Source organism: Bacillus sp. CH140a_4T, assembly GCF_008923725.1.
Lineage (GTDB): Bacteria > Bacillota > Bacilli > Bacillales > Bacillaceae_G > Bacillus_A.
In genome coordinates, this window is record NZ_WBPF01000013.1 from 460,741 (window position 1) to 517,085 (window position 56,345).

The 56,345-nt window shown below is 35.9% G+C and carries 70 protein-coding genes and 2 pseudogenes (1 of these 72 running past the window's edge); 20 read left to right on the plus strand and 52 right to left on the minus strand.

Going from position 1 to position 56,345, the window contains the following annotated elements:
- Positions 1–1,893 carry the 5' portion of a sigma-54 interaction domain-containing protein gene (locus F8162_RS11070; protein ID WP_151633080.1) on the minus strand. The gene continues 180 nt to the left of window position 1, outside the view, so 1,893 of the gene's 2,073 nt are visible here — the first part of the coding sequence; it begins with the start codon at positions 1,891–1,893; the stop codon falls past the left edge of the window.
- A gap of 135 nt (positions 1,894–2,028) precedes the next feature.
- On the opposite strand from F8162_RS11070, the gene F8162_RS11075 reads away from it, so the two are divergent.
- Positions 2,029–2,262, plus strand: coding sequence for a DUF2627 domain-containing protein (locus tag F8162_RS11075; protein ID WP_001190198.1), 234 nt, complete (start codon positions 2,029–2,031; stop codon positions 2,260–2,262).
- A 48-nt stretch (positions 2,263–2,310) separates the two neighbouring features.
- On the opposite strand, the gene F8162_RS11080 is transcribed toward F8162_RS11075, so the two are convergent.
- Positions 2,311–3,039, minus strand: a complete 729-nt coding sequence (locus F8162_RS11080) for a glycerophosphodiester phosphodiesterase (RefSeq protein WP_151633082.1) — start codon at positions 3,037–3,039, stop codon at positions 2,311–2,313.
- A gap of 50 nt (positions 3,040–3,089) precedes the next feature.
- On the opposite strand from F8162_RS11080, the gene F8162_RS11085 reads away from it, so the two are divergent.
- On the plus strand, positions 3,090–3,236 hold the full coding sequence (locus F8162_RS11085; protein WP_001247671.1) for a YycC family protein: 147 nt from the start codon (positions 3,090–3,092) through the stop codon (positions 3,234–3,236).
- 188 nt (positions 3,237–3,424) lie between these two features.
- Here the strand turns inward: F8162_RS11085 and F8162_RS11090 are convergent, their stop codons facing one another.
- The 15 genes from F8162_RS11090 to accB all read right to left on the minus strand — a co-directional run bounded on the left by F8162_RS11090 (position 3,425) and on the right by accB (position 19,763).
- A complete protein-coding gene (locus F8162_RS11090; RefSeq protein WP_151633084.1) occupies positions 3,425–4,951 on the minus strand; it encodes a glycosyltransferase family 39 protein in 1,527 nt (508 codons plus the stop codon).
- A gap of 285 nt (positions 4,952–5,236) precedes the next feature.
- Complete coding sequence (gene spo0A / locus F8162_RS11095) at positions 5,237–6,031, minus strand: sporulation transcription factor Spo0A (protein ID WP_033656399.1); 795 nt, start codon at positions 6,029–6,031, stop codon at positions 5,237–5,239.
- A gap of 287 nt (positions 6,032–6,318) precedes the next feature.
- Entirely contained in the window at positions 6,319–7,617 is a 1,299-nt protein-coding gene (spoIVB, locus tag F8162_RS11105; protein WP_151633088.1) for a SpoIVB peptidase, read from the minus strand.
- 118 nt (positions 7,618–7,735) lie between these two features.
- Positions 7,736–9,475, minus strand: coding sequence for a DNA repair protein RecN (recN, locus tag F8162_RS11110; protein WP_151633090.1), 1,740 nt, complete (start codon positions 9,473–9,475; stop codon positions 7,736–7,738).
- 267 nt (positions 9,476–9,742) lie between these two features.
- The gene (gene argR, locus F8162_RS11115) at positions 9,743–10,192 is read right to left on the minus strand and encodes an arginine repressor ArgR (RefSeq protein ID WP_001032581.1); all 450 of its coding nucleotides are present in this window, start codon (positions 10,190–10,192) and stop codon (positions 9,743–9,745) included.
- Between the two features lie 141 nt (positions 10,193–10,333).
- Positions 10,334–11,173: a TlyA family RNA methyltransferase gene (locus F8162_RS11120; RefSeq protein WP_151633092.1), complete on the minus strand. Its 840-nt coding sequence runs from the start codon at positions 11,171–11,173 to the stop codon at positions 10,334–10,336.
- A gap of 3 nt (positions 11,174–11,176) precedes the next feature.
- On the minus strand, positions 11,177–13,069 hold the full coding sequence (dxs, locus tag F8162_RS11125) for a 1-deoxy-D-xylulose-5-phosphate synthase (RefSeq protein ID WP_151633094.1): 1,893 nt from the start codon (positions 13,067–13,069) through the stop codon (positions 11,177–11,179).
- A gap of 302 nt (positions 13,070–13,371) precedes the next feature.
- Positions 13,372–14,262 carry a (2E,6E)-farnesyl diphosphate synthase gene (gene ispA, locus F8162_RS11130; protein WP_151633096.1) on the minus strand — a complete coding sequence of 297 codons (891 nt, stop codon included), beginning with the start codon at positions 14,260–14,262 and terminating at the stop codon, positions 13,372–13,374.
- On the minus strand, positions 14,262–14,492 hold the full coding sequence (gene xseB, locus F8162_RS11135) for an exodeoxyribonuclease VII small subunit (RefSeq protein ID WP_000428423.1): 231 nt from the start codon (positions 14,490–14,492) through the stop codon (positions 14,262–14,264). Before xseB ends, ispA begins: the two co-directional genes overlap by 1 nt.
- Entirely contained in the window at positions 14,482–15,840 is a 1,359-nt protein-coding gene (gene xseA, locus F8162_RS11140) for an exodeoxyribonuclease VII large subunit (RefSeq protein ID WP_151633098.1), read from the minus strand. Before xseA ends, xseB begins: the two co-directional genes overlap by 11 nt.
- 26 nt (positions 15,841–15,866) lie before the next feature.
- Positions 15,867–16,727 carry a bifunctional methylenetetrahydrofolate dehydrogenase/methenyltetrahydrofolate cyclohydrolase FolD gene (folD, locus tag F8162_RS11145; RefSeq protein WP_151633100.1) on the minus strand — a complete coding sequence of 287 codons (861 nt, stop codon included), beginning with the start codon at positions 16,725–16,727 and terminating at the stop codon, positions 15,867–15,869.
- Between the two features lie 23 nt (positions 16,728–16,750).
- Complete coding sequence (gene nusB, locus F8162_RS11150) at positions 16,751–17,143, minus strand: N utilization substance protein NusB (protein WP_000830249.1); 393 nt, start codon at positions 17,141–17,143, stop codon at positions 16,751–16,753.
- 347 nt (positions 17,144–17,490) lie between these two features.
- Positions 17,491–17,883 (minus strand): Asp23/Gls24 family envelope stress response protein, encoded by a 393-nt coding sequence (locus tag F8162_RS11155; protein WP_000807630.1) that lies wholly within the window; start codon positions 17,881–17,883, stop codon positions 17,491–17,493.
- A gap of 22 nt (positions 17,884–17,905) precedes the next feature.
- Positions 17,906–19,258 carry an acetyl-CoA carboxylase biotin carboxylase subunit gene (gene accC / locus F8162_RS11160; RefSeq protein ID WP_151633102.1) on the minus strand — a complete coding sequence of 451 codons (1,353 nt, stop codon included), beginning with the start codon at positions 19,256–19,258 and terminating at the stop codon, positions 17,906–17,908.
- Positions 19,259–19,274: 16 nt separating this feature from the next.
- Positions 19,275–19,763: an acetyl-CoA carboxylase biotin carboxyl carrier protein gene (accB, locus tag F8162_RS11165; RefSeq protein ID WP_000472874.1), complete on the minus strand. Its 489-nt coding sequence runs from the start codon at positions 19,761–19,763 to the stop codon at positions 19,275–19,277.
- Positions 19,764–20,232: 469 nt separating this feature from the next.
- On the opposite strand from accB, the gene F8162_RS11170 reads away from it, so the two are divergent.
- On the plus strand, positions 20,233–20,427 hold the full coding sequence (locus F8162_RS11170) for a DNA recombination protein RecO (RefSeq protein ID WP_151633104.1): 195 nt from the start codon (positions 20,233–20,235) through the stop codon (positions 20,425–20,427).
- Between the two features lie 99 nt (positions 20,428–20,526).
- On the opposite strand, the gene F8162_RS11175 is transcribed toward F8162_RS11170, so the two are convergent.
- Genes F8162_RS11175 through F8162_RS11215 form a run of 9 tightly spaced genes read right to left on the minus strand, consistent with a single transcriptional unit; the run spans position 20,527 to position 26,063 of the window.
- Entirely contained in the window at positions 20,527–21,198 is a 672-nt protein-coding gene (locus F8162_RS11175; protein WP_151633106.1) for a SpoIIIAH-like family protein, read from the minus strand.
- Positions 21,199–21,213: 15 nt separating this feature from the next.
- Positions 21,214–21,876, minus strand: coding sequence for a stage III sporulation protein AG (spoIIIAG, locus tag F8162_RS11180; RefSeq protein ID WP_151633109.1), 663 nt, complete (start codon positions 21,874–21,876; stop codon positions 21,214–21,216).
- Positions 21,866–22,498: a stage III sporulation protein AF gene (gene spoIIIAF / locus F8162_RS11185; RefSeq protein WP_048531074.1), complete on the minus strand. Its 633-nt coding sequence runs from the start codon at positions 22,496–22,498 to the stop codon at positions 21,866–21,868. The genes spoIIIAG and spoIIIAF overlap by 11 nt, the downstream gene beginning before the upstream one ends.
- Positions 22,499–22,510: 12 nt before the next feature.
- Positions 22,511–23,683: a stage III sporulation protein AE gene (spoIIIAE, locus tag F8162_RS11190; protein WP_151633110.1), complete on the minus strand. Its 1,173-nt coding sequence runs from the start codon at positions 23,681–23,683 to the stop codon at positions 22,511–22,513.
- A gap of 10 nt (positions 23,684–23,693) precedes the next feature.
- A complete protein-coding gene (gene spoIIIAD / locus F8162_RS11195) occupies positions 23,694–24,077 on the minus strand; it encodes a stage III sporulation protein AD (protein WP_077317075.1) in 384 nt (127 codons plus the stop codon).
- Positions 24,078–24,100: 23 nt separating this feature from the next.
- Positions 24,101–24,304 (minus strand): stage III sporulation protein AC, encoded by a 204-nt coding sequence (gene spoIIIAC / locus F8162_RS11200; protein WP_000020914.1) that lies wholly within the window; start codon positions 24,302–24,304, stop codon positions 24,101–24,103.
- Positions 24,305–24,318: 14 nt separating this feature from the next.
- A complete protein-coding gene (gene spoIIIAB / locus F8162_RS11205) occupies positions 24,319–24,834 on the minus strand; it encodes a stage III sporulation protein SpoIIIAB (protein WP_151633112.1) in 516 nt (171 codons plus the stop codon).
- The gene (gene spoIIIAA / locus F8162_RS11210) at positions 24,828–25,754 is read right to left on the minus strand and encodes a stage III sporulation protein AA (protein WP_151633114.1); all 927 of its coding nucleotides are present in this window, start codon (positions 25,752–25,754) and stop codon (positions 24,828–24,830) included. The genes spoIIIAB and spoIIIAA overlap by 7 nt, the downstream gene beginning before the upstream one ends.
- A gap of 27 nt (positions 25,755–25,781) precedes the next feature.
- Complete coding sequence (locus F8162_RS11215) at positions 25,782–26,063, minus strand: YqhV family protein (protein ID WP_000816054.1); 282 nt, start codon at positions 26,061–26,063, stop codon at positions 25,782–25,784.
- A 292-nt stretch (positions 26,064–26,355) separates the two neighbouring features.
- Between F8162_RS11215 and F8162_RS11220 the strand changes: the two genes are divergently transcribed.
- Complete coding sequence (locus F8162_RS11220; protein ID WP_151633116.1) at positions 26,356–26,676, plus strand: hypothetical protein; 321 nt, start codon at positions 26,356–26,358, stop codon at positions 26,674–26,676.
- 187 nt (positions 26,677–26,863) lie between these two features.
- On the opposite strand, the gene efp is transcribed toward F8162_RS11220, so the two are convergent.
- From efp to F8162_RS11240, 4 genes are read right to left on the minus strand one after another with little or no spacing between them, the layout of a single operon-like run.
- Positions 26,864–27,421, minus strand: coding sequence for an elongation factor P (gene efp / locus F8162_RS11225; protein WP_000626521.1), 558 nt, complete (start codon positions 27,419–27,421; stop codon positions 26,864–26,866).
- 21 nt (positions 27,422–27,442) lie between these two features.
- Positions 27,443–28,504, minus strand: coding sequence for a Xaa-Pro dipeptidase (pepQ, locus tag F8162_RS11230; protein WP_098274532.1), 1,062 nt, complete (start codon positions 28,502–28,504; stop codon positions 27,443–27,445).
- A gap of 4 nt (positions 28,505–28,508) precedes the next feature.
- On the minus strand, positions 28,509–28,949 hold the full coding sequence (aroQ, locus tag F8162_RS11235) for a type II 3-dehydroquinate dehydratase (protein WP_000757087.1): 441 nt from the start codon (positions 28,947–28,949) through the stop codon (positions 28,509–28,511).
- Between the two features lie 52 nt (positions 28,950–29,001).
- Entirely contained in the window at positions 29,002–29,490 is a 489-nt protein-coding gene (locus tag F8162_RS11240; protein WP_151633118.1) for a YqhR family membrane protein, read from the minus strand.
- 244 nt (positions 29,491–29,734) lie between these two features.
- Between F8162_RS11240 and F8162_RS11245 the strand changes: the two genes are divergently transcribed.
- Both F8162_RS11245 and F8162_RS11250 read left to right on the plus strand, forming a co-directional pair.
- Complete coding sequence (locus F8162_RS11245; protein ID WP_151633120.1) at positions 29,735–30,655, plus strand: DUF1385 domain-containing protein; 921 nt, start codon at positions 29,735–29,737, stop codon at positions 30,653–30,655.
- Positions 30,656–30,734: 79 nt separating this feature from the next.
- Complete coding sequence (locus tag F8162_RS11250; protein ID WP_001014467.1) at positions 30,735–31,136, plus strand: SA1362 family protein; 402 nt, start codon at positions 30,735–30,737, stop codon at positions 31,134–31,136.
- Here the strand turns inward: F8162_RS11250 and F8162_RS11255 are convergent.
- The 3 genes from F8162_RS11255 to splB all read right to left on the minus strand — a co-directional run bounded on the left by F8162_RS11255 (position 31,133) and on the right by splB (position 33,447).
- Positions 31,133–31,795, minus strand: a complete 663-nt coding sequence (locus F8162_RS11255; RefSeq protein WP_151633122.1) for an HAD family hydrolase — start codon at positions 31,793–31,795, stop codon at positions 31,133–31,135. The two genes, F8162_RS11250 and F8162_RS11255, sit on opposite strands and share 4 nt — an antisense overlap.
- Before the next feature lie 53 nt (positions 31,796–31,848).
- The gene (gene mntR, locus F8162_RS11260; RefSeq protein ID WP_151633124.1) at positions 31,849–32,277 is read right to left on the minus strand and encodes a transcriptional regulator MntR; all 429 of its coding nucleotides are present in this window, start codon (positions 32,275–32,277) and stop codon (positions 31,849–31,851) included.
- 144 nt (positions 32,278–32,421) lie between these two features.
- The gene (gene splB / locus F8162_RS11265; protein WP_151633126.1) at positions 32,422–33,447 is read right to left on the minus strand and encodes a spore photoproduct lyase; all 1,026 of its coding nucleotides are present in this window, start codon (positions 33,445–33,447) and stop codon (positions 32,422–32,424) included.
- A gap of 156 nt (positions 33,448–33,603) precedes the next feature.
- Between splB and F8162_RS11270 the strand changes: the two genes are divergently transcribed.
- The 4 genes from F8162_RS11270 (at position 33,604) to F8162_RS11285 (ending at position 36,329) form a co-directional block, all read left to right on the plus strand.
- Complete coding sequence (locus F8162_RS11270; protein ID WP_151633128.1) at positions 33,604–33,921, plus strand: PadR family transcriptional regulator; 318 nt, start codon at positions 33,604–33,606, stop codon at positions 33,919–33,921.
- A gap of 5 nt (positions 33,922–33,926) precedes the next feature.
- Entirely contained in the window at positions 33,927–34,613 is a 687-nt protein-coding gene (locus F8162_RS11275; RefSeq protein ID WP_151633130.1) for a DUF1129 family protein, read from the plus strand.
- 7 nt (positions 34,614–34,620) lie between these two features.
- On the plus strand, positions 34,621–35,289 hold the full coding sequence (locus tag F8162_RS11280) for a DUF1048 domain-containing protein (RefSeq protein WP_151633863.1): 669 nt from the start codon (positions 34,621–34,623) through the stop codon (positions 35,287–35,289).
- A 200-nt stretch (positions 35,290–35,489) separates the two neighbouring features.
- A complete protein-coding gene (locus F8162_RS11285; protein ID WP_151633132.1) occupies positions 35,490–36,329 on the plus strand; it encodes a hypothetical protein in 840 nt (279 codons plus the stop codon).
- Positions 36,330–36,356: 27 nt separating this feature from the next.
- On the opposite strand, the gene F8162_RS11290 is transcribed toward F8162_RS11285, so the two are convergent.
- Positions 36,357–37,193 (minus strand): biotin/lipoate A/B protein ligase family protein, encoded by an 837-nt coding sequence (locus tag F8162_RS11290; protein WP_000514071.1) that lies wholly within the window; start codon positions 37,191–37,193, stop codon positions 36,357–36,359.
- Between the two features lie 170 nt (positions 37,194–37,363).
- Between F8162_RS11290 and F8162_RS11295 the strand changes: the two genes are divergently transcribed.
- Positions 37,364–37,747: a rhodanese-like domain-containing protein gene (locus F8162_RS11295; protein WP_000108656.1), complete on the plus strand. Its 384-nt coding sequence runs from the start codon at positions 37,364–37,366 to the stop codon at positions 37,745–37,747.
- Positions 37,748–37,786: 39 nt separating this feature from the next.
- On the opposite strand, the gene F8162_RS11300 is transcribed toward F8162_RS11295, so the two are convergent.
- Complete coding sequence (locus F8162_RS11300) at positions 37,787–38,323, minus strand: DNA polymerase III subunit delta (RefSeq protein ID WP_151633865.1); 537 nt, start codon at positions 38,321–38,323, stop codon at positions 37,787–37,789.
- Positions 38,324–38,637: 314 nt separating this feature from the next.
- On the opposite strand from F8162_RS11300, the pseudogene F8162_RS11305 reads away from it, so the two are divergent.
- From F8162_RS11305 to F8162_RS11325, 5 genes and pseudogenes are all read left to right on the plus strand, one after another.
- Positions 38,638–39,614: pseudogene (locus F8162_RS11305) on the plus strand (LacI family DNA-binding transcriptional regulator).
- A 98-nt stretch (positions 39,615–39,712) separates the two neighbouring features.
- Positions 39,713–40,294 (plus strand): TetR/AcrR family transcriptional regulator, encoded by a 582-nt coding sequence (locus tag F8162_RS11310; RefSeq protein ID WP_151633136.1) that lies wholly within the window; start codon positions 39,713–39,715, stop codon positions 40,292–40,294.
- A 71-nt stretch (positions 40,295–40,365) separates the two neighbouring features.
- On the plus strand, positions 40,366–40,698 hold the full coding sequence (locus F8162_RS11315) for a DMT family transporter (RefSeq protein ID WP_151633138.1): 333 nt from the start codon (positions 40,366–40,368) through the stop codon (positions 40,696–40,698).
- A gap of 1 nt (position 40,699) precedes the next feature.
- Positions 40,700–41,014, plus strand: coding sequence for a DMT family transporter (locus F8162_RS11320; protein WP_098663329.1), 315 nt, complete (start codon positions 40,700–40,702; stop codon positions 41,012–41,014).
- A gap of 15 nt (positions 41,015–41,029) precedes the next feature.
- Positions 41,030–41,287: a DUF3975 family protein gene (locus F8162_RS11325; protein ID WP_151633140.1), complete on the plus strand. Its 258-nt coding sequence runs from the start codon at positions 41,030–41,032 to the stop codon at positions 41,285–41,287.
- Positions 41,288–41,302: 15 nt separating this feature from the next.
- Here F8162_RS11325 and F8162_RS11330 read toward each other — a convergent pair whose 3' ends face one another.
- From F8162_RS11330 to gcvT, 12 genes are all read right to left on the minus strand, one after another.
- Positions 41,303–41,491 (minus strand): hypothetical protein, encoded by a 189-nt coding sequence (locus F8162_RS11330; RefSeq protein WP_192797613.1) that lies wholly within the window; start codon positions 41,489–41,491, stop codon positions 41,303–41,305.
- Between the two features lie 246 nt (positions 41,492–41,737).
- A complete protein-coding gene (locus F8162_RS11335; protein WP_151633149.1) occupies positions 41,738–42,331 on the minus strand; it encodes an ABC-2 transporter permease in 594 nt (197 codons plus the stop codon).
- A gap of 13 nt (positions 42,332–42,344) precedes the next feature.
- Positions 42,345–42,968, minus strand: coding sequence for an ABC-2 transporter permease (locus tag F8162_RS11340; RefSeq protein ID WP_151633151.1), 624 nt, complete (start codon positions 42,966–42,968; stop codon positions 42,345–42,347).
- A 31-nt stretch (positions 42,969–42,999) separates the two neighbouring features.
- The gene (locus tag F8162_RS11345) at positions 43,000–43,632 is read right to left on the minus strand and encodes an ABC-2 transporter permease (protein ID WP_098130248.1); all 633 of its coding nucleotides are present in this window, start codon (positions 43,630–43,632) and stop codon (positions 43,000–43,002) included.
- Between the two features lie 14 nt (positions 43,633–43,646).
- A complete protein-coding gene (locus tag F8162_RS11350) occupies positions 43,647–44,315 on the minus strand; it encodes an ABC-2 transporter permease (RefSeq protein WP_151633153.1) in 669 nt (222 codons plus the stop codon).
- Positions 44,296–45,168 carry an ABC transporter ATP-binding protein gene (locus tag F8162_RS11355; protein ID WP_151633155.1) on the minus strand — a complete coding sequence of 291 codons (873 nt, stop codon included), beginning with the start codon at positions 45,166–45,168 and terminating at the stop codon, positions 44,296–44,298. Before F8162_RS11355 ends, F8162_RS11350 begins: the two co-directional genes overlap by 20 nt.
- Positions 45,169–45,171: 3 nt before the next feature.
- Entirely contained in the window at positions 45,172–45,546 is a 375-nt protein-coding gene (locus tag F8162_RS11360; RefSeq protein ID WP_151633157.1) for a GntR family transcriptional regulator, read from the minus strand.
- 116 nt (positions 45,547–45,662) lie between these two features.
- Positions 45,663–45,854 (minus strand): hypothetical protein, encoded by a 192-nt coding sequence (locus F8162_RS11365; RefSeq protein WP_000535935.1) that lies wholly within the window; start codon positions 45,852–45,854, stop codon positions 45,663–45,665.
- A gap of 70 nt (positions 45,855–45,924) precedes the next feature.
- The gene (locus F8162_RS11370) at positions 45,925–46,128 is read right to left on the minus strand and encodes a DUF3929 family protein (RefSeq protein ID WP_000639160.1); all 204 of its coding nucleotides are present in this window, start codon (positions 46,126–46,128) and stop codon (positions 45,925–45,927) included.
- Between the two features lie 293 nt (positions 46,129–46,421).
- Positions 46,422–47,897, minus strand: a complete 1,476-nt coding sequence (gene gcvPB, locus F8162_RS11380; protein ID WP_151633159.1) for an aminomethyl-transferring glycine dehydrogenase subunit 2 — start codon at positions 47,895–47,897, stop codon at positions 46,422–46,424.
- The gene (gene gcvPA / locus F8162_RS11385) at positions 47,894–49,237 is read right to left on the minus strand and encodes an aminomethyl-transferring glycine dehydrogenase subunit 1 (RefSeq protein WP_000903246.1); all 1,344 of its coding nucleotides are present in this window, start codon (positions 49,235–49,237) and stop codon (positions 47,894–47,896) included. Before gcvPA ends, gcvPB begins: the two co-directional genes overlap by 4 nt.
- Before the next feature lie 20 nt (positions 49,238–49,257).
- Positions 49,258–50,358: a glycine cleavage system aminomethyltransferase GcvT gene (gcvT, locus tag F8162_RS11390; RefSeq protein WP_151633161.1), complete on the minus strand. Its 1,101-nt coding sequence runs from the start codon at positions 50,356–50,358 to the stop codon at positions 49,258–49,260.
- A gap of 392 nt (positions 50,359–50,750) precedes the next feature.
- Between gcvT and F8162_RS11395 the strand changes: the two genes are divergently transcribed.
- Positions 50,751–52,433 carry a DEAD/DEAH box helicase gene (locus F8162_RS11395; protein ID WP_151633163.1) on the plus strand — a complete coding sequence of 561 codons (1,683 nt, stop codon included), beginning with the start codon at positions 50,751–50,753 and terminating at the stop codon, positions 52,431–52,433.
- The gene (locus F8162_RS11400; RefSeq protein ID WP_151633165.1) at positions 52,420–53,214 is read left to right on the plus strand and encodes a YqhG family protein; all 795 of its coding nucleotides are present in this window, start codon (positions 52,420–52,422) and stop codon (positions 53,212–53,214) included. The genes F8162_RS11395 and F8162_RS11400 overlap by 14 nt, the downstream gene beginning before the upstream one ends.
- Before the next feature lie 36 nt (positions 53,215–53,250).
- Here F8162_RS11400 and F8162_RS29230 read toward each other — a convergent pair whose 3' ends face one another.
- Together F8162_RS29230 and F8162_RS11405 are read right to left on the minus strand one after the other, a co-directional pair.
- Positions 53,251–53,382: a hypothetical protein gene (locus tag F8162_RS29230; protein WP_000064669.1), complete on the minus strand. Its 132-nt coding sequence runs from the start codon at positions 53,380–53,382 to the stop codon at positions 53,251–53,253.
- 97 nt (positions 53,383–53,479) lie between these two features.
- Positions 53,480–53,707: a hypothetical protein gene (locus tag F8162_RS11405; protein ID WP_151633167.1), complete on the minus strand. Its 228-nt coding sequence runs from the start codon at positions 53,705–53,707 to the stop codon at positions 53,480–53,482.
- Between the two features lie 74 nt (positions 53,708–53,781).
- Between F8162_RS11405 and F8162_RS11410 the strand changes: the two are divergent.
- Positions 53,782–53,899 (plus strand): annotated as a pseudogene (locus F8162_RS11410) (GTP pyrophosphokinase).
- Positions 53,900–54,039: 140 nt separating this feature from the next.
- Positions 54,040–54,672 (plus strand): VC0807 family protein, encoded by a 633-nt coding sequence (locus F8162_RS11415; RefSeq protein WP_151633169.1) that lies wholly within the window; start codon positions 54,040–54,042, stop codon positions 54,670–54,672.
- Positions 54,673–54,739: 67 nt separating this feature from the next.
- Here the strand turns inward: F8162_RS11415 and F8162_RS11420 are convergent, their stop codons facing one another.
- From F8162_RS11420 to F8162_RS11430, 3 genes are all read right to left on the minus strand, one after another.
- Positions 54,740–54,940, minus strand: a complete 201-nt coding sequence (locus F8162_RS11420) for a YqzE family protein (protein WP_000106081.1) — start codon at positions 54,938–54,940, stop codon at positions 54,740–54,742.
- A 38-nt stretch (positions 54,941–54,978) separates the two neighbouring features.
- Positions 54,979–55,476, minus strand: coding sequence for a shikimate kinase (locus F8162_RS11425; RefSeq protein ID WP_151633171.1), 498 nt, complete (start codon positions 55,474–55,476; stop codon positions 54,979–54,981).
- 118 nt (positions 55,477–55,594) lie between these two features.
- On the minus strand, positions 55,595–56,245 hold the full coding sequence (locus tag F8162_RS11430) for a 2OG-Fe(II) oxygenase (protein ID WP_151633173.1): 651 nt from the start codon (positions 56,243–56,245) through the stop codon (positions 55,595–55,597).
- Between the last annotated feature and the right edge of the window lie 100 nt (positions 56,246–56,345).

Genomic DNA, 56,345 nt, shown 5'->3' on the forward strand with positions numbered 1-56,345 from the left:
AGGTAATAAGTTATTTTGTTTTACCTCAGTCTGCTCTTCTGTATGTAAAGGGGGTAAATGATGGACATCAATATATATTTCGTTATAATTCATAAAGATAATAGCTCGTCCTAAAATGTTTTCAAGCTCCCTCACATTCCCTGGCCATTCATATGATTGTAAATATGAAATAGCCGCATCAGTAAGCCCCTCTACATTCCGGCCATAATCTTGGTTAATTTTTTGGATCAATCTGTCTGCAATTGCCGGTATATCTCCTTTTCGCTGACGAAGAGACGGAATTTGAATTGGAATTTTATTTAATCGATAATATAAATCCTCTCTAAACTCTCCTTTTAGAATGCCCTTTTCTAAATTCACATGTGTTGCTGCAATTACTCGGACATTTATAGGTATCGCTTTCGTTCCACCAACTTTTACAATTTCTTTTTCTTGCAACACGCGAAGGAGTTTCGCTTGCGTATTTGCAGACAATTCTCCTATTTCATCTAAAAAGATACTACCGTTATTCGCTTCCTCAAAAAAACCTCGTTTTCCGCCTCTTTTTGCTCCTGAGAATGCCCCTTCCTCATAACCGAATAATTCACTTTCTAATAAAGTCTCGGAAATAGCAGCACAGTTTACCCGGACGAATTTATTATATTTTCGATTACTTCCATTATGAATTGCATGTGCAAACAATTCTTTACCCGTTCCGGATTCTCCGCGTAGTAATACTGTTGCTGGTGTATTCGCCCCAAGTTTCGCCTGCTCAATAGCAGCCGTTGTTTCATCTGAGTTTCCGACAATGTCATCAAATGAATATTTCGCTTCTAACGTTCGAATAATTTGCCTTGCTCGATTCAATTCATTTGTTAACTTTTGAATTTCTGATACGTCACGAATTACACCAACGCTTCCTTTCAATATCCCATCCACTATAACTGGCGCTACGTTTACAATTACATCACGCTTCTTTTGTCCAATCTTCATATGTATTCCGCGTACCGCCCTACGCGTTCGAAGTACTTTCATATGCATACTTTCACCTTCTACAATATCGGTTGTAGCCGGTTTCCCAATAATGTCCTCTTCTGTTAAACCTGTTAATTTCGTATACGCAGGGTTAATTACTAATCCTCTTCCTTTTTCATCCACGACCGAAATTGCTTCCTCAGACGAGTTGATAATCGCCTCAAGTAACGTTTGGATCTCCTTTAAATCTGTAACTTCTTCCGCAAGATCTACAACTTCTGTTATATCTTTAAAAATCGCAAATGCCCCTTGTACCTCTCCTCCCTCTTTTAATATTGGAATACGTGTTGTAATAATTTTCTTTTCATTCTCTAATGTCAGTTCATAATTTACTTCTATTTGTTTCGTACGTATAATACGAAGCAACTTACTAGTCGGAATAACTTCTAAAATATATTTCCCTACCGCATCTTCTTTTTTATATCCGATAATGCGCTCTGCACTTTTATTAAACAGGCGAACTTGTCCCTCTCGATCAATCACAATCATACCGTCATGCGTAGAATTTAAAATTAAATCCCCTTGCTGCGTCTGTTCTTCTAACTTTCCAATTAAATCTTCCTTCTCATGTGCTAATCTCGTTACAATTTTTGCAATGTCACCTGGTATAAGAAGCGTATCTTTATGCTTTTTCTTTAATAAAACTTTATGTAAATCAGCATCACCTGTCATATCGAACATTACATCAATATCCATAGAAAGAAACGGCGTTACACTCTCTCCAATCGTAACCCCGTATTCCTTAGCCATTTGTAATCCTTTTGCTATCGGATTTATATCAATAATCCCTATAATTTGAAATATATTCGAACTTTGTAACAGATTCAGCAGTGTACTGCCACCTTCACCTGCACCAACAATTAAAACTTTTTGTTTCATTTATTACACTTCCTCTCGAGTATCTCTGCAAAATTTTTCACACCCTTATCTTACTCGTTCAGTCCCCTCTTGACAAACCCCCTTTTCATATAACATCATTAAAATAAACAAAATAATCTGAAAAGGAGCGTTTATATGCAGCGTTACCTTGCTCTATCATTAGCACTCATCCCTATTTCATTAGCTGTATTTGGCATTAAGTTAATGAGAGATACTGTATTCGGGATTCTATTTCCTCCACTCTCTATACTATGGTTACAATTTTTAATCGGCGCTCTCTGCTTCGGGCTCGGGTTTTATATCTTCGGAGGCTTCGTCTTACACCGAGACCGTAAACGAAATAAAGTACAAGCTCGCTTTAGAAGATAGGAAGGCCCCACTATTTATAAATAAAAAATGAGACCGTTACACACGGTCTCATTTTTTTATTGGCAATAACGTTCTTGCTGTTTCAGGATAATCAGTAATAATCGCTGAAATATTCATATCAAAATATTTACGCATAAGCGTTTCTTCATTTATTGTATAAGGGCGAACCTCTACATCACTTTCCATCGTTAATTCGGCAACAGCATCTTGAAGATAACGATAATTAGGGTGCACTGCTGTAGCGCCCATTTTTTTCGCATACGACCACGGACTATGCAAACCTTCGCGATATAAAATCGCTGTTTGAATATCAGGAGCCATCATATGACACCTTTTCATACTGTAGTGATTGAATGAAGAAAATATAACACGATCTTCTAGATTACATTTCCGTACAAGCGTTATAACTTCTTCCTCTAAACCTCTGTATGGGATTTTATTATTTTTAAGTTCAATATTAAGTAGCATCTCTGTTTTTTCAATCCATTGTAATACTTCTTCTAAAAGGGGTATTTTACAAAACCCTACTTTATCACCAAATTTATAGCTCGCATCTAATTTACATAAATCCTCATATACATAATTTCGAACCGCACCTTTTCCATTTGTTGTCCTGTTCACTGTTTCATCATGAATGACGACAACTTTTCCATCTTTCGTTAATTGAACATCAAGTTCAATACCATCTGCTCTAAAAGATTCCGCTGCTTCAAATGAAATCATCGTATTTTCTGGGTATGTTCCTGCTGCACCACGATGTGCAAATATAAGAGTCATCCTCACTCCCCCAATCTTATGCTATACTATACGAAAAAGGAGGTACTTCTATGAGACCATTACAAATTTCTCCAGACACTGCAGTCCGCCTATCAAAAGCATTAGGTGTTCCGCTTGAACAACTTATGCATATGCCGCAGCACATTTTAATTCAAAAGTTAGTTGAATTAGAAAAACAAAATAAAGACGAAGAATAATACAGTCCTGTTTTGCAGGACTTTTTATTATTTTCTATTATATCACGGATGACTTCCCTGCTAAAATTCTTTAACGGATGCACTATGATTCCATGTAATCTTTTCTCAAAACATTTATATTCAATTAAATGAAACCCCCTCTTTTAATAAAAGAAGGGGTTTCTTACTACTTGTTTCAATTACTCAAATTATGCATTTTTCTTTTCTTTGTTAAAAATCATAAACAATTTATACAACCCTAAAGAAGCTGGAATATTCATAAATGCAAATGCTTCATACGTATAATGAGGAGCTGTTTCCCATAGTAACAAGAAAGTAAATACTCCTAATGTACTAATCATCGCAATTCGTATAACTTCCGATTCATTTTCATCTTTCTTTTTATAAAGAATAATAGCCGCCAGAACAGCTACATAAACGAATAATTTGATAACATACGAATATATAGTGACGATTTCATAATTCGTTGTATTATAGTTCGATACGTAATTAGTTATCGTGTCATTCTTCTGCTCAAACCATTCTCCAATACGGTACATGGAGAACTGACTTGATACCCATTCTCTAGTTATTTTTTCATTTAAATGTTGTACATAACCCGTTACACCAAGTTCACTGAAACGCTGCACTATAACTTCTTTATTGTGTTCATTCAAATCCTTCGTATTCTTTATGTTTTCATCATCAATATAATCTGCATCTGCCTGATTCCACACACCATACGTATCTTTGTTCAGCCCCATTTTCACCCAATGAGTAAATGGAATTTTTTCAATTTCATTATCGGTGCTGAGATTTAACTTTGTCGTTATACCTTTAAAACTTACAATAAGGATTAAACAAAATAAAACACTACTTAACACCTTTATAGAATATTCCTTACGAAACTTTAAAATATTTTCAATTAAAATCGCTAAAGCTACAGCCAATGCTGTTGGTCTTATAATATAAGTACAAGCTGCGAAAACCCCTAATAAAATCCATAAAATAATCTTCATTCTTTTTGTTTCCGCCGTTTTCAAGCACAAATATGTATACATCGTTGCTGAAATAAAAAATATTACTAATGTATGCGTATAGAAAACTGGTGCCTGCCAATATATAAAAATGTTTAGCACAGATAACACGATCGATATGTGAGCAACTTTAAAGTTTGTAATTTTCCTTACAATTAATACATTTAAAATAATACTACCTGTTATACAGGCTATCGGTAATATTTTTATCGCTAAATCTACACTTCCTACCAATCTAGCAAAATATCCTCCTAATAATACGATATGTGTATTATATGGATAAAATAGAAGCTGTCCCATTTCTAAGAATTGATCATCTCCATTAAACACAGAGACAATCCCTTGTTTAAGGATAGCATAATCTCCTATAACAGGGTTAAATGCTATGGAAGTAATAAATATTTCCATCATCAAAATGATTATACTACCTAAAGTAATCATAATATTTGTGTGTGTTCTTTTCATTTTATTAATAACCCACTTATAATACATAAAGAAGAGCGCAAATAAAAGCAACGTCACCGCTATAACAGCACCGACTTTTTCAAGAGTATACTCCTCAGTCGGATAAGGAAATTCACCACTCATCAAAATTGTTTTCGGGATAAAAAATTTACTTACTATCATTGAAAATACAAATAAAAACACCGTTATAACAATGATTGGGTAAGCTCGATTCACTATTTTTGTTAAAGTCATTCATCCATTCTCCTATATTTCTAACTTTTCCCAATCAATGATACGTTATAGAGATTATGTTGTCAAACCTACGTATCTCCTGTGCACACCCTATTTTCACTGCATTTTTTATATACATATGTATTCCTTCAAAATTCTTAAATCAAAGCAAATAAAAAGACCAACGAATTCTAACATTCATTGGTCATAAAATAAAAAGTTCATTGGTTTTAAATTTAATATCGAGTATCAATTTCAAGAATTATTAAGCTTTACTAAAACTTAAATCACTTACTAATTCTAATCTCAGCTAGCCTTATGTTCAAGTCTCAGCTTATCCGCAACCATTGCGATGAACTCGGAATTCGTAGGTTTTGCTTTTGACATGGATACTGTATAACCGAATAAAGACGAAATAGAATCAATATTCCCACGACTCCATGCTACTTCAATCGCGTGACGGATTGCTCGCTCAACACGGCTTGCTGTTGTATTATATTTCTTTGCAATATCTGGATACAATACTTTCGTAATAGATCCAAGTAATTCGATATCGTTGTACACCATAGATATTGCTTCCCTTAAGTACATATATCCTTTAATATGAGCAGGCACACCAATTTCATGAATGATACTCGTAATGCTTGCATCTAAGTTTTTCGGCTTTCCATCTATAGTCGTTGCTGAACGGAAAGATGGCAGTGGACGTTTAATGGTAGCGTTCGCTTTACCGCTTACTTGACGAATATGACTCGTTAAATTCTCCATATCAAATGGTTTTAATATGAAATATGAAGCACCTAAGTCAACTGCTTTTTTCGTCACATCTTCTTGTCCAAATGCTGTCAACATAATTACGCTAGGCTGTCTTAGCCTTTCAATATGTCGCATTTTCTCTAGTACAGCTAAACCATCTAAATGTGGCATAATAATGTCTAAAACAAGTACATCCGGCTGCTTATCATTTAATAAATTTAAACACTCTTGACCATTATAAGCAGTACCGATTACTTCCATATCATCTTGAGCAGCTACATAACTCTCTAGCATTGATACTAATTCTTTATTATCATCCACAAGACATACTTTAATTTTCTCCACAGCTTTTCCTCCCTTACCGAATCGATTCTCCGACATGTGTATCCTTCTAGGCTACATGAATTGTTCGACAATTGTGTGAAAATTCCCTTTTAAAGTTTGTTACTTTCCGATAAAATCACAAAAAAATATGTTTATCGCTCATTTATTCCCTTTCGCAACACATTCCATCATAGAAATACAACGAAACGTTCAACCCTTTTCTTTTATTTTACAACAAAAAACACCTCTTGCGGAGCTTTTACAAAATTTCAACGAATTTTTCATCAGAAAAGCGAGCTAATTAATAATTAGCTCGCTTTTCTTTCTTGTTCATAAATGTTAATTCCAGCCTCATGTAACATCCATTCAATATGAACACCATATCCTGATGTCGGATCATTTACAAATACATGTGTAACAGCGCCAATTACTTTCCCATTTTGTACAATTGGACTTCCACTCATGCCCTGTACGATACCACCCGTTTTCGCTAATAAACGTTTGTCTGTTACTTTTATTACCATTCCTTTTGTAGCCGGAAACTTTTGTGGTACTGTACTAACAACTTCAATATCAAACGACTCCACTTTATCTTTATCAATAACTGTTAATATTTTTGCCGGTCCCTCTTTTACTTGATGAGATAGTGCAATAGGCATTGCTTTATCCATTACGCCATTTGTCATATTCGCATTCAATTTCCCGAATATACCAAATGGACTATTTATTGTAATATTACCAATCACTTCACGATCTGGTGAAAACCTTGCTAATTTCTCTCCTGGATTCCCATGACTACCTCTTTCAATTGATGTAACTGTCGAACGCATAATTTGTCCATCTTCGACTTGAATCGGCTTTTTCGTATCGTTATCAGAAATGACATGACCAAGTGCCCCATATTTCATAGAATCAGGATGAACAAATGTCATTGTTCCAATTCCAGCTGCGGAATCACGAATATATAAACCAATGCGATAAGACGATTCTCCACTGTCTTTTTGTGGTGTTAACTTAGTACGGATATGTTTTCCATCTCTTAACAAAACAAGATTAAGCGGTTCACCTGTTTCACCACTATTATGAATAAATGGTGCTACATCACTCATTCTTTCAATTGTTTTCCCATTAATTTCAGTAATCATATCTCCAATTTGCACACCAGCTGTTTCACCAGGAGACACTTTCCCTTTTTCAGTTTGAATTAAATGATGGCCTACAACAAGTACCCCTTTTGTGTTTAACTTCACACCAATTGATTGTCCACCTGGAATAACTTTGAAATCTTTTAATACTTTCACATTTACTTTTTTCACTGGAAAACCAGCAAGTTGAAACACCATATCTGCTTCACCATTTTGATGAGAATTTACCATAAGTCCTTGTTTTTGTTCATTTGAACTTACTGTAAACACATGACGATCTGTAGATGAAGCTTGAAATACTGGTAATGAAGCTATTTCTGATTGTTGTCCTTCAAAAACAACAAGTTGCTTCGGGGATGAAATAAACGTCCGAAGCGGTTTAAAACACCCTATAAAAACTAAAGAAACAAGGAGGAAAATACCTATTATTTTGCGAAATCTTTCTAATTTCAATTTGTTCACTCTCCTCGCTCCTACCCCACATTCAGCCTCTTGGCTTCACTTTTTAATCTCTCCTTGCAGTGCTTTATTTATAACCGGAAGAATTAAGAAATCATCTTTTGAGAAAAAAAGCTATCCATTACTGGATAGCCTCTGCTGTCTGTTTAAAATGATGTGCTTGCGTAAGTAATTCTTTCGCATGTTCTGTCGTTAAATCTGTAATTTCTACACCAGAAATCATTCGAGCTATTTCTGTTACTTTATCCTCCATAGTTAAAACGGTAACTGATGTAATTGTGCGATCATTCGCTACTTGTTTTCGAATAAATAAATGCGAATCCGCCATTGAAGCGACTTGAGGTAAGTGCGTAATACAAAGTACTTGTGAGTTTACTGATACTCGATAAATTTTTTCCGCAATAGCCTGTGCGACCCGGCCACTTACACCAGTATCCACCTCATCAAAAATAACTGATGCAACACCTTGATGCTTAGAAAAAATGCTTTTTAAAGCTAAAATAATACGAGATAACTCTCCGCCAGAAGCGACCTTTGAAAGTGGTTTTAGTGGCTCACCTGGATTTGTTGAAATATAAAATTCCACATGATCGTAGCCATCCGCCGTAAGTCTTACCGGCGCTCCTTCTACAAGAGGCTCTTCAGCATTTCCTACTCGCTTCATGATTCTCACTTCAAATTTTGTTTTTTCCATATATAATTCTTTTAATTCCTGATGAATGGCATTTGTAAGATGCTCTGCAAGTTCATGACGCATATTACTTAACAACGTTGCTTCTTTCAGAATAACACTTTCTAATTCCTTTAACTGCTTCTTCGTCGTTTCAATATGAACGTCTTTATTTTCAATCGTAAAAATTTCTTGTTCAATTTTATCAGCATACGCTAAAATCTCTTCTACAGTATTTCCATATTTTCTCTTTAGCATACGAATTTCATTTAAACGCGTTTCAATTTCGTCTAAACGATTCGGATCATATTCCATCATATCGAGCTTTTCTCTTAGTTGATACGCAACTTCCTCTAATAAGTAGTAGCTATTTGCAATTGAATCATGATTTTCTTGATACATTTCATCTAAATGTGTAATACTCTCCATTTGTCCCATTGCGCTTCGTACATTATCTAATCCTTGTCCGTCAGCACTTAACGAGCGATATGCATCGCCTAATGCTTTGTAAATTTTTTCGAAATTAGAAATTTGCAAACGTTCTTCAGTTAATTCATTTTCTTCATCCATCTTTAAATCCGCCTTACGGATTTCTTCATGCTGGAATTGAATTAAATCTAAGCGATGCGCCATTTGTTGTTCATTTTCACTTAACGATTTTAACTGTTTTTTTAACTTCTCATAGTCAGTGTATACGTTTTGGTATATACCCAGTTGTTTAACAATACGATCTCCATCAAAATGATCAAGCATAAATAAATGACGCTCTTCATTCATTAAATCTTGTGTTTCGTGCTGCCCATGAATATCAACAAGTGTTTTTCCAATTTCTTTTAATATACTAAGGGTAACTAGTTTCCCATTTACACGACATACGCTTTTTCCGTTTGCAGCGATATCACGCTTCAAAATAATCATGCCGTCTTCGATTTCTATGTCCAACTCTTCTGCCTTTTCAATACACGGATGCTTATCATCTTCTACATAAAATAGCCCCTCTATCTCAGCTTTTTCTGTTCCGTATCGAACGAATTCCGCTGAACCACGACCACCTACAAGTAAACTAATCGCATCAATAATAATCGATTTTCCAGCTCCTGTTTCCCCACTTAAAACCGTTAATCCTTTTTGAAAAGAAATATTTAATGCCTCAATAATAGCAAAGTTTCTAATCGATAGTTCCGATAACAATGCCCCATTCACCTCGTTATAAACTAATCCCCTATTCAGGGCTTTTCTCAGTTCTTTATTCAAATAGTCATACTATATGTTTGTATGTATAAATTACTTTTCTAACCGCTCCATTGTACCAAACATTTGTTTTACGGGTCAATCCACCTATTTCCTAATTTTATTCACAGAAAATATTATATTACAATTAAGAATTCACGTTTTTAACCAATTAAAAAATCCTGTTCACTTTCCACTTTACAGAGGAAAGCAAACAAGATTTTTTTGTTACAGCATATTTAAGAAACGATCAGAGACAACACCTGTATCTTCAGGTGTGCGGCAAATAATTAAGCAAGTATCATCACCACAGATGGTTCCGATGATCTCATCCCACTCTAAATGATCAATAAGTGCCCCAAGTGAATGAGCGTTACCAGGCAATGTTTTTAGCACAAGCATATGTCCTGCCGTGTCTAATTTTACAAATGAATCCACTAGATTGCGTTTTAATTTTTGTAACGGGTTAAATCGTTGATCTGCTGGCAAGCTATATTTATAGCGACCATCATGTAATGGCACTTTCACTAAGTGCAGTTCTTTAATATCGCGCGATACTGTTGCTTGCGTTACATTAAATCCCTCATTACGTAAAATATCAACTAATTCATCTTGTGTTTCAATTTCTTTGTTTGCAATAATTTCCCTGATTTTAATATGGCGCTGACCTTTATTCATACATTTGCACCTCACACTATCTCTTACCATAGTTTAAACATTGGTATACTTCATTATTTATGTTAACTTATAATTCGTTACTTGTACACAATTGTTTTTACAATCATTATACAATTACAACAAAAAGAGGAACAACATATGTTATTCCCCTTTTCCTTTTTGTTTTAGGATATCATGCGCCTCTGTAACTACTTGCTCAACAGAAACCGGAGAATGATTTTCGCCATTCTCGCGTTCACCATGCCATTTCAGATGAATTAAAAATTCAATATTACCATCCCCGCCTGTAATTGGTGAGAATGTTAAACCTTCTACGTCGTATCCTTCTTTTATAGCAAAGTCGACAATCATTTCCACGACAGCCTCATGTACTTTCCGATCACGAACGATACCTTTTTTCCCAACTTGCTCTCTTCCAGCTTCAAACTGTGGTTTAATTAACGCTGCTACATCCCCTTTAGGCATAAGCATTGTTTTTAAAACCGGCAGTATAAGCTTTAATGATATAAATGAAACATCGATACTAGCAAATTGCGGTAAACCACGTTCTAAGTCTGCTGGTGTCACGTAACGGAAGTTTGTCCGTTCCATTACGACAACACGCTCATCTTGACGCAATTTCCACGCAAGCTGATTGTATCCTACATCTAATGCATAAGATAATTTCGCTCCGTTTTGAAGCGCACAATCTGTAAAGCCACCAGTTGATGAACCAATATCTATCATAACTTTATCTTGTAAATTCAGATGAAATGTCTCTAATGCCTTTTCAAGTTTATAACCACCACGGCTTACATACGGCATAACTTGTCCCTTCACCGTAATCTCTGTATCTTGTGGGATTTTCTCTCCTGGCTTATCAAGTCTCATCTCATTCGCATATACGAGTCCCGCCATAACGGCGCGTTTTGCTTTCTCACGTGTTTCTATAAGCCCTCGTTCTACTAATAGTACATCTACTCTTTCTTTTTTTGCACTCATTTGTTACGCCCTTTTTTGTTTTGATGGAATCATTGTATGAATACGGTCTACAACAGCATCTGTCGTTAAACCAATTTCTTCTAATAATTTTGTTACACTACCGTGCTCTATGAAACGGTCTGGAATACCCATTCGTTCAATTAACGCACTATGGTACCCGTTCTCAGATGCAAATTCAACTACTCCCGTTCCAAAACCACCAATTAAGCAAGCTTCTTCAATCGTTAAAATCGGTATATTGTTCCCTAAGAGATCATGTAAATATGCTTCATCCATCGGTTTAATAAAGCGAGCGTTCACTACTTTCACTGAAACTCCAGCCTTTTCAAGACGCTCAGCTGCTTCCATTGCCATTGGTATTGTCGTACCAAATGTTAAAATAGCCGCTTGTGTACCTTCTTTTAACGTTTCCCAAGTACCGATTGGAATCGCCTTTAATTCTTCATCCATATGAACACCAAGTCCATTACCGCGCGCATAACGTAATGCGATTGGTCCATCTTCATATTGCATCGCCGTATATACTAAATGTTGCCCTTCATTTTCATCTTTCGGCATCATAAGTACCATATTCGGCAAATGACGTAAGAATGAGATGTCAAATACACCTTGATGCGTTTCACCATCTGCTCCTACTAAACCAGAGCGATCGATTCCGATGAAAACATTTAAATTTTGGCGGCATATATCATGAACAACTTGATCATATGCTCTTTGTAAAAATGTTGAATAAATCGCTAAGAATGGCTTCATTCCTTGCGTTGCCATACCCGCTGCCATTGTTGTAGCATGCTGTTCTGCAATACCTACATCAATCATACGATCCGGGAATTCTTTTTGGAATTTCTCAAGTTTCGATCCAACAGGCATTGCAGGTGTAATTGCAACGATACGCTCATCCGTTCTCGCTAGCTTAAGTACTGTATCACTAACAACAGCACTCCATGCTGGTGCAACTTCTTTCGGTTTAACGAAGTCACCTGATTCAATTTTATAAGGTCCTGTTCCATGCCAAGTTCCAATAACATCACTCTCAGCTGGTTTATAACCTTTTCCTTTTTTCGTAATCACATGAACAAGCACTGGGCCTTTTGTTTTCTTTGCATATTGCAACGTTTCGAATAACTTTTCATAATCGTGCCCATCAACTGGACCTAAATATGTAAAGCCTAATTCCTCGAAAAAGACACCAGATACTAGTAAATATTTAAGACTATCTTTTATTTTCTCTGCTGTCGCAGCAACTTTCCCACCGACTGCTGGGATTTTCTTTAATATATACTCTAGTTCATCTTTTACCCAATGGTATTTCCCTGCGGTACGTAGACGTCCAAGCACATTATGAAGCGCACCAACGTTTGGTGCAATTGACATTTCATTATCATTCAAAATAACAATCATGTCTGTTTTTTCATGTCCAATATGGTTCAATGCCTCTAAAGCCATTCCGCCTGTTAGAGCACCATCTCCAATGATTGGTATAACATATTCTTTCGTTTTCTTTAAATCACGTGCTAGAGCCATTCCCATTGCAGCAGATAATGATGTCGAGCTATGGCCAGTTTCCCATGCATCGTGCTCACTCTCACAACGTTTTGGGAAACCACATAGCCCTTGATATTGCCTTAATGTACCGAATTCCTTTGCACGTCCTGTTAAAATTTTATGTACATAGGATTGATGTCCTACGTCCCATAAAAATTTATCTTTCGGACTATCAAATAATTTATGCAGAGCAATTGTGAGTTCTACTACACCTAAATTAGGTGCAATATGTCCACCTGTTTGAGAGAGCTCTTCAATTAAAAACTTACGAATATCCTCACTCAATCCCTCTAGTTCACCGATAGACATATCTTTCAAAAAACTAGGGTTTTGAATTTGCGTTAGATCCACATGGATCACTCACTTTCATTTCATAATCTGTCAACATGTCAAATATTATAAAAAACATTTACACAAAACAAGAAATTATCTTTTTTTATTTTTCACCTTGTCCTGCAATTAACCAGTCTATTGTGCCCTAATCCTATTATAAACCATATTTCTTTAGGCGATGAAAAAAATAGCCGCTAACACGAAGTGATAACGGCAATGTAATCTACATATATTTTTGCCAATAACAAGAAAAGAAAAACCTTTTCCTACATTTATATCATAAAATGATGAATGACTCAACAAATGGAAACGCTGTTATATTAGTTATTACGTTTTGCAATCAAATCGCAAATAGATAGTAAATATTCATCTTGTAATTGCAAGGAACCAATAGCACCTTTTGCTTTTGCAATTGTATCTTCTAAAATATCCTTTGCTCTATCTACAGTAAATAACGTCGTATATGTGCTCTTTTCGTTGGAAACATCACTACCAATCGGTTTTCCAATCTCTTCTTCGGTTCCTTCCACATCTAAAATATCATCTCGAATTTGGAAAGCTAAGCCAATATATTTTGCAAACGCAAGTAACTTTTCTTCTTGTTCTTCTGTGGCATCAGAAAGTATCGATCCTGCAAGTACAGCGAATTCAAGTAGTTTCCCAGTCTTATGCTTATGAATATACTCCAACTCATCAATCGTAAGCTGTTTCCCTTCAGCTTCCATATCTGCCACTTGTCCGCCAACCATCCCTTCTGGTCCTGCCGCTTTTGCAAGTTCAAGTACAAGTCTTACTTTTTTTTCAGCAGAGATTTCCTTTTGTTCATATGCCATAATAACTTGAAAAGCATACGTCAACAAACCATCGCCTGCTAAAACTGCCATCGCTTCACCAAATACTTTATGATTTGTGGGCTTCCCTCTTCTTAAATCATCATCATCCATACAAGGTAAATCATCATGAACCAACGAGTATGTATGTATCATTTCAAGAGCACAAGCTGCACCTATTCCTAGATTTCTTTCTTTACCAAACGCTTGTAATGTCGCAAATAAAAGTAAAGGGCGGAGACGCTTTCCACCCGCTTCCAAAGAATATGCCATCGCTTCACGAAGTACATTTGGACATTGTAATTCATTTGCATAGCTTACAAGCTTCTCTTCTACGAAATTTTTACTTTCTTTCAAAAAAGTATCAAAAGCAATAGTCACTATGCTTCATCTCCTAAAGCAGTAAACGGTTCAAGCTCTCCATCTTCCCCAAGAATAACTGCCATTTGTTCTTGTACGTTCTTCAACTTCTCATCACAAAGCTTAGATAGTTCCATACCCTCTTTAAAATAAGAAATTGCTTCTTCTAAAGGTACGTCACCTTGCTCCAGCTTAGAAACGAGATGCTCAAGTTGCGAAATTGCCTCTTCAAAGCTTAATTTATTTTCCATTATTCAATTCACGCTCCTCTATGCCTGATACGCTACAATCTAGTATTCCATCTTGTAATTGAACTGAAACAGCATCTCCAAGGCTGACATCTTTCACACTTTTTAACACTTGCTTCTCTTCATCATATACAAGCCCGTACCCTCTCATCATTACTTTAAGCGGACTTAACGCTTCAAGTTTTTGAGCAGCTCTTACAAAGGAAAACTCTTTCGTTTGTAATAATGTTTGCATTTCACGTTGCAGTTGCTTTTGCAATGTTTCAACCGCTACCTTCGTTTGCATAATTTTTTGAGATGGGTGGTGCTTCTCTAAATAGAATGAAAGCTGTTTTAACTGATTTACCTTTTTATCAATATAGCGCTCTTTCGCTAAAACAAGCTGTTCTAACGCTCTATCTAATTGCTCTTCTTTTTGCTCATATACTTGTCTTGGATAACGGAACGCATAAGATTTTTGCAATACTTGTAGTTTTTCTTCTTTTTTATGTACTAACTCTCTCATTGCTCTTTGCAATCTTAGAGTTCTTTGTAATACCTTTTCTTGTAACTCTATAATGTTAGGCGCTGCCAGCTCAGCTGCTGCAGTCGGTGTTGGCGCACGTAAATCGGCAACAAAATCCGCAATTGTAAAGTCCGTTTCATGGCCTACTGCCGAAATAATAGGGATCTGACTCTTAAAGATTTCCCTTGCTACCATTTCTTCATTGAAAGCCCATAATTCTTCAATAGAGCCTCCCCCGCGCCCAACGATTAGGACATCTATCTCTCCCATTTCATTCGCTGTACGAATCGCTTGTACAATTGAGGGAGCTGCTGACTCCCCCTGTACAAGTACCGGAAACACAATAACATTTCCAATTGGATAACGACGTTTAATCGTTGTTATAACATCACGAATCGCTGCCCCTGTTGGCGACGTAATCACACCTATTGTTTTAGCATACGGAGGAATTGTTTTTTTATAAACTTGAGAAAACAAACCTTCTTCCTCTAAACGAACCTTTAATTGTTCGTAAGCTAAATGCAGGTTTCCGACTCCGTCAGGCTGCATGTCCTGAATATAAATTTGATAAGAACCACTCGCCTCGTAAACGGAAATTTTCCCTTTCACAAGTACCTTCATCCCATTTTCAGGTCTGAATTTAATATTACGATTATGACCCGCAAACATAACCGCTGCGATTCTTGCATTTTCATCTTTCAATGTAAAGTACATGTGGCCACGACTATGATTTTTAAAGTTGGAAATTTCACCTTTTAACCAAACAGACTGCAGATGCGGATCATATTCTATTTTTGTTTTTATATAGCGTGTTAACGCTGTAACGGTTAAATATTGTTTCTCCATTTCTCTCTCCTCATAGCCGACTCAAATTATTTACAAACGACACCTGCACGTTTAGCAGATTTAACAGTATTATGAAGAAGCATTGTGATCGTCATTGGACCAACACCCTTTGGCACAGGTGTAATGTAACCTGCAACATCTAACACGTTGTCAAAATCAACATCACCACAAAGTTTGCCTGTTTCTAAACGGTTTACACCAACGTCGATTACAACCGCTCCTTCTTTCATATAATCAGCTGTTATCATCTTAGGTCGTCCAACTGCTACGATTAAAATATCAGCTAACTTCGATAACTCTTTCATATTTTGCGTCTTAGAATGACAGTATGTGACAGTTGCATTTTCATTTAAGAACAATTGTCCCACTGGCTTGCCGACAATATTACTTCTTCCAATTACTACAACATGTTTTCCCGAGATATCAAGATTTGTTTCTTTTACTAATTCTACAATACCGTGCGGTGTACATGGAAGGAATGTATCTTGTCCCGTCATCATACGTCCCACGCTGATTGGGTGAAATCCATCTACATCTTTTTCTGGTGAAATTCTTTCAATGATAGCTTTTTCTTCAATATGTTTTGGTAAAGGTAATTGCACTAATATGCCATTAATACGGTCATCGCCATTTAAGCGATCGATTTCAGCAAGCAAACGCTCCTCAGTAATTGTTTCAGGAAGTTCAATTAGCTCTGAATAGATTCCTACTTGTTCACAGCCCTTTTCTTTTCCTTTTACATAAGAACGAGATGCTGGATCTTCTCCAACTAGAATAACTGCTAATCCTGGTACAATCCCTTGCTCTTTCAACTTCACAACTTCTTCTGTTAATTGTGCTCGTTTTTTCTCCGCAACTTCATTTCCTTTGATGATTACTGCTACCATTTTAAGATTCCCCCTTAAAGAAATTACAGTGTATCTTTTATATTAGATAAAACGCCGTTAATAAAACGACGAGATTCCTCATCCCCAAATGTTTTAGCAATTTCAATTGCTTCGTTAATTGTTACGTTGTGTGGAATTTCTTCCATATATTTCATTTCATACACAGCTACACGTAAAATACTGCGATCAACAATACTAATACGCTCAAGCTTCCATTTTTTTAAGTTTTGACGAATCGCTTCATCAATTACTTCTTTATTTTCTACAAAACCTACTACAAGTGATTCTAGAAATTCATTTGTTTCTTCACCTTCATCTAGCGTGTTTTCCACAGCTACTTTCGGTTCTAATTCACCTGTAATATCCATTTGATATAATGCTTGCATCGCTCTTTCTCTAGCCGTCCTACGTTTCATTGTAACTCTCCTTTATGCTTCAAGTCTTTCCTTATGCTTTGTTATATTATTATAATTTATAAGCCGTCAATTCACTTACTCTTACAGTTTTCATTGATTTTCCAACCTTATAATACAATGATAATAACACAATTTATCGTTTCACACACGGGTTACAAGGCTGAAAAATAATAAAAAGATTAACTTCAAGTTCCATATCTTATCACAATGTACGTTTTTTGGAAAAACGAAACATTTCCTTTTTGATTTCTTTTTTTTTGAAATAGTATAATAATTAGAGGGTTTTAATTTGTGAAGAAATGAAACGATAAAAAAGGTGCCTATGTTACTAGGCACCTTTTTCATTCTTACACTGGTTCGATTTCTGTTTTTTGTGTTTCGAATGTTACGCCAACGATGTGAACATTCACTTCTTTTGGCTCAAGCCCTGTCATTGTAAAGAGTGCCTGGCGAATGTTGTCTTGAATCTTTTGTGCAACAACTGGAATTGCTACGCCAAAATACATCACAACATAAAGGTCAACGATAATATCTTCGTTTGCTAATTCAACCTTTACACCTTTACCATGATTTTTCTTACCTAACTTCTCAACAACATCTGTAGCAAAATTACCACGCATTGCCGCTACACCTTCTACCTCAGCAGCTGCAATACCTGCGATTACTTCAATTACTTCTGGTGCAATTTCTACTTTACCAAGAGTTGTATCTTGACCCATATCTAACATATGTTCAGCCATGAAAAAAACCTCCTTTAATGTATCACTGCGTCACAAGTTCATGCTCTTCCAAAAATTTCGTATTAAACTCACCTTTTACAAAATCAGGATGATCTAGCAATTGCAAATGGAACGGGATTGTTGTATGTACGCCTTCAATGACAAACTCACTGAGTGCACGCTTCATCTTTGCAATTGCCTCTTCACGTGTTTTTCCGTGAACAATTAATTTAGCAACCATCGAATCATAGAAAGGTGGGATTGAATATCCCGGATATACAGCTGAATCGACGCGAATACCAAATCCGCCTGGCGGCAAGTACATTTCTACTTTACCTGGAGATGGCATAAATTTTTTGGCAGGGTTTTCCGCATTAATTCGGCATTCAATTGCCCAACCATTAAATTGTACTTCTTCTTGCTGTAACGATAACTTTTCTCCAGAAGCAACACGAATTTGTTCTTTAATTAAATCCACCCCTGTTACCATTTCAGTAACTGGATGCTCAACTTGAATTCTCGTATTCATCTCCATGAAATAAAAGCTTTTCGTTCTATATTCATAAATAAACTCAACCGTACCAGCACCTGTATAATCAACCGCTACCGCCGCTTTAACTGCCGCATCACCCATCTGCTTGCGAACATTTTCATCAAGTGCAGGTGATGGACTTTCTTCTAGTAGTTTTTGCAAGCGGCGCTGAATTGTACAATCACGCTCTCCTAAATGAATGGCATTTCCATGTGTATCTGCCATTATTTGAATCTCAACATGGCGGAAATCTTCAACGTACTTTTCTAAGTATACACCAGGGTTCCCAAAAGCGGTACTAGCTTCTTGCTGTGTAATTTGAATTCCTTTTACAAGCTCTTCTTCATGGCGTGCAACACGAATACCTTTTCCGCCACCACCTGCAGTCGCTTTAATAATAACTGGATATCCAATTTGATTAGCAAGCTCGATCGCTTCTTCGGTATTTTTAATAATCCCTTGTGAACCTGGTACAATCGGAACCCCTGCTTCTTTCATTGTATCACGAGCAACGTCTTTTGTGCCCATCTTTGAAATAGCTTCTGGACTTGGTCCGATAAAAATCAAGTTACATTCACGGCATAGCTCTGCAAAATCTGCATTCTCTGCTAAAAATCCGTATCCCGGATGAATAGCATCACAGCCTGTTAACTTCGCAACACTAATAATGTTCGTCAAATTTAAATAGCTTTCTTTCGAAATCGTTGGCCCTACACAATACGCCTCATCAGCAATTTGTACGTGAAGTGACTCTCTATCTGCTTCTGAATAAATTGCGACTGTTTCAATATCCATTTCTTTACAAGCACGAATAATTCGTACAGCAATTTCCCCACGATTGGCTATTAATACTTTTTTTATCATCACAAAGACTCCCTTATTACGCTTTTACAAGAAATAGCGGTTGTCCATACTCAACAAGCTGTCCATTATTAACAAGAATTTCAACAATTTCGCCATCTACATCAGCATCGATTTCGTTAAATAACTTCATAGCCTCGACAATGCATACGATAGAATCTTTCGATACTCTGTCTCCTACACTTACATATGCAGGCGTATCAGGCGAAGATGAAGAATAGAATGTACCTACCATCGGTGATGTAATTTTATGTAGGTTTTCATTTTGAACCGCTTTTTTCTCTTCTTGTTTTGGTACTTCCACTTGTGCTGCCGCTACTGTTGTTTCAACTTCAACAGGTGCTACTGGTTGCACGACTTGTTTTGCTACAGGTGCTTGCACCGCAACAACTTCATTACCACGCTTTTTCATTTTGATTGTCGTACCATCTTTTTTGTATTCAAATTCATCAATATTAGAGCTATCAATTAATTTAATTAATTCACGAACTTCTTGAATTTTAAACATGTAAAATCCACTCCCATACTCTTGTTTGTCCCGTTTTTACAGATTCTCATCACTAAAACTAGATTGACTGTAAAAATACGATGTACTCTATTAGAAAATGTATTTCATTCACTAATAGAAATAATTACTATTTCCATCTTACGATAAATTTTTTAAACATTCCAATTTATATTTCTTTATAATAAATCGAAATTCCTGTAAAAATATTATTTCAATAAAAATTTATTACCTAGTAATAATACCAAGTTTCACACAAAATTGGCAAGACCACTTCCTAAAAAACATTCTTTACTTTTTCAAAGTGTTACACAGTAAACGTTTCATTACCGCTCCACTCTTCACCTCATCTATAGTCAATAACATATTTTTACCAAATATTATTTTTTTGTTTACACGTCGTTCATCATTCCTTCATATAAGAATAGTATGTTCAAAGTGTAGAAAATATATTGTATCGAGGTGTGGACATATGATATGGCTCATTCTCTTCTTACCTGCCGTAATGGTCTGGGCATTCGTTCTCTTCATCCACGTCAAATCTGGAAAAAGTAATCATCGTTACCATGAACCACTAATCTTTTACTCACAACGTATTTCTCCATTCCGAGTTGAGCATAATAAAAGCAGCTACAAAGACGAAACAGAAAAAAGCTATCGAAAATGATAGCCTTTTCCTATTATTATTTTTATCTAGCTATTTTCAAACAATCCGATTCGCAAAAATTAATAATCCGCGGAGGATTTCCCCGCGGATTATTAGCTTTTATTTTGTTGGTGGATCAAATTTCACACCTACATCTTTTGATCCGCCTTCACTTCTTACAAGCTGTATAATTTTATTCGCCTCTTTTTGTGAATGCTTTGCTGCTTTCACAGTTACTTTAATGTCAGTTCCATCAGCTCTTACAAGGGCATCTTTATATCCTCCTTGAGACTTAATCACTGTCTCAAGTAATTCTTGTTTCGTTTCCATTGTAGTAATTGCATCAAAATTATCTTTCGCTTTACTCTTTTCTGTTGCTGAAGATTTTGCTGAATTCATCACTTCTTGTAATCTTGATTTTTGTTCACTTCGCTGATCTTCCATTTGCATACGTAACGCTGTGAAATTTTCATCACTTGATTGAACTGTTACGTTAGCATCTTTTTTACTTGTTTCTTTGTTAGCACTCTCTTTTTTGTCTGTTTCTTTATTTGTTTCTTTATTTGATGTTTCCTTGCTTGTATTTTCTTTATTTGTAGATTCTTTTGTTGTTTCTTTATTTGGTATTTCATTTGTTACCGCTTTATCAGTACCTTGTTTTTCTTGTCCAATCTTTTCACCTGTTGCTGGTGATGCTGTATTCATTTTGTCAGGAGTTGTTACGTAATAAACAGATAGTACAACAACTAAACTTAACATCGTTAATAACCAAACCGTTTGTTTTTTTAACACTTTATTTCCTCCCTATCAATTTTTCGGTGATACTGAAACGCGATGAGCTGGTACATCTAGCAGCCGTATGACTGCTTCTTTTACCATCGCTTTAACTTGTATATTATCCACTCCTTTTGCTACGACAAGGACACCTCGCACTTTCGGTTTCTCTGTTCGTAAAACAACGGGAGTTTCTTTATCCCCTTCACGTATAATGACTGTCTTTTCATCAAGAGACTCATCTTCCACTTCTCTTTTACCACCTGTTTTATCTGTTTCACCTGTTGTTTGTGAACGTTTCACAGTATTTTTCTCTAATATTTTTTCTTCTGATGAATCTAAATTCACTTTAATCGTTACATCTTTTACTCCTGCTATTTCTTCTAAAGCTGCTTTTAATTCTTGTTCATACGCTTTTTCATACTTTTCTACATTTGACATATTATCATTGTTTTTTTGTCCGAAAGTTGGTACGTCTTTTTCTTGATTTTGAGTTTTTTGTTCTTTAAATACAGGTACTTCTTCTTTTTCACTTGAAAATAAACTACTAGAAAACATAAGCAAAATTCCAAGTATGAGTAGGACAAGTAAAAACTTAGGTGTCACCTTTTTTCCCTTCTCATTGCTTTCTTTTTCATCCCCATTCAATAAGTTTCGAAAAAATGAGAACTTCGAATTTTTATCTTTATTGTCCATTTACTCTACCTGTCCTCCCTTCCATTTGAACTTGGATTTGTTTATTCTCTAGTTGCCACCTGCTTGAAAAGAAATCTTTCATTTCTACATTCGCTTCCTCTACTTTTTTCGGTGGTTCTTTCGTATTAATTTCAACTGGTTTTACTGTTTCGATTGCATCATTTTTACTACGTTCTTTTTCTTTCAACGTCACAACAACAGATTGAATATCTTTCGCTGACTTTACTTCCGCTGTGCTTTCCGCTGCGACTATTTGTATTTCAGAGACTGTCATACCATACTGTTTCTCAAACTCTTTTCCTACTTCTTTTTTCATTTTGGTAGCCATCTCTTCTAAACTATATGCACGTGTTAGAGCTTGTATTTCTTTTTTCTTCGAATCTATTGAATTTTTTACAGATCCTTCTGCTACGTACTTCTCCTCATTAAAATTTGCGATTACTTCATTTACATCTGTTTGCAATAGTTTAAATAGGGGCGTTAAGATTAAAACTACTAATAATAGACTTACAACGAATTTAACGTACTTTTGCAAATTAGAATTTGGAAGAATAAGATGAAGCATTGTCGCTAAGAGTAAAAAAACGATAATATTTCGAATCCACTCTGTAACAAATTGCATACCCTTCACCTCCTACCGCATCATAAGTGTAATATTCCCCGCAGCAATAATAATTGTGATACTTAAAAAGAACATAAACGATACGATAGCTAAGCAAGCAAATACATAAATGATGCTCCGGCCAATGATATCTAAACATTGAATAATTGCTCCGCTGCCAACTGGTTGCAATACTGCTGCTGCGAACTTATAAATAAATGCGATACAAAAAATTTGAATCGCTGGAAAAGCGACAATTAAGCATAGAATGACGAGCCCGATAATTCCGACTGTATTTTTTAATAATCCCGATGCACTAATAACAGTATCCGCTGCCTCGGTAAACATTCTTCCTACTACGGGAATAAAGTTCCCTGTTACAAATTTAGCTGTTTTCACAGCGATTCCATCAGCAACAGCTGTCGCTGTTCCTTGTACAGATAATACCCCTAAAAAAATCGTTAAAAAGATACCTATAATCCCAACGCTAACGTTTTGCAGAAGCTTGGACAATTTCGTAACTTTATATTGATCGCTCATCGTACTTACAATGCTTAATATCGTTGCAAGTAATAAAAGTGGTAGAACGATATAATTCATCAAAAGCCCACTCGTATTCATTAAGAAGATGATAATCGGATGAAAAAACGATACAGATACAACACCGCCCCCTGTCGCTATGAGTGCAAGCAAGATTGGCAATAGCGCTAATATGAAATCTACCATTGTTTGTATCGTTTCTCTTGCATATGTCATGACGACATAAAAGCTGTTTAAAGCGAAAATAATCAGTACCATATATACAACTGCATCGGCAATTTTACTTACACTACTCTTTGAAAATGCAGATTGCAGTGATTGCAACAATGCACTAAAAATTGTGAGCATAATAAGCGTTCCAAGTAGCTTCCCATTTGCAACAAGCTCGTGAAATAAATACTTTAATAAACCTAGCATCCACTCTTTTATAGAAAGTTCTTTTTCTCCCTTTACAAACTCCATAAAACTACCTTTTTGACTCTCTGGTAAGTAACCTCCATATTTTGTAACAAGCCCGTCCCAAAATTGCTTCACATCTTCAATTCCGAGCTTATCCAATTGTTGATCAACGACGTTTGTTTCTACAGGAGAAGCTTGTACAACAACCGGTAAAGAAAAGAAAAGGAAGCAAGCAAATAGCAGCTTAGCTCCAAAGCCCCTCAACATTCACTCCCCCTTATCCCGTCGGTAAAAATCCGAGAATAGTTTCAATTACAACCGTCAAAATAGGAATCGCCATTACGAGAATTAAAATTTTTCCGGCTAATTCGATTTTCGAAGCGATTGCACCTTGCCCTGCATCCTTTGTAATTTGCGCTCCAAACTCAGCAATATAAGCAATTCCAATAATTTTCAGCAACGTTTCTACATATACGTTGCTAACTTTCGCTTCACTCGCTACTCTCTCAATCATTTGTAAAATAGCGTGAATTTGATCAATTAAAAGAAGAAACATCACGCTACCTACAAACACAATAAATAATGACGTAATGCTAGATTTATGCTGATTCAATACAGCTGCTAAAAACGTAGCAACGAGGCCTAATCCGACAATTTGTATAATTTCGATGCGAACCGCCCCCTTTACTGGAAGAGAAAGACACTTTTAATCTTGTCGAATAACGTATTAATTAAAAATGCGACGTGAAATAAAATAACGACAAAACCGACGAGGATAACCCAATTTGCAATATCCTCACGCTTTAATTCTTTTAGTACGGTATGAATGAAAGCTAAAACAATGCCGATTCCGGCGATTTGAAATATTAATCCAACATCAATGGACATCGCCTTTCTCCCTCCTATAGCAGTAAAATTACGATAAGTAGCCCTGCTAGTACCCCTAAGCTCTTAATCATTTTTTCATATTGTAGTTGTAATGCTTTCGCCTCTTCTTCTTCTCTCTCTAAATGTGTAATACATAAGCGAATATGTTTTTGTTGTGACTCACGATCATGTTGTCCGAGCGTTTCACCAAATTGCTGCAAAATCTCATACTCAGTTTGCTGAAATGCTGTTAGCTTCCAATTTTCTTTCAAACTATCTATCCAAGCTTCTCTTACCGTTTGTTCTCCGCTTTCTAGCCCGCTGGCAAAACTTTGAAATATCCAATTTAACGGCTTCGGCATTTGTTTCACTAATCGCTCAGCAGCTTCAGACAAAGGTGTATGCCCATACATAATTTCTGCCTCTAATGATTGAAGTGCCGCTTTTAATAATCTAAGTTGCCTCGGTCTCTCACTATATCTTTTAGCGTATGAAAACCCGAAAAAGGTGCTGACCGCAACGATTAACACTGCACCAAATATTTTCACCATACGCCCTCAGCCTTTCTATGAGGTAATACCGATTTTCCATTCTTATCTTTCACTTGCATAACTGTTCCTGGCCCTCTTGCTTTTGATAGCTCCACAAACCTATCAAATATGCCGAGCTCTAGCACCGCCTTTAGTGATGGACGTTTCACAACATCATCATAAGAAAATCCATGTGCACTTATAAAAAGCTGAACCCCAGCATGCACCGCTTCCATAATTGCTTCACTATCTTCTTTACGTCCGATTTCATCTACGATCAAAATATCTGGACTCATAGAACGGATCATCATCATCATTCCTTCAGCTTTTGGACATGCGTCTAACACATCTACTCTTGTGCCAAAGTCATATTGCGGAATGCCTTTCACACAGCCAGCAATCTCTGACCGCTCATCAACAATCCCCACTTTACAAGAAGGAATTTTCGAATCACTTACCCCTTGACTCATGCAACGTGCTACGTCTCTTAAAAGAGTTGTTTTCCCCGTTTGCGGCGGGCCAATTACCATCGTATTTAACCATCGTGATTCATACAAATACGGCAAAAGTGGTTCTGCAATTCCGATTTTTTGACGAGCAATACGAATATTAAACGAAGAGACATCTCGAATCATTTTCACTGCACTTTTTTCTGTAATAACCTTTCCCGCCAAACCGATTCTATGTCCTCCTCGAAGTGTTACATACCCACGTTTTAACTCCTCTTCCATCGTATAAATTGAGAATTGACTTAACTTATTCAATAAGTAAATAGCATCCTCTACTGTAACGATATAGTCATAAAAAAACACTTCGCCATGAGCAATACACTCTAGCGGTCTTCCAATTCGAACACGAATTTCCTCTAGAGCATCATATTGCTTACAACTTTCCACTAGCTGCTTCATCGTTTTCGGTAAAACTTCTAATACTTCTTTCATCAGCTTCTCCCCACTATACTCGACTTACTATTTCAACAACGCGATAAAAATACAGCCAATTCCAAGCGCTAGAAAAAAGAGTTTCAAGAAAGAAATCTCACTTGCCACACTCGCTATGCCTATTGTCATTGTTAAAATTAATACGGTCGGTCCAACAAACGCCAACATACCATTTATAAACAATGCTTTCTTCGCATCATTTACATAAAGCATCAGCAAAGCGGCGAATATTTCCGCGCTACCTGAAAACAACCGAAGTAACCCCATTACGAGCACGGATGTTTCCATTGCCGCTAGCCACTGTTTCATTCTCCCACCTTCTCCCATAACGGTTACTAATGCTACATTCCAAAAAAGAATATATTTGTACAACCATATGCAGGGGTTGTCTATTTCAGAAGTAAAAACATCATTTTTCTCTATCGTCTTTTTATAGTCTGAATATTCGTATTATTAAATGGAGTATTATGGTATATTTAATAAGGATAGGGAGTGCAGACGATGTAGCATGAGAGACAGAACTAAAGTCATCTCGTGTACTACATATCGTATCGCGCCCTTTTTTTAAAATTGACTATATGTACAAAATGAGGGGGACAATATGAAGGTATTGAAAATTAGTTTAACAATTGTAATAGAATTAGCTCTTATTTATCTTTTTTCAAAATTGGTCGGTTGGTCATTTATGGAGGCCTTTTTCCTTGATAGTTTAGCGATATTTGCAATTACGTGGCTAATGATTATGAGTAATCATAGAAACAATATTACGGATCACGCAATCAGTAAAACACTGATTGGCGTTGAGACCGGCGAGATAAAACCATTTCAAATTGTTTTGACTCCGTACATTATGGGTACTCTTTCACTTGTCTTAGTTAGCTTTGTTATAACGGCGATTTATTATCTGCCCTATTTCCTATAAAGTAAAACTTTAATCAGTAGGGGTTTTCCTCATCCCCCACTGATTATTAGTTGAACCAATCGGACTTTTATGGGCAGTTGATCCCCTACCTAAATTCTTTGCTTTCGCTGAATTTTGAGGTGGGGGTCTTACTGCCCATTAAAGTGGGATAAAAAAAGCACTCGTGATAATCACGAGTGCTTTTCTACTATGCACGAGAAACGTATTTACCTTCACCAGTGTTGATGATAAGCATTTCGCCTTCGTTAATGAAGATTGGTACTTGTACAACAAGACCAGTTTCTAATGTAGCTGGTTTTGTTACGTTAGAAGCTGTATCACCTTTAATACCAGGCTCTGTTTCTGACACTTTTAATTCAACTGTGTTCGGAAGTTCAACACCAAGTACTTCATCTTGGTATGTCATAATAGATACTTCCATGTTTTCTTTTAGGAATTTAAGTTCGCGCTCGATTTGGTTTTCACCAAGTTCGATTTGCTCATAAGTTCCGTTATCCATAAATACGTGAGACTCACCGCTCGCGTATAAGTATTGCATACGACGGTTTTCGATGTGTGCTTTTTCTACTTTTTCACCTGCACGGAATGTTTTCTCTTGAACAGATCCTGTGCGAAGGTTACGTAGTTTAGAGCGAACGAATGCAGCACCTTTACCTGGCTTTACGTGTTGGAAATCCATTACTTGCCAAAGGGCATTGTCCACTGAAATTGTTAAACCTGTACGAAAATCGTTTACTGAAATCATGTAAAAAAATCCTCCTGTATATTACAAAATAATAAGTTCTTTTGGTGATTTCGTAATTACTTCATTACCTTCACTTGTTACAATGATATCATCTTCAATACGTACGCCGCCAATACCTGGAATATAAATACCTGGTTCTACTGTTACAGCCATTCCTGGTTCAAGTACTGTATCAGAACGGAACGCTAAACCTGGTGCTTCATGGATTTCAAGACCAATTCCATGCCCAGTAGAGTGTCCAAAGTATTCACCATATCCTTTTTCCGTTATGTAATCGCGCGTTAACGCATCCGCTTCACGGCCTGTTAAACCAGCTTTAATACCGTTCACACCACGTAGTTGTGCTTCTAAAACGATATTATAAATTTCTTTTAATTTATCAGATGGTTCACCAACTGCAATCGTACGAGTAATATCAGAGCAATATCCTTTGTAGTAAGCGCCGAAGTCTAATGTAACGAAATCTCCTGTTTCTATCACTTTTTCAGATGCCACGCCGTGCGGTAATGCCGAACGAAGACCTGAAGCAACGATAATATCAAACGAAGAAGATGTTGCTCCTTGTTTTCTCATGAAAAATTCAAGTTCATTTGACACTTCAATTTCAGATACTCCCGGGCGAATGAATGATAGAATATGTTCAAAGGCAGCATCTGCAATCTGTGCAGCTTCCTTTAATATCTTAATCTCTGAATCAGTCTTTATCAAGCGTAACTTTTCTACAAGCCCAGAAGTTGGGATAAATTCAGCATCGATCGCTTCTTTATGTGCTGAATAAGAACTATATGTAAGAGTATCTTGCTCAAAGCCAAGCTTTTGAATTCCCAGTTCCTTCACTTGCTTTGCAACTTCATCAATGATTAATCCTGCATGCTGTACAATCTCGTATCCAACCGCTTGTTTACTAGCCTGCTCTACATAGCGGAAATCTGTAATAAATTGAGCACGTTTTTTCGAAATCAGTACAACACCAGCTGTTCCTGTGAAGTTAGCCATATATCTACGACTATGTTCATTTGTTAACAAAATACCGTCAATACCAGCCTCATCAAATGCGCTTCTTACTCTTTCGATTTTCTCCATTCCTTTATGCCTCCCTCAATTTCTCCATTAATGCAAATAACGCTAACTTATAGCCATAAAAACCAAATCCAACAATTTGTCCCGCACAAACAGCTGCCGTCACAGATTCGTGACGGAACGACTCACGCTGGTGAATGTTAGAAATATGTACTTCAATAACAGGAATCGAAATGCTCGCAATTGCATCTCGAATCGCGTAGCTATAATGCGTAAATGCTCCAGGATTTAAAATGATCCCTTCATATATATCTTCCGCCTCATGAATACGATCGATAATCGCACCTTCATGATTCGATTGGAAACATTCTAACTCCACTCCCATTGTTTCTGCTTCTTGCTTCATATCTGCTTCAAGTGTCGCTAGCGTGCCCTTTCCATATACATTTACCTCCCTGACACCGAGGCGATTTAGGTTAGGACCGTTTACGAGGAGTACCTTTTTCATATGTTTAAAACTCCTTAGTATTAAATATCTATACAACATTTTAACATAGGAGTTACTTATTTGAATAGTTCGTCTTCTCTTCCCCTTCTCGCTCAGCTTTATTGGTATTTACTGCGTAGGAAACAGAGTATGCTATAAACACACCATACAATATAAAAATACATATCGTCGTCACAATTGTTTCTTTCGGTAAATGGAGTGCACTTTTAATGGCAGGCGCTATTAATCCCATTCCGAAAAATAGTAACGCCCACCAAAATAGCCCATAAATCATCCCTGGAATAATCCCTTCAAACTTTGCCAAAAACACTTTATACAAAAAGGCAATTAAAATCGAAAGTAGTCCCATACAAACAATTCCTGACACATTGCCCCATACCCCTTCTTTCCAGCTTCCAAAGGCAAATGGTAAAAGTAAATAGTTCGGTCCTGCTTCCGTAAATGAAAATATATGAAGGAAATACCATATCCCTCCCCAAAAGATTCCACCAAATAAACCAATTTGTACAAAATTCCTTGTTCCTAATTGTTCTTGACTCACATCGACACCTCCGCTCAATAGTATGCCCGAAACTATTTTGAACCATGTTTAAATACTGCGAAATTTGTCTATAAAAAGAATAAGAAATGTCCGACTCTCGTAACATTTTTCCTTGTCATATACTTGTATTTGTCGATAAAATAAAGGAAACTCGGTGATTGTCTTATTTCAAAATGACAGAACCCAGTATGACAATTGCCTCTTTTTCTACATAAGAGAGAAACAAATACAGGTTGGTGTTAACATGGCAGAAGAGTCAAAACAAATATATGGCGGGCAAGCAGTCATAGAAGGAGTTATGTTTGGCGGTAGAGAATATACTGTTACAGCGGTTCGTCGTAAAGATAAATCGATTGAATTTTATCGATTACCACGCGTTCGTAATAAAGCATTATCTATCCTGAAAAAAATTCCATTTTTACGAGGGATTGCCGCTATTGTGGATGCAAGTGCGAATGGAGCAAAACATTTAAACTTTGCTTCAGAACGATTTGATGTCCACCCAGAAGAAGACGAACAAATTGCAAATAACAAAGAAGAACAATCGAAATTAACGATGGTATTAGGAGTTGCAGCAGTTGGCGTTTTATCTTTCATATTCGGTAAAGTCATTTTCACAGCAGTCCCTGCACTACTAGCTGAATTAACAAGACCGATTTTCCCTTCTCATACAGGGCAAATCATTATCGAAAGTGTCATTAAGCTCATGCTATTATTGAGCTATATATACTTTATTTCTTTAACCCCACTTATTAAGCGGGTATTTCAGTACCATGGTGCGGAGCATAAAGTAATTAATGCCTATGAGAATAATCTTCCAATGACTGTAGAAAATGTTCAAAAACAAACTCGCCTTCATTATCGCTGTGGCAGTAGCTTTATTATATTTACAGTCATTATTGGAATGTTTGTTTATTTCCTTGTCCCTACAGATCCACTTTGGGCCAGAGTCGTAAACCGAATTTTATTAATTCCAGTCGTTCTCGGCATTTCTTTTGAAGTGTTACAATTTACAAATCGATTACGCGATATTCCAGTATTACGCATACTTGGATATCCCGGATTATGGCTACAACTATTAACAACGAAAGAACCAACAGATGATCAAGTGGAAGTAGCCATTGCATCGTTTGAAGAATTATTACGTTTAGAAAACAAACAATAATTATTTAAAATTGGTGTTCAACTCCTTTCCTCATCGTTAATATACTAATTTTAATATATGTTTTTAGGAGGTGTCCCTTATGAACGGTCGTTCGTTTACATTCGCTATAGTTATGCTTATTATCGGATTAGCAATATTCGGCCTTGTTTCATCTGTCATTACAAATCCAATGGGTGTATTAAGAAATATCGGGTACATGTTACTTGTTGTCGGTATCTTTTATTTGCTATACAAGATGTTTACAAATTCTAGTGGTTCTGCAAATTCGCAAAGCTCTTATAAGCGTGCTGCAAAACAATCGAACCGCAAACATGGGAAACAAAATGTAGCACCCCTAAGCAATTCTTTCTTGAAATCAAACGCTTCTAATGACAAAGGTAAAAAAGGTGCTCCTTCCACTTTGAAGCGAAAAAGAAAACAATCTCATTTAACTGTCATTGAAGGCAAAAAAAACAAAAAGAAAGACCGTGCTTCCTTTTAGGAAATACGGTCTTTTTTTATACTTTGAAGCACTTCTTTCAGACTTTTATCTTCCATACTTTCAATTCGAAGGTGATGATTTTCAAATGGTAAATTCCGTGTCACATCATTAGGTACAACAACGCACTTTAATCCTGCTGCAATCGCTGCTTTTAATCCGTTTAACGAGTCCTCAAATACAACAGCCTCAGACGGATCAATCCCTAAATCTTCTATCGCAACTCGATAAAGCGCTGGATCCGGTTTTACCTTCTCAACATCTTCTCTCGTTTTAATGACTTCAAAATAATCTCGAATTTTTAGCTCTTCCAAAAAGGAAGTAACCCATTCTCTAGATGAACTGGAAGCTAATGCGATTTTCAATCCCATTTCTTTCGCTTCCTCTAAATATTCTTTTACTCCGTCACGAGCTTCTGGTATTTTCATTTTCTCTTTATGTAAAGTTTTCACTTTTTCTTTTAATGCTTGCTGGTTAAAATTCTCTTTTAATTGCTCATTTAAATATGCGTAAAGCACATCGTCTGTCGTCCCAATACATTTCGCAAATTCCGCTAAAGGTAACTCCCCACCGTACTCACGAACAGCGTCTCTGAAAGAGTGAAACCATATTGTTTCTGTATCCACAATTAATCCATCAAAATCAAAAATAATTGCTTTCATAATTCTCCCGTCCTTTTCGATTGAAATAAAAAAGGAAACGCCATACGTTCCCCTTAATTACTTTTCTCTTCATTTGCTTTTTGAACGCCACGAAGTGTTTCCACGCGAACTTCATCTTGTTCAAAGTATTGCACTAAATCACCAATGCGGTCAATTGCTTCCCAGCTTAAATGATGTTCAATTCCTTCTACATCATTGTAAATCTTGCTTTCATCCACACCGATAATACGCAGAAATTGCTCTAGCAAGTCATGACGGTATACAAGACGTTCTCCGATTTTTTTACCTTTTGATGTTAATACAAGCCCTCTATATTTTTCATAAATTAGATATTCATCTTTGTCTAATTTTTGCACCATTTTTGTTACAGAGGATGGATGTACACTCAGCGCTTCAGCAATATCAGATACGCGGGCATAACCCTTTTCATCAATCAACAAATAAATTTGTTCAATATAATCTTCCATACTAGGGGTAGGCATCGGTTTCCTCCATCCAATTTCATTTTGCTCATTCCGTACGAAGCAATCAATAAAATGATACACCAGAAAGAATAACGTGACAAGTTGAAAACAAGCCTAAATATATAAAACAAAAAAGAATCTGTATTTGTATACAGACTCTTCTTAAGTAAAGTATTGTATTTCTGCATCAGGAAAAAACTCATGTATATAACCTCTTATTGTTTCTTCTAATACTTCCGCATCATCTTTTTTATAAACGTATTTTCCGATTCCGTATCGTCCCCATTTATATTTACGCTTCTCTTCATCCATTTCAAGTTTCGTATTCGGATAACGCTCTTGAATGACCTTTTTTGCCGGTTTTGTAAAGCGATGTTGAATTAATTCAAACGTTAAATTCGGTATCGACAAATCTTTTAGCGCATTGTACAGTCGCTCAAATAATTCACGGTATCCTTCGTCCCACCCTTCATGCATATAAAGTGGCGCCACAATAAACCCAAGTGGATAACCCGCGCCTGCTACTTTACGAGCCGCCTCAATTCGTTCTTCAAAGGGTGATGTCCCTGGCTCAAAATTTTTAATCACATACCGTGAATTAATACTAAACCTGAAACGAGTTTTCCCGTTATGTTTTGCATCTAACAAATGATCAACGTGCGAATATTTCGTAACGAAACGTAAACGCCCGTATTCACTTTCTCCAATAAACTCTATCGCCCGCTTTAATGCATGTGTTAAATGATCAATCCCAACGATATCTGATGTACAAGCCGCTTCAAATCTTGTTATTTCAGGTGCTCTTTCATCCATGTATTGCTTTGCCTTCTCAAATATTTCATCAAGATTAACATACACGCGAACGTAAGGCTTACTCCCAAGTGTCGTTTGCAAATAGCAATAATGGCAATGCCCCATACACCCTGTTGCGAGCGGGATTGCATATTCAGCTGACGGTTTTGACGTATCAAACTTTAATGTCTTCCTCACCCCAACAACAAGCGTTGCCTTTGCATTACGATACTTTTGCAAATCATTTTCACCTGGCAAATTTCTAATTTGATTATGAGATGTCGTTTCACGAATTTCTAATCCCATCTTCGTAAACTTCTCGTACAGCTCTTTTCCAAGCGGATATTCAAGTGCCTTCGGTTCAAAGTACACGATTTTTGGCATAAATGGTTTCATACGCTTCCCTCCTCTCGTTAGTATGAGAAACATTGAAAAATTAACACGCATTAAAGTTTTCCACTTCAGTAACTTGCGTTGCAAGTTACTGAATGTTATAATCTGGATAACAGGTAACTTGCAACGCAAGTTACCTGAGTAAAAGGTGGTGAAATCATGCACAGCCAAATGTTAAAAGGCGTGCTCGAAGGTTGCATCCTATACATCATTTCACAAGAAGAAGTGTACGGATATGAACTGAGTACAAAATTAAATAAACACGGATTTACATTTGTAAGCGAAGGAAGCATATATCCGTTATTGTTACGTATGCAAAAAGAAAAATTGATTGAAGGAACATTAAAAGCCTCCTCACTCGGTCCAAAGCGAAAATATTATCACGTAACTGCTAAAGGATTAGAACAGCTTGAAGAATTTAAACAAAGCTGGGGAATGGTTTCAACGACCGTAAACAAATTATTACAAGGGGAGTGATAGGGATGAAGGCGAAAGATTTAATCGAACTAAATAACGAAAAGCGTAAATTATTAACTACAGAAAATGAAACCGCCTATAGTGACATGTTAATATACATCCGCTTAGCTAAAGTGCCCGAATACCAAGCGGAAGAACTGCTAATTGAAATTCTAGATCACCTTATTGAAGCACAGCAAGAAGAAAAAAATGCTTATAATATTTTTGGCGAAGACTTACAGACATACTGTGACGAACTAATTGCCGCCCTACCGAAGCCAAGTTTATGGGAACAATTATCGATTCCTTTATTTATAACTAGTTATCTATTAGCAATATACTTTGCTGTTTCTTCTGTCATTGCATTGGTAGTTCCCTTATTTTCAAATGAAGCACGTTTTAAATTTGTACACATTGATTTCATTTATCTGCTCGCATTTATATCGTCCGTGCATCTTATGATACGCTTTGTTTTCGATTTTATTAATACTGATTTATTTAAAAATAAAACAACTATTTGGAGGCATATTGGAGGGTTCTTAATGCGTCATAGCCTATGGATACTATTAATCAGTATTTCCTTTTTATTTATTAAACAGCCCTATACTACATTACAAATTTCACCTTGGATCGGTGCTTTGCTAGCCATCTCTTGCTATGCACTATACAAAATCTTCTTCAAAAAAGAATATTTAGCTTTTAAAAAGGAGTGACGATATGATGACCGAAAAAGAAATGGTTAAGTTGAACAATGAAAAAAGAGAATTATTAACAACTGAAAACGAAGCTGCTTATGGTGATATGCTTATTTATTTACGCTTAACTAGCGTTCCACAAAAGCAAATGGAAGAATTACTTTTAGAAATATTAGATCATCTTTTAGAAGCGCAAGAAGACGGTAAAAATGCACATGATATTTTCGGAGAAGATTTAAAAACTTACTGCGATGAATTGATTAACTCTTCAGAACACCAAAATACTTTCCAACAAACTGCCGTTATTGGATTTGCAGTTAGTTTATTATTAGCTATTCAAATTGGGTACGATACATTCACTACTCTTATGCAACAACTATTTACAGACACAAACACTTCAGGAATTCCATTTAGTGTTCCTGGAACCATATTATCTGCTATTGTTTTAACAATGGGAGCTTTCATAATTTTTTCGTTATTTAGACGTTTTTCTTTTACAATACTAGTTTCCTGGAAGCAAAAAGCACTCCTTTTATTATCAGTATTCATACCTTTTGTCTTATCAGTTTTTTCAAACGTATTTTTCAAAACACAACCATACTTATTTTATAATTTGTCTATTTGGCAAGGTGCCCTTGTGACAATTTCTTTTTATATTTTGTACAAATTTTTATATAAAACATCTAAATTTTAACAGCCCTTCAAAAGGCTGTTTTTCTTCTGTCTAATTTTACAAATTGAAAAATTTCATAAAGAAAATAAGAAAAATGCAAAATAATTAAAGTTAATTGTTGACGTGATGCTTTTATTATCGGTATCATAAATCTTCGTGAGCAATTATTTTTCGTTATACGATTTTTTTATTATTACTGAATTTTTGAGAGGAGAAATTAGATGTCAGTTAAGAAGAAAACGCAAGTACGCACCGGCAAAATGGTACGTGAACTAATGTTAGCAGACGAAGATGTAAATGCTTCGCTAATTATGGTATATAGTGAAAACGGTGTAAACGCAGAAATTAAAATCGAGGGCTTAACGCCGAAATGTAACGAAGAATTATTTTTGAGCGGAAACGTGGATTGGAACAAGAGTGTTATTTATAAAATTGTTGATTTCACTGGGAACGCTGAAGTTGGTAAAGTTACATTAACAGCGATGAACAAAAACAATGTTTCTCTAGAAGTTGAACGCGTTATGTGGAGCAAAGAGAATAAAGAAGCTGCTGAACAAGAAGAAACAGTTGTAGAAGCTACTCCGAAAAAAGAAGTAGTTGTAGAAGCTCCAAAAGCAGTTACACCTGCTCCAAAACCTGTTACGCGAGTAGAAACACCTGTAGCACCTAAACCTACTCCGGTACCAACGCCGAAGCCAGTAAGTGTAGAAGCAGCTGTGGAATTATCTACTCCAGCACCTGTGAAAAAAGCAGTACCAACTCCAGTTACAAAGCAAGAGACAGCACCGGTCGCTCCTGCAAAACCGAAGCAACCTGCTTTGACTGAAACAAATACAAAACTACAAGAAAATTATGTGAAACTCGTGAAAAAGACAATTGAAGTTTGTCAAGATTACGAGCTTGGCATCGACATAGATGATTCTATTGAAAGCTTAAAACAAGAACTACAAAGCCAAGGTATTAGCGTTACATTTGACAAAGAAATTATGGACGTTGTAAATCGCCTTCGTTCTTTACAAGATAAAGGAATCAAAGTAGAAAAAGTACTTAATTTACTATAAGAAATAAGAGGTGGCAATTGCCACCTCTTATTTCTTATAATTCCATTCCTTACTTTCATACTTCTCTTTTGCTAATGTTTGCACTTCATGTAACTGTTCTTCTGTTAATTCATACGGAACAAGCTCTACATCTAATCCTTTTTCAAACCCAACCTCAAACGCTTTAATTAACTGTTCGATTGTAAACGTACGGTCTGTTAATTCATTAATTGCTACCGCTTTAGAAGAGAACATACTCTTCATACGCTCTTTCACACGTTCATTCGGGAATAAAAACAGATCGTATAACTCATCTAAATCTATTTCTAACGGAATCGATCCGTGCTGCAAAATCACACCTTTTTGGCGTGTTTGAGCACTACCTGCGATTTTTCTTCCTTCTACTACAATTTCATACCAAGACGGTGCATCAAAGCATACGCCTGAACGTGGATTTTTTAAATTTTCACGGTCTGCTTCTGTTTTTGGAACTGCATAATACGCTTCTAATCCTAATGCCTTAAAACCATCTAATAAACCTTGCGAAATAATACGATACGCTTCTGTAACTGTTTTTGGCATATTTGGATGATCTTCAGACACAATAACACTGTACGTTAATTCTTTATCATGTAGTACACCCCTGCCGCCTGTTTGACGACGAACGAATCCATATTTCTTTTCGTTAACTACATCCATATTAATATCTTTTTCAACACGCTGGAAATACCCAACTGTTAATGTTGGTACTTCCCATTCATAAAAACGAATGGTTGGTGGCATTTTTTTTTCACTTTGCCAATTTAATAAACATTCATCTAACGCCATATTAAATGCCGGCGAACATTGACCAGAGTTAATATAACACCATTTTTCTTTTCCCATCCTGCACCTCATATAACCAATTATTTTTCACATTCTCTAGTCTACCAAATTCGACAAAATTTGTGAAAGAATACGAAATTTCTTCTTATTATGCAAATGAATCTGTTGCATAAATACATACGGGCATTATAATATTGAAGTAGGATAAGAAAAAAGGGAGCGATAGAACCGTGTCAACAACTTGGATTATTTTATTAGCCGTAATCGTAGCGTTCATCGGCTACACTGTATGGATGTATTTCTATCAGAGAAAATTAATTAAAACACTTTCAGAAGAAGAGTTTCGCGCTGGCTACCGTAAAGCACAGCTTATCGATATTCGCGAAGCAGACGAATATACTGCAGGGCATATTTTAGGCGCACGTAACATTCCATTATCACAAATTCGCCTTCGTCATAAAGAACTTCGCAAAGATCAACCAGTTTACTTATACTGCCAAAGCGGATTCCGTACTGGTCGTGCAGCTCAATACTTAAAGAAACAAGGCTACAAAGATTTCTACCAATTACAAGGTGGATTCAAAACGTGGACTGGAAAAATTAAAAAGAAATAATAACATACAAAAACTAGCTGAATGATTCAGCTAGTTTTTTCATTCCATATTATTTGCAATGTATAATAAATTTTTCTTAATCACATCTTGATCATTCTCTTGTGCATTACGATACAAGAGCTGATATTCAAGTCCTTTCTCTTTCCATATAAGCGTAGCAAATTCATCTCCTTGCCCAGAGTCATCCTTATTTTTAAAATAAGCGAATGCTCCACTATTCAATTTCATTTGTTCTTGAAATCGCTTCTCTTCCACGAGATCCGGAAAACTATAAGGAAAATTCGCAACATTTAACTCAATATACTCATTCCTACCTGGCTCCTGCTGTTTATATTTAATCATTAAGACAACCTTCTTCTTTCCAATCGTTCTGACTTCCCCCTTCACATCACTCGTAATGTCATACGGTAAAAACGCCGGAACTTTAAATTTCACTGGAAAATATTTTGGAAGCTCCTTCAGCGGAATAGGATCCGTAACACGATCCATAACTCCCCCTGTTGTTCCCACAAAGTTTTTTTCTTCTTGCATCGTTTGCTGAAACGAACACGAACTAAGCATGAAACTAGAAAACACGAAACAAATGATTCTTTTTTTCAATTTGTTTCCGCCCTTTCATACCGCTCTCTTAACGAACGAAGCGTTTATATGCTCTTCATATTCGCTTCGCTACCAAACTCCACCTTTGAAAACTTTCCACGTTATTCTCACACATTTTGACAAAACTATTTTGCAAACAAAAAGACCCCTATCATTCTTACGCCCAAGTCAAAAGGTTACGCGAATAAAAAGAAGCCTTATTAATACCATAGATTGTGAAAAGCTTTTCAGGTCAAGATTTTTTCATTCTTATTATTTTCCCTTTATAATAAGAGGAAGAGGTGATACATATGGCCAATATAAAACAAATTGCAAAAACCGCTGGTGTATCCATATCAACTGTTTCCCGCGTCCTTAATAATCACCCTTACGTAAAAGAAGAAAAACGTAAGCGTGTTCTAGATGCTGTTGAAGAATTGAACTATGCAAAAATATAAATGCTATTCATTTAATAAAGGGAAAAACATATACGATCGGTGTTATGCTCCCTTTCATTAACCTTCCATACTTCAGTACCATTATTGAAGGAATCGGAAACGAAGCGTTAGCAGCTGGATATCACATTAATTTATGCCAAACAAATTACGATAGCCTCGAAGAGATTCGTGTTCTTGAAATGATGAAAATGAAACAATTCGACGGGATGATTATTTGCTCTCGAACGAGTTCTTGGGAACAAATTGAACCTTTCGCAAAATTTGCTCCTATTATTTCATGTGAAAAAATGAACCACCCCCTCATTTCATCTGTCTACGTAGATCATTATGAAGGCTTCCGTCTCGGCACCGCCTATTTACTTAGTAAAGGCCATGAAAAAATCGGGATTTGTTTAGCAAGAAAAACAAGTGTAAATTCCATGGAACGTGAAAAAGCGTTTGCTGATACACTTCGTAACGAAGGTAAAACGTTACATCCCGAATGGATTTTTCATCAATGCTATACAATGCAAGACGGTGCACAAATACTCCATCGTATTTTAAACATGAAAAATCGTCCAACCGCTATTTTTACAGCGAATGATCAAGTTGCAGCTGGTTTATTAACAGAAGCGCGAAAACAAGGTCTTCGAGTCCCTGAAGACCTTGCTATCCTTGGATTTGATAATCATGAAATTTCAAAGGCGTTAGAAATTTCAACAATTGAACATCCCGGTCTCGCAATGGGCTCACATGCTTTTTCTTTATTCCATAAACAGATCCAAAGCGAGCAAATTGCCGGTAACGCAGAAGAGCTTTCATTCCATTTAATTGAGCGAGATACTGTCTAAAAAAAGAGCGTTACCTATAGCGCTCTTTTTCAGCTCTTCACCTATTGACTTTATATTTTTACTCGCATATAATGAACCTAACGAACGGTAGGTAGGGGATGAAAATGACAGCAAACCGCATTAAAGCTGTAGCACTTTCTCATTTCGCACGCTACGGCTATGAAGGAACTTCATTAGCAAATATTGCTCAAGAAGTTGGGATTAAAAAGCCATCGATTTACGCACACTTTAAAGGAAAGGAAGAGCTATATTTTATATGCTTAGAATCCGCTCTTCAAAAAGATTTACAGAGCTTCACTGACGATATCGAAAATTTTTCAAATTCGTCTACTGAAGAATCGCTCTTACAGTTACTAAAGGGCTACGCAAAACGATTTGGTGAAAGTGAAGAATCAATGTTTTGGTTACGAACTTCCTATTTTCCGCCCGATGCATTTCGTGAACAAATTATTGAAAAAGCGAATGCGCACATTGAAAACGTTGGAAAACTTTTATTCCCTATTTTTAAACAGGCAAACGAGCAAAGTGAACTCCATAACATTGAAGTAGAAGACGCTCTAGAAGCTTTCCTATGCTTACTGGACGGACTTATGGTTGAACTACTATTTGCAGGTTTAAATCGCTTTGAGACTCGTTTAAACGCCTCTTGGCAAGTATTTTGGCGAGGTCTTTCAAACTGACGGATTGCTCCTTTGCAATGCGTCGTTTTTAAGCCCTTTACCTAACGACTGGTAGGAAGGAGAAATGACATATGGCATGGATTTATGTAATCATTGCTGGTATTATTGAAATCTTTTGGGTGATTGGACTTAAAAAAGCGGAGGCACCACTTGAATGGATTGGTGTTGCGTTATTAATTACAATTAGTTTCGTTTTATTATTTAGAGCTTATAAAGATTTACCTGTCGGCACTGTGTACGCCGTCTTTACAGGAATTGGAGCTGGTGGAATCGTTCTTACAGAGATTTTCATCTTCGGAGAACCTTTCTCTATCGTAAAAGTGTTATTAATCGGCTTAATCTTCTTCGGCGTAATTGGTTTAAAACGAGTAACAGAAGAAAAAGAAGCGAAGGAGGCCGCATAAAATGGCTTGGGTATTTTTAATTCTAGCTGGTATTTGTGAAATTATTGGTGTACTCTTTATGAAAGTAGCCACTGAAAAGAAAGGCTGGGCACCAAAAGTTATTTTAATCGCTAACTTCAGCGTAAGCTTCTTCTTCTTATCTCTAGCGATGGATACATTACCGATGGGAACTGCTTACGCAATTTGGACTGGAATCGGAACTGCCGGAAGTGCGCTTCTAGGTATTCTTATTTTCCGTGAATCAGCGGATTGGCGCCGTCTTGCCTTCTTAAGCTGCATTCTATGCGGCGCTGTTGGCTTAAAATTATTAAGCTAACGTGAGGTGAATGTCATGTGGAAAGAAAAAGGAAAACAAATGCTAGCATGGATTACACTCGGGATCGTCATTCTACTGCAAATCAGTTTTCACATAATAGAATGGTTGTTTCATAAAGTAATATCCATTCTTACATTTCTTCCTAACATGGCACTTGAAATTGCATCTATTGTTTGGTCAGTTATTGCCTCCATTACAATCGTCATTATATGGAGTATCGCCAAACTATGGAATAAAATATATAAAAAGGACAGTACTTCTGAAAAAGAGTAACTGTCCTTTTTATATTCATTCGGAATTTCTGTAGAAGTTTGATGTGATAAGACAAAGAAGACCAACGATGACAATACTTATTCCAATTCCTTTATGCAAATTAGGAATTGGTGATGGGATATCTGAGTAAAAATTTGCTAATATGAGACCGATTGAAAATAAAAATACCCCTATTCTATATAACCATTTTCTTTTACTCATCATTCTCCCCCTATCATTTTTCATACACTCCTTTCTTTTGGACATACTACCTAAAAAAGGAGTGAATAATATGCAAAATTCTATACATAAGCAGATCCTATTTTTATTTTTCCTCTTTCTCATTCTCGTTATCGTTTTCAGCTTTATATTACATACTCCAAAAGATGTTGTACCAAACAGCCTCTCTGTTTATAAACTCTTACTTTCATATTGTCGTTATTGAATAAGGTGCCTTATACAAGGCACCTTTTAAAATTCTCTCTTCTCATATAATTTCACTGAAACGAAGATAGATACTATGAACATGCATATTGAACTAACGAATAACATGCTGTTATATAATTGAATTTGTTCCATGCTGATTTCAAAGAACATGGTACCAATTGCTGTCGGTGCTATTAGTATGAAAAGCGTAATAAAAGAAGCTTTTTTATACCCAAACCAAAACAATATCGGTAATACAGTGCTTAAATATATAAAAACAAAGCCAGAAATCGTAATTACTGTTGTCGTTATAAATTCAAAAGTTCCATCTTCAAATCGATTGATTACTACAGGACTAGACACTATCATACTTATAATAAAAATAATAAGTGCCATTATGTATTTAGCTAACACAATTTGCTTTTTCGCTAGCGGTAAACTATTTACTATTACTTCACTATTATATTTTTTATCGTCATTGAATGTTTTTAAAATTGCTATTACTGGAATTATAGCTGACATAATTATGTAAAAACTTTTAATATCTATTAATGTCATATACAAGAGAAGAGGATAGATTAAGTGCCATATTAAATACTTCCATTGCATGATAAAGTCTTTTATTATAAGTTGCTTCACAATCGCTCCCTCCTTATAAATCACGCTCATTGTACAAATGAATTGAGATAAACATAGACATAACATATAAAAGAAGCAATCCTGCTATAAAACAACTATTTACAACAAGACTCGTGTTCCAAACATTCTCTACATCTAACCATACGTTACTTACAATCAGTCCACTTAAATACCCAAATGCAATTCCGATGAAGGGAGCAATTTGTTTTGCACTGCTATATCCTACTGAAAATTCAATTGGGGGTACAATTATGCTATAAACCAATCCTCCCGTTATTCCGCCAAGAATCTCTCCCCATAACATAAACGCAGTTGTATTTTCATTTTGCAACTGGATTAAACTAATCACAAGTGAGAAAAAAACACCTAAAGTAACTAAAATACTTATAAATATGTATTTTGCTATGACAATTTCCTTACGCTGAAACGGTAAACTATTTATTACCATTTCACTTTTATTCCTATCCTCATAAATCATCGACAGCATCATGCCAAGAACAGGTATAAACATAATAAATGTCATCAAAAAACTATCACTACGAAAATCAACAATAGCAAGGAAGAACAAACATATTAAATACACAAAACTTAACTTTCTTTGCAACATCATATCTTTTAAGACTAATTGCTTGATCATGTTTTTCCCTCCTAATATGAAAATGCCCCTTCTATAACTCTGCCTCCTGAAACATTTTCATTGAGAGCAACATTGATATGACTATACTTACTAACACTCCGATACCAAGAACACTCATTGATAATGTAGCGTCTTCAGAGTGAAGTACTTTTAACATGATTATTTCATCACCAAAAATATTGCACATAAAGCCAATCATACCCATTAAAGGAAAAATCATAATCACATTCAAGACAGTAATAGCTTTATATCCTCCAATGTAATTAGTAGGTATCGTTACTACACAATAAATCAAAGTTGCTACTATTGCTGAAAATATCGCATATCCAGGAATAACTATATCTCTGTCTAATAAAACATTTCCTAATATTATGACTATAAAAGTTATACTCAAACCAGCTATAATAAATAATGAGCTTGAAATATATTTAGCTATAACTATCTCTTTTCTCGTTATAGGCAAACTCACTAATACTTTTTCTGTTTTACTTTTCTCCTCATGATAAAAAGAAATATAAATAATTGTACTACATGTTATAAATAATCCTATTGCAATCCCCATTGGTTGCACGGAATCCCTAAAAATAGATAACATAGGGATTAAAAAATAGAAAGGAAACATCTTCTTCTGTAAGAAAAACTCCTTCAAAATCAACTGTTGCATATGAATTCCCCTCCCTACAAATCACGCGCTTCATAAATTTTAATTGTAAGAAACATAGAAGCGATATAAATACTGACTAATGTAATAAACCCAACTATAAATATACCAATATGCAGAGGATTCATAATCCACTCAAGGAATGAAGGTGCTACTTCCTTCAGCCCATCACTAATAAATATCCAAAGTATCCCCCCAACTAGTATTGAAGTTGCTGCTATTATACTTATTACCGCCTTTGATTTTGCAACATAATAAATAGGGAAAAAAGTGGCCATCCAAAATACGGCGTAAACTATTCCATTTATTACTTCATACCATGAAATTTCAATATAAAGTTTAGGATAGTATGTAACGATATCACCAATAACAGCGATACACCTTATAAGAAAAACAACTAGCATAGTGGAAACCATGCCCCCTACAATGAATATTGCACAGGAAATATATCTAGCAATTATGATATCCTTTCTACTTAACGGTAAACTATTCATAATAATTTCACTTGTATTTCGTTCATCTATTGCGACTAATATCATAACTGCGGAAAGAGTTACAAATAAACAACTCATAGGAAACAGCATTCCATCACCGTTTTCAAATAAAAAGAATATAAAGGGTATAATAAGATACACTGGCCATATTCCCCGAAAAAAGAACAAATCTTTATATACGAGCTGACGCATAGGCACCTCTTCCTTTCGCGGTGTAAACGATGATATCATCTAATGTAGGCTTTTCTAGTACAACTTCATTTCCAAACCAATCGATAATTGCTTGTTTATCCTTCGCTAAACCTTCGAAACCAAATTTATTTTTTCGTAATCCAACAAATAGTTCTTTTCCTTCTCGGTCTAATAAATCATTACTTCCTTTTACGACTACGTAGTTCTCCATTAAATCGTCTTTTTCACCAGTAAATATAATTTCTCCATCATTGATAAACGTAATATAATCTGCCATGCGCTCTAAGTCTGTTGTAATGTGCGTTGAGAATAATACAGATACTTCATCTTCCATTACAATTTCTTGTAACATATCAAGTAATTCACTTCGAACAACTGGATCTAATCCTGCTGTCGGTTCATCCATAATGATAAACTCTGCGTGATGTGAAAGTGCGATAGCAATCGCAAATTTCATTTTCATCCCTTTTGATAGTTCTTTAATTTTTTTATACTTCGGAACTTGCAATCTATGCATATACGATTGATACTGCTCTTCGTCCCACTTTTTATATAAAGGTGCAATAATACGTTTCATTTGTTCACACGTTAAATCTTCGTAGTAATGATTTTCATCATATACAAAACCGATTTTTTGTTTTATTTCCTTTTCGGCTTTCTTATTGTCCTTGCCAAAAATTTTTATATCGCCGCTATCTTTCCTAATTAGATTCATAATCATTTTGATCGTCGTACTTTTCCCTGCTCCATTCGGTCCAACAAATCCCATAATATATCCGCGTGGTAACGTAAAACTTATATTTTTCACTGAAAAGTCTTGATAACTTTTACAAACGTTTTTTAGTTCTAACATCCCTTATTCCCCCTCATATAAACACGCAATCATCTGCTGTAAATCTTCCAGTGAAAGCTGCAACGCTTTACTTTCATTCACAATCTCTTCCGCTTTACTTTCCAATAGACGAAGCCTTTGTTCTTTGAGTAGTTCATTATTTTTACGTGAAACATAAGTCCCCTTCCCAGCAACAGTTTCTATATATCCTTCTTTTTCAAGCTCCTCGTACGCACGCTTCGTTGTAATTACACTAATTTGTAGCTCCTTCGCTAAGCTACGAATAGACGGTAATTGATCTCCACCCTTTAAATCACCATTTAAAATAAGCTGGCTTAATTGTTTTCTTATTTGTACATAAATAGGGTCTTGGGAAGAATTCGAAATAATAATATTCATGTTTTCCTCCAGTGTGTATATACTGTGTATACCTTATATATACAGTATATACACAGCGCCCTATTTTTGGCAAGAAAAAAAGACCAACATTTTCCTGTTGGTCTTTCGTATATGTATCACTTTTCAAAGCGATCTAACATCTCATCTCTCATTCCGAAACTCACTACCGCAATTCCTACATACATAAACAGAAGGAACGCCGGATGAACTGTGTTGTACCAAGTGCTATCAACAATTAAATAAATCGTTAATGCCACAACAAGAACAAACGCTAAGATAAACATATAAAAGTGTCTTGTGCTACCCATAATAAACTCCTCTCTTCTCACTTCACCATTCAACAGTATATTTTATCGAATAATTCGATATGACTCAAGGTTAACTTTCTGTTATGTAATCAAGTTCCACCTTTACAATGTCCTCACATGCTATTGAAATAATCGTTCCTTGCTTATCAATTGCCGTCACTTCTCTATTATCCATTACACGATGCGCTACTCTTTCTAGTACTTTTCCTTGGTCTCGATAACAAAATTCTTTTACATCTTTAATCGTTTTTCCGTTTTCTAAATGGTATATCATTCTATAACACCGATATCCCACATTTTCACCCCCAGCTTGCTCGTTTTTTCACATATACATAAAAATGAGTCATTCCAATCTCATTACATCTTCTTAATTTCAATAAAATTCTAACAAAAATAAATACTTTTATCAAACTGACTTTTTCAACAAAATCACCTATGAAACTGCCTCTTTACACCATTATGAAACAAAAAATATAAATTTTTAACATTTTCTTCACTAATTCTGCACAGATTCTCCATACAAAAAAAAGAACCCGCATATAGCGAGTTCTTCCTTTGTTATTCTAATCAAACTTGTACAGGAGCTAGCTTTTCATAACGTAAAACTGGTTTACGTGCAGCCATCGTTTCGTCTAAACGTTTAATGACTGTTGTATGAGGTGCTTCTTGTACAACTTCTGGATTTTCTTCTACTTCTTTAGCAATTTGAATCATCTTATCAATGAAACCGTCTAATGTTTCTTTTGATTCTGTTTCTGTCGGCTCAATCATAATACATTCTTCCACATTTAATGGGAAGTAAATCGTTGGTGGATGGTAACCGAAATCAAGCAGGCGTTTTGCGATATCTAATGTACGTACACCAAGTTTCTTTTGACGACGACCTGATAATACAAACTCATGCTTACAATGTCTATCGAACGGAAGATCATAGAATGGTGCTAATCTTCTCATCATATAGTTCGCATTTAATACCGCATACTCCGTTACTGCACGTAGTCCATCTGGACCCATAGAACGAATATATGTGTATGCACGAACGTTAATTCCGAAGTTACCATAGAATGGTTTTACGCGCCCAATTGCTTCTGGACGATCATAGTTAAAGTGGTAGCCATTTTCCGTTTTCTCTAAAATTGGTTTTGGTAAGTACGGAATTAAATCAGCTTTCACACCTACTGGACCAGAACCTGGGCCACCGCCGCCGTGAGGACCTGTAAATGTTTTATGAAGGTTTAAATGCACAACGTCAAATCCCATATCTCCTGGGCGAGCTTGGCTTAATACCGCATTTAAGTTTGCACCATCATAGTATAATTTACCGCCTGCGTTATGGACGATTTCTGCCATTTCTAAAATGTTTTCTTCGAATAAACCTAATGTATTAGGATTTGTTAACATAAGTGCTGCTGTTTCTTCGTTTACAACACGTTTTAAATCTTCTAAGTCAACAAGACCATTTTCATTTGATTTTACTGTAATTGTTTCAAAACCAGCTACAGTTGCAGATGCTGGATTCGTTCCGTGAGCAGAGTCAGGAACAATTACTTTCGTACGGTTAAAGTCACCATTTGCTTCATGGTATGCACGAATTAACATTAAACCTGTCCATTCTCCGTGTGCACCAGCTGCTGGTTGCAATGTAACAGTATCCATACCTGTAATCTCAATTAAGTGCTCTTGTAAGTCGTACATTAATTCCATTGCACCTTGTACTGTGTTTTCGTCTTGCAACGGATGAATATTTGCAAATCCTGCGAAACGAGCTACATTCTCATTAATTTTCGGATTATATTTCATCGTACAAGATCCAAGTGGATAGAATCCAGAATCAACACCGTGGTTACGGTTTGAAAGTGCTGTATAGTGGCGCATAATATCAAGTTCAGATACTTCTGGTAGCTCTGCATCTTCTACTCGAATATAATCGCTCTCAAACACATCTTCTAGTTTCACTTCTTCTACATCTAATTTTGGTAGGCTATATCCTATGCGTCCTTCTTTACTCACTTCAAAGATAAGTGCTTGGTCTTGATTCTTCATTGGATAGCCCCCATTTCGTTTACAAGTGTGTCAATTTCCTCTTTTGTACGAAGCTCAGTTACTGCTACAAGCATATGGTTCTCATGCTCTTTATAATCACGGCCTAGGTCGTAACCGCCGATAATATTCTTTTGTAATAATGCATCGTTTACTTCTTTCACTGGACGCTTGCAATCTACAACGAACTCATTGAAGAATGGTCCAGCAAATGTTACTGTGAAACCCTTCGCTTCAAATTGACGTTTTGCATATTGTGCTTTAGAAATGTTTTGACGTGCCATTTCTTTCACACCTTGTTTACCAAGTGCCGTCATTGCAACAGAAGCTGCTAATGCATTTAACGCTTGGTTTGAACAAATGTTAGACGTCGCTTTATCACGGCGAATATGCTGTTCACGTGCTTGTAACGTTAATACGAATCCACGTTTACCATCTGAATCTACAGTTTGTCCGACAAGACGTCCTGGAATTTTACGCATAAATGCTTTCGTTGTTGCAAAGTAACCACAGTGTGGTCCACCAAATTGCGTTGGGATACCAAATGGTTGTGCATCACCGATTACAACATCAGCACCAAATTTTCCTGGTGGTGTTAATGCGCCTAATGATAATGGATTTGAAGAAACGATAAATAATGATTTTTGTTGATGAACGATTTTTTCAATATCAGCTAATTTTTCAACTTGTCCGAAGAAGTTTGGATATTGAACGATTACACAAGCAACTGTATCATCTACTTCACTTTGTAATACGTCTAAATCTGTTACACCATCTTTATGATTAATTTCAACAACTTCAAGATGTTGACCTTTTGCATACGTTTCAAGTACTGCTCTCGATTCTGGATGAACTGCACTAGATACAAGAATTTTCTTTTTACGAGTATGGCCAGCTGCTAGCATTGCCGCTTCAGCTAAAGCTGTACCCCCATCGTACATAGAAGAGTTCGCTACATCCATTCCTGTTAATTCACAAATCATTGTTTGGAATTCAAAGATTGCTTGTAATTCCCCTTGTGAAATTTCTGGTTGGTATGGCGTGTAAGCTGTATAAAATTCTGAGCGAGAGATAACGTGATCTACAATTACTGGAGCGTAATGATCGTATACGCCTGCTCCTAAGAAAGAAGCGTACTCTTTTAAGTTAGCATTTTTACTAGCCATTTGAGTTAACTCTTTTAAAAGCTCTGGCTCTGATTTTGCTTCTTTAATTTTTAAATCCCCTTTAAAACGAACACTCTCTGGAATATCAGAGAATAACTCATCGATCGTTTGAACGCCGATCGTTTGTAACATTTCTTTTTTGTCTTCTTCTGTCATTGGAAGATAACGATGCAACATGAAATCTACCCCTCTCCCCGTTACTTTGAACGTTTATAAAATGGTGTTGGAACAACTACTGCTTTGACGCGTTTATTACGAATTTCAATTTCTACTTCTGTATCAACTGCTGCGTATTTTACATCAATTAGTGCTAAACCAATGCTTTTCTTTAACGTTGGAGATTGTGTACCACTCGTTAATTCCCCGATTTTCTCTTCTCCAATAAATACAGGATAATGCGTACGAGGAATTCCACGTTCGATTACTTCGATGCCGACTAACTTACGAGGCGCACCGTTTTCTTTTTGCTCTTTTAACGTTTCTTTTCCAAAGAAGTCTGCTTCTTTATTTGGTTTTACCGCAAAGCCAATTCCAGCTTCAATCGGTGTAATATCTTTTGATAATTCTTGACCATAAAGTGGTAATGTTGCTTCGAAGCGAAGTGTATCACGAGCACCTAAACCACATGCTTTTAAACCTTCTTCTGCTCCAACTTCAAGAAGTTTCTCCCAAAGTTTTGCAGCATCTTCACTCTTACAGTAAATTTCAAATCCATCTTCACCTGTGTAACCTGTACGAGATACAAGTGCTGGAATTCCATCTACAAGAATATTGTTTTTAAATTTAAAGAACTTAATTTCTTTCAAATCTTCTGACACAACTTTTTGTAAAATGCCTTCTGCTTTTGGTCCTTGAATTGCAAGCTGTGCAACTTCACTAGAAACATTGACTACTGTCGCATCGCCAATTACATGGCTAGCTAACCATTCGTAATCTTTCTCGATATTTGATGCGTTGATTACTAATAAATAGTCTTCTTCACCACGTTTGTAGATTAATAAATCATCTACTGTACCACCATTTTCGTAGCACATAGCTGTATATTGTGCGCCACCTACCTTTAAGGTAGAAACGTCATTTGTAACAACACGTTGTAAAAATGCTAAACTATCTACACCTTTTACCTCAACTTCTCCCATATGAGACACATCGAACAAACCTGCAGCCGTACGTACAGCTTCATGTTCTTCTTTAATGCTTGAAAATTGAACTGGTAATTCCCAACCACCGAAGTCGATTGTTTTTCCACCATACTTCGCGTATACATCAAATAACGGTGTACGTTGTAATGTAATCATGCTCTCTCCCCCTTATGCTTTGACAAATCAATAAAAGTTGCTCGCCATATCTAAACATTTTCACTCTGAAAAGATAGGATATACGGAATCTCATTATATTTTTTTATGAAAGCGTAAATAAAAAATCACTTTCTTGGATAAAATACGAAAGATTCCACACATTTCACACCATTATCCTAACATCATTCGCTATATTTCATCAATATTCTAGCATAAAAAATAATTTAGAATTTTTTATTCTTAATCTTATTAAATACAACTTTCAAAATTTAATTCTTTATCTTTGCCTATTCTTTAACTTTCAGTATGTGTAATAGCGCCTTATTACAAGGTTTATATAATAAAGATTTTTTTAATAATTACTTTAGTTTATAAAAGGTGGGAGAGTCGTAATGAATGTCGATATTTCCGTAGATCGAGCGTGGCAAAATAATTTTTTAAATAGAATTAACGAGGATGGTCCTTGGACAAACTGGGATTTATATCATTTAGCTTATAAAACAGAAAAATCGTTACTTGTTCCTACTTTCGATGGATTACAAGCACCGAAACATTTATCTCATTTCACACCACTTCCGCATCAATTAGAAGTCGCTCAAAATGTCATTGAACAAATGAATGGTAAAGCGATACTAGCAGATGAAGTGGGACTTGGGAAAACGATTGAAGCTGGGCTTATTTTAAAAGAATATATGGTCCGCGGCCTTGTGAAAAAAGTACTTATACTTGTCCCTGCCTCTCTCGTATCGCAATGGGCATACGAATTAAACACAAAATTTTTCATTCCAGCTGTAGCCCAAAAGAAAAGCTACTCGTGGGAACAAGCCGATGTGATTGTATCATCAATTGATACTGCAAAACGTTCACCGCATCGCGATATCGTTTTGAACTTAGAATATGACCTTATTATTATCGATGAAGCACATAAACTTAAAAATAATAAAACAAAAAACTATGAATTTGCACAGCGTTTAAAAAAGAAATTTTGTTTATTATTAACTGCTACCCCTGTTCAAAATAAGATTGATGAAATTTTCAACCTTGTTTCTTTATTAAAGCCAGGACATTTAGGCAATCAATCCAACTTTGAAGAATATTATGCTTCAAAAAATCGTTCAGCCGAATCTGATGAAGATTTAAAAGCTCTTATTAACAAAGTGATGGTCCGAAATCGACGGCATAATACCGGAATTGATTGGCCAAAGAGACATGTACGTACAATTTTTGTTGAGTTTAATGAAGAAGAGCAAGCTTTGTATAATGGTATTGAAAATTGGCGAGGACAAGATGCCTTCACATCTGCTTTCTCATCGTTAACTTTAAAACGGGAAGCGTGTAGTAGTCGTGAGGCTGTGTACTATTCATTAAAAAAATATGTGGAAAAAAGGCAGAAAGAAAATGAGCATTACATAAAAGACCCACATATTGATGTGCTAATGGACAAGATTAATCATATTCCGTTCAACTCAAAAGCCAATAAAGCTCTTGAGCTTATAAAAGAAATTGACGATAAAGTCATTATTTTCACTGAATATAGAGCTTCACAAATGTACTTACAATGGTTTTTACAACAACACGGTATTTCTTCCGTTCCATTCCGTGGCGGGTTTAAACGCGGGAAGAAAGACTGGATGAAGGAGCTTTTCCAAAACCACGCACAAGTATTAATCGCAACTGAAGCTGGTGGTGAAGGGATTAACTTACAGTTTTGTAGCCATATGATCAATTATGATTTGCCATGGAATCCAATGCGTCTTGAACAAAGAATTGGACGTATTCACCGTCTTGGTCAAAAGAATGATGTTCATATTTATAACTTAGCTACAAAACACACTGTGGAAGAACATATTTTGAAACTGTTATATGAAAAAATCAATTTATTTGAGCGTGTTATCGGTGAACTTGATGAAATTTTAACGAGAATTAATATGAAAAACATCGACGCGCACATTCAAGAAATATTTGCGCAATCAAAAAGCGAAGGAGAAATCCGAATTAAGATGGAAAACTTAACATCTATTATCGACTTTGCGAAACGAAATGAAGCTGAGGTGCAAGGCTATGCAGCAACATGAAATTCATAATTACTTATACAATTTTTTTGAGGCGAATAACTGTGAAATTTTAGAACGTTCTCCTCATTTATTAGATGTGCAGTTAACAATTGAGATGGATAAATTATTAATGAATCGCCCTTTTTATTGGCACTATCTTGAGAAAACAGGAGGCGTGCCGAATCCGATGCGCCTTACTCTTGTTACAAATCCAGAAAATGAAGAAAACGATGGTGAGCTGATTCACTACGGTTCCCCACGCCTTCATCAAATTTTCCAAACAACAAAAGAATTAGGCTCTTACATACGTTTATATGAGGAAGTACGGCATAGCGGAGCAACACATACACCGCTCCATCCGTGGCTCGGTGTAAATATTAAAGTTTCCTATCAATGCGATCGAAAAAAAGACATTCTTCACTCCATTGGGATTCATCTCATTTCTGGCACAATGATTGCAAACTTTCATGAGACATTAGCTAAAATTAAACTGACACCGAAAATACCTGACTTTTGTTTTACGCTCTCGCCTATTATTAAACCGCAAAGTGGTTTACAACGTATAGAGGATGCTTTAAAAAATATTATTGCAGAAGATGACCATACGTGGGCGAAAGAAGCAAGAGTACGCTGGAATCACGATTTAGACCTTTTAAATCGTTTTTATGAAGAGAGTGATGAACTTCCCGAAAGCTATGAAATTGAAAAACAAGCACTGCAAGAACAATATGAACCACGCATTACAGTGCAAATTATTAACGGTGGGCTCTTTTATGTTACCGCAAATCATTTTCTATCTTAAAAAGCTCCTTCTATTTTAGAAGGAGCTTTTTTTGAGTTATCCTCTATCGCCATTACGCTCTTGTTGTTTTTGCTTTGCCATACGTTTTTGATACGCACGATCCTTTGCACTCACATGATTTGCATCAGTTGGAAGGTTTTCTTTTGAACGGCCAATTCCATTGCTCATCTTTTCCACTCCTCCTTATGTCTTTCAAAATACACCCTTATTTTCAGCTAGAGATACAATCTTTATACAAAAAAATAAGAGCAGCCATTGGCTACTCTTACTCACTCACGTATTTTTGAAACATATCATGGATGCCTTTATTTACTAGGTTCGAGATCTGCTCGTCAGATTTATTCGGATAACGATCACGTAATCTGATAGATGCCTTCACCATTAAATTTTCTAATACAGAACGGCCACCTTCTCCATAAATAGTTTCAGCATACTTAACAAGCCTTCCATCCTCTACTGTTGCTGGATTATGATTGAAGAAAAATTTACTCATTGTCTCCACCTCTCTCTTTTTGATAACGTTTACATTTATATAGATTATTTATGTTATTTATTTCACAATATTGTATGCATGTATATTTAATTAGTTTCATTATAAAGCAACATATCGATAGTAAATATGTGATTTTCCGTCCATTTTGTGAACAAACCAAAAAATGAAAGCGTTTCCTTTATTATATACTAAAAAAACTTACTACGCTAGGGGCAATTTTTTCAATCTACTAATCCCTCAAAAATTGATATATTTTTTCTTTTCCCATTAAACCTTATACAATTTTCAGAAATTATATTATAAAATATATGTATGACTTAAGGAGGATTTGTATGAATCAAAATAAAAAAGCTATATTAGATCTTGTCTTTTATCTCGTAATCCCATTCCTCATTTGGAAATTTGCAAAACCTTATATCGATCCTTATTACGCGATGTTACTTTCCTCTGTTCCGGGGATTATTTATACACTGTATACCTTTAAAAAAGAAAAACAGTTTAACGTGACAGGGTTCTTTATTTTAATTACACTCATTTCTAATACAACGGTAGATTTATTATCTGGATCAGCTGAACGAATGTTATGGAACGATGCGTATTATCACATCGTACTCGGCATTATCGTCATATGTACAATTTTTATAAAGAAACCAATTATGTTATATTTCGCAGCAGATATTGCCGCACTGCAAGGGCATGACCGTGATAAAAGTCGTGAACTGTATCGTGATAGTCGTATTTATCCAGCACTACAATATTTAACGCTATTTTTCGGTCTACAATTCATATTAAAAAGCTTCTTAAAAATTTATTTTATCTCTGTTTTCGGTGTAGATGGCTATGGTGAAATGAGAGCGATTATGACCGCTGTTGGGTGGGGCATTTCCATTTGTATCGGAATTGGATTTGTTTGGGTAAACAATAAAATACATGCCGTTACAGAAGAAAAAGAATCCGTGCAGTAAATGAAAATCCCCTAGTAGTATGATGCTACTAGGGGATTTTCATTTTGCTACACATATTACGAAATCGTTAACTTGATTTTTTTCTTTTATTTTTTACGTTTCGATAAAACAAAGCAGCACTTAGCGGCATAACACCAAACCACTTATTCATAAATGGCTCTTTTTCAGCACGGCGTTGTTCTTTCTTTTGTTTACGATCTTCTTTTGGAGCATCCATATACGACACAAACTGCTGTGTCACAAAGCGAACATAATCATTAGTAGACATATTATCATCACCTCTACTTGATTAGTATGTCCACTTTTTTATTCATTAATCTTTTCTTTTAATTCATTCATAATTTGCTTTACAGACTTATTTGTCGTATCGATATGAATATGAGCCTCTTCATAATAAGCTCGGCGCGATTCAAATTTTGCCACAAATGCCTCTATATCTTTCTTCTGAAATAGTGGCCGTGTCGTATCTTCACGAAGCCTTTCTGCTATTACATGTGGATCACAATATAAATACACGACAGTTCCATTTTCCTTCATCCACTTTCGGTTTTCCTCTCGTTCAATGATGCCGCCACCAGTTGTAATAATTACATTACAACTGGGTAGTGAACGTAACATTTCACTTTCATATTCCCGAAAAGCCATTTCGCCTTCTTCAGCAAAAATATCAAGAATTACCTTCTCCTGCTTCTCTTCAATTTTTTTGTCTGTATCGACAACATCCATATGAAGTTCTTTACTTAATGCTTTTCCAACTGTTGTTTTCCCAGCTCCCATATAACCGGTTATGTATATAGATTTCATGTTCGTTCCTCTCAATCATCCGTTATTATTTGTTATTATAACGAATGATTACATTATTTAATAAAAAAACGTTTTGTTCTTCTTATAAAATGAAGAACAAAACGTTTCATACACGCTTTTACTTATAAGCGCCTCTTCTTACCCACTGCGTTGCAATCCATTTCTCACCTTTCGTTACAGGTGCCCCTCCATGTAACGTAAGCTCATTTAGTGATTGGTCTTGATAAAAATACTCAAAGTATACTGCCATTCCCTTTCTAGGGTGCACAGAAAGATTTAATTTCGGAAAGAACGTTTCTCCGCCTTCTTCTACATCATTTAAGTACATAACAAGCGTACTAATACGATTATTAGCAGCTGATCTACTATGTTCCGCAAAATAATCATAATGCGCTTTATATTGTTGATCCACTTCATAATTTAAAATGTGTAATCCTTCTCCATGCGACACAGGAATATTCATGATAGATGAAATTCGTTTTTCAATCTTCGCAGTAAGTTCATTATCGTCCAAAAATGCACCACTACTCGTTCGAATATCATTTACATCACGTGATGAACCAACTTTAGAACGCTTCATTTTACTTTTAGACAATTCAATCAATTTGTCGCATTCTTCATCGCTTAATACATTTCCTAACACGACAATAAGAGGTTCTTCGAATTTTGAAATAATGTGTATTTCCCTATCTTCTGTCATAATTGCATTTCCTTTATGATCAAAAATAGTTTGTTCCTTATTTTCACCTATTTGATTGTTATTTGTCATTTCCCTATTCTCCCTAAAAAATATGTTTGGATAGCTTGAATATATCATATTCTTTCTACCTTTCTCTTTTTTGAGAAAATTTAAACTTTAAACTATTTTA

Coding starts and splice junctions, on each gene's coding strand:
- F8162_RS11075 (WP_001190198.1), top strand. CDS start 2,029: ATGCAGCGTTACCTTGCTCTATCATTAGCACTCATCCCTATTTCATTA.
- F8162_RS11080 (WP_151633082.1), bottom strand. CDS start 3,039: ATGACTCTTATATTTGCACATCGTGGTGCAGCAGGAACATACCCAGAA.
- F8162_RS11085 (WP_001247671.1), top strand. CDS start 3,090: ATGAGACCATTACAAATTTCTCCAGACACTGCAGTCCGCCTATCAAAA.
- F8162_RS11090 (WP_151633084.1), bottom strand. CDS start 4,951: ATGACTTTAACAAAAATAGTGAATCGAGCTTACCCAATCATTGTTATA.
- argR (WP_001032581.1), bottom strand. CDS start 10,192: ATGAATAAAGGTCAGCGCCATATTAAAATCAGGGAAATTATTGCAAAC.
- F8162_RS11120 (WP_151633092.1), bottom strand. CDS start 11,173: ATGAGTGCAAAAAAAGAAAGAGTAGATGTACTATTAGTAGAACGAGGG.
- xseB (WP_000428423.1), bottom strand. CDS start 14,492: ATGGAAAATAAATTAAGCTTTGAAGAGGCAATTTCGCAACTTGAGCAT.
- xseA (WP_151633098.1), bottom strand. CDS start 15,840: ATGGAGAAACAATATTTAACCGTTACAGCGTTAACACGCTATATAAAA.
- folD (WP_151633100.1), bottom strand. CDS start 16,727: ATGGTAGCAGTAATCATCAAAGGAAATGAAGTTGCGGAGAAAAAACGA.
- nusB (WP_000830249.1), bottom strand. CDS start 17,143: ATGAAACGTAGGACGGCTAGAGAAAGAGCGATGCAAGCATTATATCAA.
- F8162_RS11155 (WP_000807630.1), bottom strand. CDS start 17,883: ATGGCTGAACATATGTTAGATATGGGTCAAGATACAACTCTTGGTAAA.
- accC (WP_151633102.1), bottom strand. CDS start 19,258: ATGATAAAAAAAGTATTAATAGCCAATCGTGGGGAAATTGCTGTACGA.
- accB (WP_000472874.1), bottom strand. CDS start 19,763: ATGTTTAAAATTCAAGAAGTTCGTGAATTAATTAAATTAATTGATAGC.
- F8162_RS11170 (WP_151633104.1), top strand. CDS start 20,233: ATGATATGGCTCATTCTCTTCTTACCTGCCGTAATGGTCTGGGCATTC.
- spoIIIAG (WP_151633109.1), bottom strand. CDS start 21,876: ATGGACAATAAAGATAAAAATTCGAAGTTCTCATTTTTTCGAAACTTA.
- spoIIIAF (WP_048531074.1), bottom strand. CDS start 22,498: ATGCAATTTGTTACAGAGTGGATTCGAAATATTATCGTTTTTTTACTC.
- spoIIIAE (WP_151633110.1), bottom strand. CDS start 23,683: ATGTTGAGGGGCTTTGGAGCTAAGCTGCTATTTGCTTGCTTCCTTTTC.
- spoIIIAC (WP_000020914.1), bottom strand. CDS start 24,304: ATGTCCATTGATGTTGGATTAATATTTCAAATCGCCGGAATCGGCATT.
- spoIIIAB (WP_151633112.1), bottom strand. CDS start 24,834: ATGGTGAAAATATTTGGTGCAGTGTTAATCGTTGCGGTCAGCACCTTT.
- spoIIIAA (WP_151633114.1), bottom strand. CDS start 25,754: ATGAAAGAAGTATTAGAAGTTTTACCGAAAACGATGAAGCAGCTAGTG.
- F8162_RS11215 (WP_000816054.1), bottom strand. CDS start 26,063: ATGAAACAGTGGCTAGCGGCAATGGAAACATCCGTGCTCGTAATGGGG.
- F8162_RS11220 (WP_151633116.1), top strand. CDS start 26,356: ATGAAGGTATTGAAAATTAGTTTAACAATTGTAATAGAATTAGCTCTT.
- efp (WP_000626521.1), bottom strand. CDS start 27,421: ATGATTTCAGTAAACGATTTTCGTACAGGTTTAACAATTTCAGTGGAC.
- pepQ (WP_098274532.1), bottom strand. CDS start 28,504: ATGGAGAAAATCGAAAGAGTAAGAAGCGCATTTGATGAGGCTGGTATT.
- aroQ (WP_000757087.1), bottom strand. CDS start 28,949: ATGAAAAAGGTACTCCTCGTAAACGGTCCTAACCTAAATCGCCTCGGT.
- F8162_RS11245 (WP_151633120.1), top strand. CDS start 29,735: ATGGCAGAAGAGTCAAAACAAATATATGGCGGGCAAGCAGTCATAGAA.
- F8162_RS11250 (WP_001014467.1), top strand. CDS start 30,735: ATGAACGGTCGTTCGTTTACATTCGCTATAGTTATGCTTATTATCGGA.
- F8162_RS11255 (WP_151633122.1), bottom strand. CDS start 31,795: ATGAAAGCAATTATTTTTGATTTTGATGGATTAATTGTGGATACAGAA.
- mntR (WP_151633124.1), bottom strand. CDS start 32,277: ATGCCTACCCCTAGTATGGAAGATTATATTGAACAAATTTATTTGTTG.
- splB (WP_151633126.1), bottom strand. CDS start 33,447: ATGAAACCATTTATGCCAAAAATCGTGTACTTTGAACCGAAGGCACTT.
- F8162_RS11270 (WP_151633128.1), top strand. CDS start 33,604: ATGCACAGCCAAATGTTAAAAGGCGTGCTCGAAGGTTGCATCCTATAC.
- F8162_RS11275 (WP_151633130.1), top strand. CDS start 33,927: ATGAAGGCGAAAGATTTAATCGAACTAAATAACGAAAAGCGTAAATTA.
- F8162_RS11280 (WP_151633863.1), top strand. CDS start 34,621: ATGACCGAAAAAGAAATGGTTAAGTTGAACAATGAAAAAAGAGAATTA.
- F8162_RS11285 (WP_151633132.1), top strand. CDS start 35,490: ATGTCAGTTAAGAAGAAAACGCAAGTACGCACCGGCAAAATGGTACGT.
- F8162_RS11290 (WP_000514071.1), bottom strand. CDS start 37,193: ATGGGAAAAGAAAAATGGTGTTATATTAACTCTGGTCAATGTTCGCCG.
- F8162_RS11310 (WP_151633136.1), top strand. CDS start 39,713: ATGAAAATGACAGCAAACCGCATTAAAGCTGTAGCACTTTCTCATTTC.
- F8162_RS11315 (WP_151633138.1), top strand. CDS start 40,366: ATGGCATGGATTTATGTAATCATTGCTGGTATTATTGAAATCTTTTGG.
- F8162_RS11320 (WP_098663329.1), top strand. CDS start 40,700: ATGGCTTGGGTATTTTTAATTCTAGCTGGTATTTGTGAAATTATTGGT.
- F8162_RS11325 (WP_151633140.1), top strand. CDS start 41,030: ATGTGGAAAGAAAAAGGAAAACAAATGCTAGCATGGATTACACTCGGG.
- F8162_RS11330 (WP_192797613.1), bottom strand. CDS start 41,491: ATGATGAGTAAAAGAAAATGGTTATATAGAATAGGGGTATTTTTATTT.
- F8162_RS11340 (WP_151633151.1), bottom strand. CDS start 42,968: ATGATCAAGCAATTAGTCTTAAAAGATATGATGTTGCAAAGAAAGTTA.
- F8162_RS11345 (WP_098130248.1), bottom strand. CDS start 43,632: ATGCAACAGTTGATTTTGAAGGAGTTTTTCTTACAGAAGAAGATGTTT.
- F8162_RS11350 (WP_151633153.1), bottom strand. CDS start 44,315: ATGCGTCAGCTCGTATATAAAGATTTGTTCTTTTTTCGGGGAATATGG.
- F8162_RS11355 (WP_151633155.1), bottom strand. CDS start 45,168: ATGTTAGAACTAAAAAACGTTTGTAAAAGTTATCAAGACTTTTCAGTG.
- F8162_RS11360 (WP_151633157.1), bottom strand. CDS start 45,546: ATGAATATTATTATTTCGAATTCTTCCCAAGACCCTATTTATGTACAA.
- F8162_RS11365 (WP_000535935.1), bottom strand. CDS start 45,854: ATGGGTAGCACAAGACACTTTTATATGTTTATCTTAGCGTTTGTTCTT.
- F8162_RS11370 (WP_000639160.1), bottom strand. CDS start 46,128: ATGATATACCATTTAGAAAACGGAAAAACGATTAAAGATGTAAAAGAA.
- gcvPB (WP_151633159.1), bottom strand. CDS start 47,897: ATGAAGAATCAAGACCAAGCACTTATCTTTGAAGTGAGTAAAGAAGGA.
- gcvPA (WP_000903246.1), bottom strand. CDS start 49,237: ATGTTGCATCGTTATCTTCCAATGACAGAAGAAGACAAAAAAGAAATG.
- gcvT (WP_151633161.1), bottom strand. CDS start 50,358: ATGATTACATTACAACGTACACCGTTATTTGATGTATACGCGAAGTAT.
- F8162_RS11395 (WP_151633163.1), top strand. CDS start 50,751: ATGAATGTCGATATTTCCGTAGATCGAGCGTGGCAAAATAATTTTTTA.
- F8162_RS11400 (WP_151633165.1), top strand. CDS start 52,420: ATGCAGCAACATGAAATTCATAATTACTTATACAATTTTTTTGAGGCG.
- F8162_RS29230 (WP_000064669.1), bottom strand. CDS start 53,382: ATGAGCAATGGAATTGGCCGTTCAAAAGAAAACCTTCCAACTGATGCA.
- F8162_RS11405 (WP_151633167.1), bottom strand. CDS start 53,707: ATGAGTAAATTTTTCTTCAATCATAATCCAGCAACAGTAGAGGATGGA.
- F8162_RS11415 (WP_151633169.1), top strand. CDS start 54,040: ATGAATCAAAATAAAAAAGCTATATTAGATCTTGTCTTTTATCTCGTA.
- F8162_RS11420 (WP_000106081.1), bottom strand. CDS start 54,940: ATGTCTACTAATGATTATGTTCGCTTTGTGACACAGCAGTTTGTGTCG.
- F8162_RS11425 (WP_151633171.1), bottom strand. CDS start 55,476: ATGAAATCTATATACATAACCGGTTATATGGGAGCTGGGAAAACAACA.
- F8162_RS11430 (WP_151633173.1), bottom strand. CDS start 56,245: ATGACAAATAACAATCAAATAGGTGAAAATAAGGAACAAACTATTTTT.